This window comes from Corynebacterium faecale (genome assembly GCF_030408735.1).
Classification (GTDB): Bacteria; Actinomycetota; Actinomycetes; order Mycobacteriales; family Mycobacteriaceae; genus Corynebacterium; species Corynebacterium faecale.
In genome coordinates this window covers 2823933-2881322 of record NZ_CP047204.1, presented here as the reverse complement: position 1 = coordinate 2881322, position 57390 = coordinate 2823933, and the positions used below count along the sequence as shown (strand labels likewise).

Annotated in this window: 48 protein-coding genes, 6 rRNA genes and 3 pseudogenes (2 of these 57 running past the window's edge); 41 read left to right on the top strand and 16 right to left on the bottom strand. The window is 57.4% G+C overall.

Going from position 1 to position 57390, the window contains the following annotated elements; genetic code table 11:
* Positions 1-703 carry the 5' portion of an Fpg/Nei family DNA glycosylase gene (locus CFAEC_RS13050; protein ID WP_290277483.1) on the bottom strand. The gene continues 107 nt to the left of window position 1, outside the view, so only the first 703 of its 810 coding nucleotides appear in the window; its start codon is at positions 701-703; its stop codon lies off the left edge, out of view.
* A gap of 192 nt (positions 704-895) precedes the next feature.
* Between CFAEC_RS13050 and dps the strand changes: the two genes are divergently transcribed.
* Positions 896-1393 (top strand): DNA starvation/stationary phase protection protein Dps, encoded by a 498-nt coding sequence (dps, locus tag CFAEC_RS13045; protein WP_290277481.1) that lies wholly within the window; start codon positions 896-898, stop codon positions 1391-1393.
* Between the two features lie 407 nt (positions 1394-1800).
* The gene (locus CFAEC_RS13040; protein ID WP_290277479.1) at positions 1801-3288 is read left to right on the top strand and encodes a DUF1846 domain-containing protein; all 1488 of its coding nucleotides are present in this window, start codon (positions 1801-1803) and stop codon (positions 3286-3288) included.
* 59 nt (positions 3289-3347) lie between these two features.
* Here CFAEC_RS13040 and CFAEC_RS13035 read toward each other — a convergent pair whose 3' ends face one another.
* Positions 3348-4439: an inositol-3-phosphate synthase gene (locus tag CFAEC_RS13035; RefSeq protein WP_290277477.1), complete on the bottom strand. Its 1092-nt coding sequence runs from the start codon at positions 4437-4439 to the stop codon at positions 3348-3350.
* A 235-nt stretch (positions 4440-4674) separates the two neighbouring features.
* Between CFAEC_RS13035 and trhO the strand changes: the two genes are divergently transcribed.
* The 4 genes from trhO to CFAEC_RS13015 all read left to right on the top strand — a co-directional run bounded on the left by trhO (position 4675) and on the right by CFAEC_RS13015 (position 7163).
* The gene (gene trhO, locus CFAEC_RS13030) at positions 4675-5613 is read left to right on the top strand and encodes an oxygen-dependent tRNA uridine(34) hydroxylase TrhO (protein ID WP_290277474.1); all 939 of its coding nucleotides are present in this window, start codon (positions 4675-4677) and stop codon (positions 5611-5613) included.
* Positions 5614-5665: 52 nt separating this feature from the next.
* The gene (locus CFAEC_RS13025; RefSeq protein WP_290277473.1) at positions 5666-5986 is read left to right on the top strand and encodes an antibiotic biosynthesis monooxygenase family protein; all 321 of its coding nucleotides are present in this window, start codon (positions 5666-5668) and stop codon (positions 5984-5986) included.
* 220 nt (positions 5987-6206) lie between these two features.
* Positions 6207-6455, top strand: a complete 249-nt coding sequence (locus tag CFAEC_RS13020) for a hypothetical protein (protein WP_290277471.1) — start codon at positions 6207-6209, stop codon at positions 6453-6455.
* Between the two features lie 6 nt (positions 6456-6461).
* Positions 6462-7163: a DUF981 family protein gene (locus tag CFAEC_RS13015; RefSeq protein WP_290277469.1), complete on the top strand. Its 702-nt coding sequence runs from the start codon at positions 6462-6464 to the stop codon at positions 7161-7163.
* 161 nt (positions 7164-7324) lie between these two features.
* Here CFAEC_RS13015 and CFAEC_RS13010 read toward each other — a convergent pair whose 3' ends face one another.
* From CFAEC_RS13010 to CFAEC_RS13000, 3 genes are all read right to left on the bottom strand, one after another.
* A complete protein-coding gene (locus CFAEC_RS13010) occupies positions 7325-7813 on the bottom strand; it encodes a hypothetical protein (RefSeq protein ID WP_290277466.1) in 489 nt (162 codons plus the stop codon).
* Positions 7814-7877: 64 nt separating this feature from the next.
* Complete coding sequence (locus CFAEC_RS13005) at positions 7878-8822, bottom strand: universal stress protein (protein WP_290277465.1); 945 nt, start codon at positions 8820-8822, stop codon at positions 7878-7880.
* A 28-nt stretch (positions 8823-8850) separates the two neighbouring features.
* A complete protein-coding gene (locus tag CFAEC_RS13000) occupies positions 8851-9312 on the bottom strand; it encodes a MarR family winged helix-turn-helix transcriptional regulator (protein ID WP_290277463.1) in 462 nt (153 codons plus the stop codon).
* A 212-nt stretch (positions 9313-9524) separates the two neighbouring features.
* On the opposite strand from CFAEC_RS13000, the gene CFAEC_RS12995 reads away from it, so the two are divergent.
* The 11 genes from CFAEC_RS12995 to CFAEC_RS12945 all read left to right on the top strand — a co-directional run bounded on the left by CFAEC_RS12995 (position 9525) and on the right by CFAEC_RS12945 (position 19304).
* Positions 9525-9887 (top strand): DUF5318 family protein, encoded by a 363-nt coding sequence (locus CFAEC_RS12995; RefSeq protein ID WP_290277462.1) that lies wholly within the window; start codon positions 9525-9527, stop codon positions 9885-9887.
* 91 nt (positions 9888-9978) lie between these two features.
* On the top strand, positions 9979-12144 hold the full coding sequence (locus CFAEC_RS12990) for a transglycosylase domain-containing protein (RefSeq protein ID WP_290277461.1): 2166 nt from the start codon (positions 9979-9981) through the stop codon (positions 12142-12144).
* A gap of 62 nt (positions 12145-12206) precedes the next feature.
* Entirely contained in the window at positions 12207-13697 is a 1491-nt protein-coding gene (locus tag CFAEC_RS12985; protein WP_435384238.1) for a glycosyltransferase family 87 protein, read from the top strand.
* Positions 13698-13889: a hypothetical protein gene (locus CFAEC_RS12980; protein WP_290277460.1), complete on the top strand. Its 192-nt coding sequence runs from the start codon at positions 13698-13700 to the stop codon at positions 13887-13889.
* 173 nt (positions 13890-14062) lie between these two features.
* The gene (locus CFAEC_RS12975) at positions 14063-14224 is read left to right on the top strand and encodes a hypothetical protein (protein WP_290277459.1); all 162 of its coding nucleotides are present in this window, start codon (positions 14063-14065) and stop codon (positions 14222-14224) included.
* Positions 14225-14350: 126 nt separating this feature from the next.
* Positions 14351-14638, top strand: coding sequence for a 30S ribosomal protein S6 (rpsF, locus tag CFAEC_RS12970; protein WP_290277458.1), 288 nt, complete (start codon positions 14351-14353; stop codon positions 14636-14638).
* Between the two features lie 33 nt (positions 14639-14671).
* Positions 14672-15370, top strand: coding sequence for a single-stranded DNA-binding protein (locus CFAEC_RS12965; protein ID WP_290277456.1), 699 nt, complete (start codon positions 14672-14674; stop codon positions 15368-15370).
* Positions 15371-15422: 52 nt separating this feature from the next.
* On the top strand, positions 15423-15875 hold the full coding sequence (gene rplI / locus CFAEC_RS12960; protein WP_290277455.1) for a 50S ribosomal protein L9: 453 nt from the start codon (positions 15423-15425) through the stop codon (positions 15873-15875).
* Positions 15876-16616: 741 nt separating this feature from the next.
* Positions 16617-18230: a replicative DNA helicase gene (gene dnaB, locus CFAEC_RS12955; protein WP_290277453.1), complete on the top strand. Its 1614-nt coding sequence runs from the start codon at positions 16617-16619 to the stop codon at positions 18228-18230.
* A gap of 290 nt (positions 18231-18520) precedes the next feature.
* Positions 18521-19102: a PadR family transcriptional regulator gene (locus tag CFAEC_RS12950; protein WP_290277452.1), complete on the top strand. Its 582-nt coding sequence runs from the start codon at positions 18521-18523 to the stop codon at positions 19100-19102.
* Positions 19077-19304 carry a hypothetical protein gene (locus tag CFAEC_RS12945; protein ID WP_290277451.1) on the top strand — a complete coding sequence of 76 codons (228 nt, stop codon included), beginning with the start codon at positions 19077-19079 and terminating at the stop codon, positions 19302-19304. The genes CFAEC_RS12950 and CFAEC_RS12945 overlap by 26 nt, the downstream gene beginning before the upstream one ends.
* Here the strand turns inward: CFAEC_RS12945 and CFAEC_RS12940 are convergent.
* Positions 19264-20586 (bottom strand): MFS transporter, encoded by a 1323-nt coding sequence (locus tag CFAEC_RS12940; RefSeq protein ID WP_290277447.1) that lies wholly within the window; start codon positions 20584-20586, stop codon positions 19264-19266. The two genes, CFAEC_RS12945 and CFAEC_RS12940, sit on opposite strands and share 41 nt — an antisense overlap.
* A 252-nt stretch (positions 20587-20838) precedes the next feature.
* The gene (locus tag CFAEC_RS12935) at positions 20839-21048 is read right to left on the bottom strand and encodes a heavy-metal-associated domain-containing protein (RefSeq protein ID WP_290277445.1); all 210 of its coding nucleotides are present in this window, start codon (positions 21046-21048) and stop codon (positions 20839-20841) included.
* Positions 21049-21258: 210 nt separating this feature from the next.
* Here CFAEC_RS12935 and CFAEC_RS12930 point away from each other — a divergent pair, with 210 nt between their 5' ends.
* Positions 21259-21636, top strand: coding sequence for a thioredoxin family protein (locus tag CFAEC_RS12930; RefSeq protein WP_290277443.1), 378 nt, complete (start codon positions 21259-21261; stop codon positions 21634-21636).
* Between the two features lie 277 nt (positions 21637-21913).
* Positions 21914-22891: a PspA/IM30 family protein gene (locus CFAEC_RS12925; protein WP_290277442.1), complete on the top strand. Its 978-nt coding sequence runs from the start codon at positions 21914-21916 to the stop codon at positions 22889-22891.
* A gap of 109 nt (positions 22892-23000) precedes the next feature.
* On the opposite strand, the gene CFAEC_RS12920 is transcribed toward CFAEC_RS12925, so the two are convergent.
* On the bottom strand, positions 23001-24602 hold the full coding sequence (locus tag CFAEC_RS12920) for an NYN domain-containing protein (RefSeq protein ID WP_290277441.1): 1602 nt from the start codon (positions 24600-24602) through the stop codon (positions 23001-23003).
* 233 nt (positions 24603-24835) lie between these two features.
* On the opposite strand from CFAEC_RS12920, the gene CFAEC_RS12915 reads away from it, so the two are divergent.
* The 6 genes from CFAEC_RS12915 (at position 24836) to rrf (CFAEC_RS12890) (ending at position 32808) form a co-directional block, all read left to right on the top strand.
* Positions 24836-25210: a GntR family transcriptional regulator gene (locus CFAEC_RS12915; RefSeq protein WP_290277440.1), complete on the top strand. Its 375-nt coding sequence runs from the start codon at positions 24836-24838 to the stop codon at positions 25208-25210.
* Positions 25207-26064: an ATP-binding cassette domain-containing protein gene (locus tag CFAEC_RS12910; RefSeq protein WP_290277437.1), complete on the top strand. Its 858-nt coding sequence runs from the start codon at positions 25207-25209 to the stop codon at positions 26062-26064. Before CFAEC_RS12915 ends, CFAEC_RS12910 begins: the two co-directional genes overlap by 4 nt.
* The gene (locus CFAEC_RS12905) at positions 26061-27011 is read left to right on the top strand and encodes a hypothetical protein (RefSeq protein ID WP_290277436.1); all 951 of its coding nucleotides are present in this window, start codon (positions 26061-26063) and stop codon (positions 27009-27011) included. Before CFAEC_RS12910 ends, CFAEC_RS12905 begins: the two co-directional genes overlap by 4 nt.
* A 602-nt stretch (positions 27012-27613) precedes the next feature.
* Positions 27614-29136: ribosomal RNA gene (locus CFAEC_RS12900) — 16S ribosomal RNA — on the top strand.
* Positions 29137-29491: 355 nt separating this feature from the next.
* Positions 29492-32572, top strand: a 23S ribosomal RNA gene (locus tag CFAEC_RS12895).
* Positions 32573-32691: 119 nt separating this feature from the next.
* Positions 32692-32808, top strand: a 5S ribosomal RNA gene (gene rrf / locus CFAEC_RS12890).
* Together the 16S, 23S and 5S rRNA genes form the textbook arrangement of a ribosomal RNA operon.
* Positions 32809-32986: 178 nt before the next feature.
* On the opposite strand, the pseudogene CFAEC_RS12885 reads toward rrf (CFAEC_RS12890), so the two are convergent.
* Both CFAEC_RS12885 and CFAEC_RS12880 read right to left on the bottom strand, forming a co-directional pair.
* Positions 32987-33279: pseudogene (locus CFAEC_RS12885) on the bottom strand (IS3 family transposase); the annotation flags it as partial.
* A gap of 7 nt (positions 33280-33286) precedes the next feature.
* Positions 33287-33433: pseudogene (locus CFAEC_RS12880) on the bottom strand (IS30 family transposase); the annotation flags it as partial.
* A gap of 7 nt (positions 33434-33440) precedes the next feature.
* Here CFAEC_RS12880 and CFAEC_RS12875 point away from each other — a divergent pair.
* Positions 33441-33731, top strand: a complete 291-nt coding sequence (locus CFAEC_RS12875) for a recombinase family protein (protein ID WP_290279929.1) — start codon at positions 33441-33443, stop codon at positions 33729-33731.
* Between the two features lie 150 nt (positions 33732-33881).
* Here CFAEC_RS12875 and CFAEC_RS12870 read toward each other — a convergent pair whose 3' ends face one another.
* Entirely contained in the window at positions 33882-35051 is a 1170-nt protein-coding gene (locus CFAEC_RS12870) for a hypothetical protein (RefSeq protein WP_290277435.1), read from the bottom strand.
* 445 nt (positions 35052-35496) lie between these two features.
* Between CFAEC_RS12870 and CFAEC_RS12865 the strand changes: the two genes are divergently transcribed.
* The gene (locus CFAEC_RS12865) at positions 35497-36723 is read left to right on the top strand and encodes an AlbA family DNA-binding domain-containing protein (protein WP_290277434.1); all 1227 of its coding nucleotides are present in this window, start codon (positions 35497-35499) and stop codon (positions 36721-36723) included.
* A 394-nt stretch (positions 36724-37117) separates the two neighbouring features.
* Complete coding sequence (locus CFAEC_RS12860) at positions 37118-37858, top strand: hypothetical protein (protein WP_290277432.1); 741 nt, start codon at positions 37118-37120, stop codon at positions 37856-37858.
* Positions 37859-38776: 918 nt separating this feature from the next.
* On the opposite strand, the pseudogene CFAEC_RS12855 reads toward CFAEC_RS12860, so the two are convergent.
* Positions 38777-39494, bottom strand: a pseudogene (locus tag CFAEC_RS12855) (IS6 family transposase).
* 862 nt (positions 39495-40356) lie between these two features.
* On the opposite strand from CFAEC_RS12855, the gene CFAEC_RS12850 reads away from it, so the two are divergent.
* From CFAEC_RS12850 to rrf (CFAEC_RS12840), 3 genes are all read left to right on the top strand, one after another.
* Positions 40357-41879 (top strand): 16S ribosomal RNA (locus CFAEC_RS12850).
* A 356-nt stretch (positions 41880-42235) separates the two neighbouring features.
* A 23S ribosomal RNA gene (locus CFAEC_RS12845) occupies positions 42236-45316 on the top strand.
* Between the two features lie 119 nt (positions 45317-45435).
* Positions 45436-45552 (top strand): 5S ribosomal RNA (rrf, locus tag CFAEC_RS12840).
* Between the two features lie 137 nt (positions 45553-45689).
* Here the strand turns inward: rrf (CFAEC_RS12840) and CFAEC_RS12835 are convergent.
* Entirely contained in the window at positions 45690-46691 is a 1002-nt protein-coding gene (locus tag CFAEC_RS12835; protein WP_290277430.1) for a pseudouridine synthase, read from the bottom strand.
* Between CFAEC_RS12835 and CFAEC_RS12830 the strand changes: the two genes are divergently transcribed.
* From CFAEC_RS12830 to CFAEC_RS12810, 5 genes are all read left to right on the top strand, one after another.
* Positions 46690-46827, top strand: coding sequence for a hypothetical protein (locus tag CFAEC_RS12830; protein ID WP_290277427.1), 138 nt, complete (start codon positions 46690-46692; stop codon positions 46825-46827). The two genes, CFAEC_RS12835 and CFAEC_RS12830, sit on opposite strands and share 2 nt — an antisense overlap.
* A 35-nt stretch (positions 46828-46862) precedes the next feature.
* Positions 46863-47828 (top strand): LLM class flavin-dependent oxidoreductase, encoded by a 966-nt coding sequence (locus tag CFAEC_RS12825; protein WP_290277426.1) that lies wholly within the window; start codon positions 46863-46865, stop codon positions 47826-47828.
* 163 nt (positions 47829-47991) lie between these two features.
* A complete protein-coding gene (locus tag CFAEC_RS12820) occupies positions 47992-48879 on the top strand; it encodes a universal stress protein (protein WP_290277424.1) in 888 nt (295 codons plus the stop codon).
* A gap of 281 nt (positions 48880-49160) precedes the next feature.
* Positions 49161-49418, top strand: coding sequence for a GlsB/YeaQ/YmgE family stress response membrane protein (locus CFAEC_RS12815; RefSeq protein ID WP_290277422.1), 258 nt, complete (start codon positions 49161-49163; stop codon positions 49416-49418).
* Between the two features lie 474 nt (positions 49419-49892).
* The gene (locus CFAEC_RS12810; RefSeq protein WP_290277420.1) at positions 49893-50534 is read left to right on the top strand and encodes a TetR/AcrR family transcriptional regulator; all 642 of its coding nucleotides are present in this window, start codon (positions 49893-49895) and stop codon (positions 50532-50534) included.
* Positions 50535-50539: 5 nt separating this feature from the next.
* On the opposite strand, the gene yidC is transcribed toward CFAEC_RS12810, so the two are convergent.
* Positions 50540-51742 carry a membrane protein insertase YidC gene (gene yidC / locus CFAEC_RS12805; protein ID WP_290277418.1) on the bottom strand — a complete coding sequence of 401 codons (1203 nt, stop codon included), beginning with the start codon at positions 51740-51742 and terminating at the stop codon, positions 50540-50542.
* A gap of 168 nt (positions 51743-51910) precedes the next feature.
* Here yidC and CFAEC_RS12800 point away from each other — a divergent pair, with 168 nt between their 5' ends.
* Both CFAEC_RS12800 and CFAEC_RS12795 read left to right on the top strand, forming a co-directional pair.
* A complete protein-coding gene (locus CFAEC_RS12800) occupies positions 51911-52723 on the top strand; it encodes a class E sortase (RefSeq protein ID WP_290277416.1) in 813 nt (270 codons plus the stop codon).
* The gene (locus tag CFAEC_RS12795; protein WP_290277415.1) at positions 52724-52876 is read left to right on the top strand and encodes a hypothetical protein; all 153 of its coding nucleotides are present in this window, start codon (positions 52724-52726) and stop codon (positions 52874-52876) included.
* 23 nt (positions 52877-52899) lie between these two features.
* On the opposite strand, the gene CFAEC_RS12790 is transcribed toward CFAEC_RS12795, so the two are convergent.
* Positions 52900-53514 carry a DUF2020 domain-containing protein gene (locus tag CFAEC_RS12790; protein WP_290277414.1) on the bottom strand — a complete coding sequence of 205 codons (615 nt, stop codon included), beginning with the start codon at positions 53512-53514 and terminating at the stop codon, positions 52900-52902.
* On the opposite strand from CFAEC_RS12790, the gene CFAEC_RS12785 reads away from it, so the two are divergent.
* Positions 53513-54772, top strand: coding sequence for a sensor histidine kinase (locus CFAEC_RS12785; RefSeq protein ID WP_290277412.1), 1260 nt, complete (start codon positions 53513-53515; stop codon positions 54770-54772). The two genes, CFAEC_RS12790 and CFAEC_RS12785, sit on opposite strands and share 2 nt — an antisense overlap.
* A gap of 124 nt (positions 54773-54896) precedes the next feature.
* The gene (locus tag CFAEC_RS12780; protein ID WP_290277410.1) at positions 54897-55535 is read left to right on the top strand and encodes a LuxR C-terminal-related transcriptional regulator; all 639 of its coding nucleotides are present in this window, start codon (positions 54897-54899) and stop codon (positions 55533-55535) included.
* A gap of 102 nt (positions 55536-55637) precedes the next feature.
* Here CFAEC_RS12780 and CFAEC_RS12775 read toward each other — a convergent pair whose 3' ends face one another.
* Entirely contained in the window at positions 55638-56273 is a 636-nt protein-coding gene (locus CFAEC_RS12775; protein WP_290277409.1) for a DUF6474 family protein, read from the bottom strand.
* A 205-nt stretch (positions 56274-56478) separates the two neighbouring features.
* On the opposite strand from CFAEC_RS12775, the gene CFAEC_RS12770 reads away from it, so the two are divergent.
* Positions 56479-57390: the 5' portion of a TM0106 family RecB-like putative nuclease gene (locus CFAEC_RS12770; RefSeq protein ID WP_435384289.1), read on the top strand. 504 nt of this gene lie beyond the right edge of the window; the window shows 912 of its 1416 coding nt (coding positions 1-912); the start codon lies at positions 56479-56481; the stop codon falls past the right edge of the window.

Sequence of the window (57390 nt, the reverse complement as noted above, 5' to 3'; positions counted from 1 at the left end):
AGACCTCGCCGCCGTGGTCGTCTTTGCGTGGTGGGCGGCCCATGGCTTCTGGGGTGTGTTCGTGGCGGACGGTGTCGATGCGTCCGGCGGTGACACCGTCTTTCATCAGGCCCACCAGGTCCGCCCAGATGGACGTGAATTCCGCATTGGTGATCTCGCGGCCTGGTTTGAACGGTGAGATGCCGAGGCGGAAGAGGGTCTCTGCGCGGTAGATGTTGCCCACGCCGGCGAACAGCTTCTGATCCATGAGCAGGGAGCCGATGCTGCGACCGGAGCGCTGCACCTTGAGGCGGATGGGGTCCGGGTCGGCGTCATCGCGGATCGGGTCGGCGCCGAGTTTGCCGATCGCGATGTCACGCTCCTCATCTGTGATCAGGCGACACCATTGTGGTCCGCGCAGATTCGCCGCGATCCCGCCATCGGAGATGTGGAGGCGGATCTGGCCGCGGGTTTCTTCCGCGGGTTCGAAGTTGAGTGTGCCGATCAGTCCGAGGTGGATGTAGATGATGTGTTCTGGGTGCTCAGCGGTGAAATCGATGAACAGATGCTTCCCGTGGGCATCGGCGCGGGCGATGCGGGTCTGGTCCACGATCGCCGCCTCCGCTGCAAACCGGCCCTGTGGGGAGGTAACGTCGAGCACAGCATCACCGAATCTCTGGGTGAGTTCTCCGGCGAGACGATGAATGACGTGTCCTTCAGGCATGGATTCCACCTTAACCAGTGCGGATACAAACCCGAAAAAGGGGTGTATGTGGTGGTCATCCGGGTGCTCAGTGGGCTGGTGACGCTGCGTCGGCATGGGGCTGGGTAAGCCCTCAGGTTAGCCTCCCCTGCCATTTATTAGTTAAGGCTAAATTTGGGTGACAATTGATCAGATCCAAGTATAATAGCTGGCATGAGTAACTACACAGTCCCAGGAATCAATGACAACGACGCCAAGCAGCTTATTGATGGACTGCAGGAGCGTCTCACCGACTACAACGATCTCCACCTGATCCTCAAGCACGTCCACTGGAATGTGGTGGGCCCGAACTTCATCGCCGTCCACGAAATGCTGGATCCCCAGGTTGACCTGGTCCGCGGTTATGCCGATGAGGTGGCAGAGCGTATCTCCACCCTCGGTGGACAGCCGATCGGCACCCCGGCCGGTCACGTGGACAACCGCACTCCACTCGAATACGAGATGAACCGCGGCAACACCCAGGATCACCTCGCCACACTGAACAAGGTCTACACCACCGTGCTCGAGCGACTCCGTGAGTCCATGGCGCAGGCCGGCGACGTTGACTCGGTCACCGAGGATGTCTACATCGCCCACGCCGCTGAACTGGAGAAGTTCCAGTGGTTCATGCGCGCCCACCTGGATGACGGCTCCGGCAACATCGCTGAATAAGCTGTCCTGCGCATAGACGCATAAAGCAGCTCTCCTCCAGAGTGTTGGGGGCAACGCCGCTCTCCCGGAATCGCGATCATCGCGCCGGGAGGGCGGCGTTGTGCTGCGTGCCGCCGCCTGCCGCCGCCTGGTGCCTCCCGGGGCTGCCACCTGGTGATGCCACCTGCTGACGTCGCCGGTGATCACTTCTGCACACCCGTAGCTCGCCCGCACCCACCCCTCGAACTGCCCCACCCCTCGAACCCGCCGAGCTCCTGCAGACACCTCCGCCACCAACAGATGGCCCTCCGCTGGACAACCATGCAGAGAACCAGCGAGCACAGCACGTGAGAGTGTCGGTGTGTACCGATCGCGGGGTAGAGTCACAGGCGTTAGTTTTATGCCGAGCCAACTGGGGAGTTGACGCAATGCGCACCGGATTCGACCGCGACCTCTACATCAGGATGCAGTCGCAGCACATCAAGGAGAGGCGCGAACAGATCGGCGGCAAGCTGTATCTGGAGATGGGCGGCAAGCTCTTCGATGATCTGCACGCCTCCCGGGTGCTGCCCGGTTTCACCCCGGATAACAAGATCGCCATGCTGGAGGAGCTCAAGGATGAGCTTGAGATCCTGGTGACCCTCAACGCCAAGGACCTCCAGCGCAACAAGACCCGCGCTGACCTGGATATCTCCTATGAGGATGATGTTCTGCGCCTGATCGATATTTTCCGCGAGGCCGGTTTCCTCACCGAGCATGTGGTGCTCACCCAGCTGGAGGACGATAACTCCCAGGCCCACCAGTTCAGTCAGCGTCTGGGGCGCCTGGGCATCCGCGTGGCCAAGCACCGCGTGATCCCCGGCTACCCGCATGATGCGCGCCGCATCGTCAGTGAGGAGGGTTTCGGCAGTAACGAGTATGTGGAAACCACCCGCAACCTCGTGGTGGTCACCGCGCCCGGCCCCGGTTCCGGCAAGCTGGCCACCTGCCTCAGTCAGATCTATGGCGATCACCAGCGTGGCATTGCCTCAGGCTATGCCAAGTTCGAGACTTTCCCCATCTGGAACCTGCCACTGGAACACCCGGTCAACCTTGCCTATGAGGCGGCCACGGCGGATCTCGATGACATCAATGTCATTGATCCCTTCCATCTCACCGCCTATGGGGAGAAGGCCACCAGTTATAACCGGGATGTGGAGGTCTTCCCGCTGCTCAAGACCATGCTGGAGATGCTCAGCGGGTCCTCCCCCTACCAGTCCCCCACCGACATGGGCGTGAATATGGTCGGTCAGGCCATCATTGATGATGAGGTGTGCCGCGAGGCTGCCCGCCAGGAGATCGTGCGGCGTTATTTCAAGTCGCTTGTTGATGAACGCCGCGATGAGCTCGATGACACGGTTTCCTCGCGCATCGCCATTGTGATGAGCAAGGCCGGATGTTCGGTCGAAGACCGCACGGTGGTGGCGCGTGCCCTGGCGCTCGAGGCGGAGACCGGTGCGCCGGCCTCGGCGCTGTTGCTTGACGACGGCCGACTCATCACGGGTAAAACCTCCCCGCTGCTCGGCTGCTCCGCAGCAATGCTGCTCAATGCCCTGAAGGAACTGGCGGGTATTGATACATCCGTGGATCTGCTCTCCCCCGAATCCATCGAACCGATCCAGACCCTCAAGACCGAACACCTGGGTTCCCGCAACCCCCGCCTGCACACCGATGAGGTGCTCATTGCGCTGTCGGTATCCGCAGCCACCTCGGACAATGCGCGCCGGGCACTGGATGAACTGAAAAACCTCCGGGGTTGCGATGTCCACACCACCACGATCCTGGGATCAGTGGATGAGGGGATCTTCCGCAACCTCGGAGTATTGGTCACCTCGGAACCGAAGTACCAGCGCAAGGCGCTCTACCGCAAGCGTTAAAAGTTACGGATGCGGTGAAAAATGTGGGTTGAGGAACCGCTGTTCCTCAACCCACAAGATTATGCATCGATGATGAATGCTTCCAGGCGCTCGCGTGCAACGTCGTCTGCAAGCTGCTCCGGTGGGGACTTCATCAGGTAGGAGCTGGCCGGCATGACCGGTCCACCGATGCCACGGTCCTTGGCGATCCTGCAGGCACGAATGGCATCGATGATGATGCCGGCGGAGTTCGGTGAATCCCAGACCTCGAGCTTGTACTCCAGGTTCAGTGGCACACCACCGAAGCCGGTGCCCTCCAGGCGGACATAAGCCCACTTGCGGTCATCCAACCACTCCACGTGATCAGATGGTCCGATGTGGACGTTTCGGTCTGCCACCTTGCCAGCCAGTGGGCCTTCCTTCAGGTTGGAGGTGACAGCCTGGGTCTTGGAGATCTTCTTGGACTCCAGACGGTTGCGGTCCAGCATGTTTTTGAAGTCCATGTTGCCACCCACGTTCAGCTGCATGGTGCGGTCCACACGGACACCGCGCTCTTCGAAGAGGCGGGCCAGCACACGGTGGGTGATGGTGGCACCGACCTGTGACTTGATGTCATCGCCCACGATGGGCAGACCCGCATCGGTGAACTTCTGTGCCCACTCCGGGTCAGAGGCGATGAACACCGGGAGAGCGTTGACGAAGCCACAACCCGCGTCGATGGCGGCCTGTGCGTAGAACTTGTCTGCCTCCTCGGAACCGACAGGCAGGTAGGAGACGAGAACGTCCACCTTGGCGTCGATAAGCGCCTGTGCCACGTCCACCGGCTCGGCGGTGGACTCCTCAATGGTCGCCCGGTAATGATCGCCCAGGCCATCAAGGGTTGGGCCGCGCTGCACGGTGACACCCGTGGTGGGAACATCGGTGATCTTGATGGTGCAGTTCTGGGAGGATTCGATGGCCACGGACAGATCCGTGCCAACCTTCTCCGCATCGACATCGAAGGCGGCGACAAACTCGAGGTCACCGACGTGGTAATCGCCGAACTTCACGTGCATGAGGCCGGGTACCTGCTCATCGGCGGATGCATCGCGGTAGTACTCCACACCCTGAACGAGGGAGGTTGCGCAGTTGCCGACGCCAGCGATGGCAACCCTGATGGTGGAATCACTCATATTCTTCAATTCTCCTTATATCGAAACGCGGCCGAGCCGCACATCCATCGACGCTACGTTCATATACCGCAGAAATGGGATCCGGACGGGGACATGATCGATCAAGAAGAGAAGTTGATCGATCAAGTAACACCCCGTTCGTGGGTAGGTGGGGAAATGCTGTTCCATAAGCGGGGTGAGGGGTGCGCGGCGTCCGTTTTCGTCGGGCCCGCTAAAGGGGATTAGAATTTAAACCGTGTCTACCGGAAAAATTCTCCTCTATTACGCCTTCACCCCACTCTCCGACCCTAAAGCGGTTCAGCTGTGGCAGCGTGACCTCTGCGAATCACTGAATCTCCGTGGTCGCATCCTCGTGTCCGAACACGGAATCAACGGCACCGTCGGCGGTGACATCGATGATTGCAAGGCCTACATCAAGAAGACCCGTGGGTACCCCGGGTTCGCCCGCATGGAATTCAAATGGTCAGAGGGTGGCGCCGAGGACTTCCCACGCCTGTCCGTCAAGGTTCGCGATGAGATCGTCGCCTTCGGCGTGCCCGGTGAACTCAAGGTGGATGACAACGGCGTGGTCGGTGGCGGCGTTCATCTCAAGCCTGAGGAGGTGAACAAGCTGGTGGAGGAACGCGGCGATGATGTGGTGTTCTTCGATGGCCGCAATGCCATGGAAGCGCAGATCGGCAAGTTCAAGGATGCTGTGGTGCCCGATGTGGAGACCACCCATGACTTCATTAAAGAGATCGAATCCGGGAAGTACGATGACCTCAAGGACAAACCCGTAGTCACCTACTGCACCGGTGGTATCCGCTGCGAGATCTTAAGCTCCCTGATGGTCAACCGCGGCTTCAAGGAGGTCTACCAAATCGACGGTGGCATCGTCCGCTACGGCGAGCAGTTCGGTAACAAGGGACTGTGGGAAGGGTCCCTCTACGTCTTTGACAAGCGGATGCATGTGGAATTCGGCGAGGACTATAAGCGCGTGGGGCACTGCATCAACTGCGACACCCCCACCAATAAATTCGAACACTGCGTCAACGAAGACGAGTGCCGCCAGCTCGTGCTCATGTGCCCGGATTGCTACAGCAACGTGGAGACCCGCCACTGTGGACAGGACGACTGCGTGGATATCGCCGCTGATCTGGCCGCCCGTGGTGTGGACCCACTGGTGACACAGTAGAGAGGGCGAATCCGGGGCCATCATTGTGCCCCTTCGGGTAGGTTACTAGAGCATGAGCATCGTTAAGATCAACGCAATTTCTGTCCCCGAGGGTGCCGGCCCTGAACTGGAGAAGCGCTTTGCAGCACGTAAGAATGCTGTGGATTCCTCGCCGGGTTTTGAAGGCTTCCAGTTGCTGCGCCCCGTCGCCGGTGAGGACCGCTACTTCGTGATCACCCAATGGGCGGACGAAGAGTCCTACAACGCCTGGCGTGACGCAGAGCGCGCCGGGGGTACACACGGTGGTGGGGCCCATGGTTCAGAGAAGAAGCCCGTGGCATCCGGCGCCTCTCTCCTGGAGTTTGAGATTGTGGTGGATTCGCGGGAGAACTAACCCCGCCTCCGCGCTGAGTGACCGCACAGGACATCGTCCCCCTCATGGCTTGCATGGGGACGATGTCCTTTGCCATTTCCCAGTGCGCGGAACTGTCGCATTAATAGCAGAGGAATTCCCCGAAGTTTGGAAAAGTGGGCGGATTGCTACACTATTCTTATCCTACCCCAATGTTTCTGGGTTCTGAATGTGATAACACAGTTCATTCTAAGGAATTTTTATGTCTAATTTAGTTGATGGCGGTGAATTCACCACAGAGATCGATGAGAAGACCACACGCTGGTCTTCTCTACTGGCCAAAGCGACCTGGGCAGTGCTTGCCCTTGGCGTGGTCGTGGGTGGCATTCTCTGGGTTGCTATCGACGGTGTACTCGGCGAAGACCTCGGCGCCCTCGCGTGGGTCATGACCTTCTCAGCCTCCATTGCCCTGATGTCCATCCGCCAGATGCTCCTGGCAGAAAGGAATTAGTGCACCATGTTGATGCAAGGCATTACTTATAACACCACGATGGGCCTCGTTGTCGGTCTCATCATGGTCATGATTCCATTGTTCATGCGTGCCGTTCAGGCCAGCAATGGTCGCACGCTGGCAGGCTTCGGCTGGGCATTCGTATTCTCAGGAGCATTCCTGGGAATCACCGGTATGCACATGACCCTGACCTGGCCACTCGAGCAGATTGAGGGTGTATTCTGCTGTGCGGTGGATAACGTCACCTTCGGTGAGCCAGCTGCCTTCTACGGCATCCTGACCCTGATCGCCGGTTTCGCTATCCTGCGTGCTGAAGATCGTGCTGACCGCGGCATCCGGCCGATGGACCTGGTGGCCACTCTCCGCCCCATTCTCTACGTGGCGGCTATCGGTGGCTTCGGTCTCGTCCTCTTCGGTATCGCCGGTCTGCACTTCGGCCAGTGGCGTCCACCAGAGGTGGAGCCCATCGCCCGCCTGCTCGCAGGTTCAATGATTGAGCCGCTCATGGTCTTCTTCATGTATGTGTTCACCGGTATCTCGGCGATTCTGTCCCCGTTCGTATTCAACAACAAGATCGTCAGCCGGGTATTTATCGTCATCACCTGGCTGTTCGGTATGGCATGGGTGCTGCTCGGCCTGACCCTTTTCTATGGTCACGTCGGCTTCTTCCCATACCCGTTCAATAACCCGGACGTGATGCATCCCTAGTGCTCCAGTTGGGTAACGTCCCACAACAATAACTGCCCGTTCCTCGGTATCCTCTCGGATCCGGAAACGGGCAGTTATTTATTGTTCAGCCACTCTCCCACTGTCTCGCATCATGAGGCTCAGGTGATGCCTGCGGAAACACGGGAAAGTTCAGGTGTGGACTAACGGCCGAGGATGGCCAGGGGCAGTACTGAGGTGGCCCACAGCATGCTGAAGGGGATGAGAACCCACAGGACACCCATCCAGGCGCGCCAGCGCACATAAGTGCGGTACTTGTCATACAGGATCCAGGCGCAGCCGAGCATGCCGCCGAAGGCAATTATGGTGGTGACAATCGGCCACCACAACTCCGCTGCCCGGGTACAGATCCAGACAGCCTCGCCCGCATCACACAACGGTCCACCCATCAGCCGTGACACCCACGCCAGCAGGTAGGCGGATATGAATGTCACGGCAGGGACCGCAAACAGGTAAATCACGGCCTGGCGTGAGGACTGCTGATTCTTCCGCTGCTGCTCCATCGGGTCCGTGAGATTACTCAGGTCGGTGAAGTCATTGGCAAAAGTGGGCCGAAGATTCGAGTAGTCAGCCTCGTCACTGAAGACGTTCTCGGGATGTTCCGGGTTGAGGGGATGCTTCTTCTTACTCATTGGATGTGTCCTCCTATTGGGACAAGACGTTAGTCCCAACTTTCACCCCAGGCTAGTAACGGTTTTACTCACCTGGGTAGATGATGGTCGGAACCGGGGAGTTACGGATGATCTCCGTGGTCTCCGAACCGACGAAAACGCGTGAGATTGCATCGGTGGGCCGTGAACCGAGGCACAAAAGATCGCCCTTCTTCCACTTCAATGCATTAATGGCGCCGTTCCATCCCCATCCCGACCCCACTTCACTGCTCACCACCAGTGAGGGGTGGGCGGACTGCACCCGGTCCCGGGCACTGTCCAGCATGGCCAGGGAATGCTCACGCCATTCGGTGGAAAGGATCGAGCTCAGTTCAAGGGTGTCAGATGCGGAGACATCCTCTATCCCGGTGGGGGAAAAGGAGAGGATCCTCAAGGGGATGCCCCAGTTGGAGGCAAGTTCTGCGGCGTGCATCAATCCCTGTTCGTGGGCATTGCCGTCTTCGCTGACGAAGGCGTAATTGACGCGGGTGACACCCTTCCTGGACAGCTTGACCCCCCTGGGCACCAGACCGAGTGGGACACGGGATGAGTGAAGGAGTGCATCCGCAGTGGAACCTGCGAGAAAGCGCCCCTTCGGGGCGGTGGCGTCTGAACCCAGCAGGATCAGGTCAGCATCGAAATCCTCGGCGGACTGGGTGATGAGAACGGATTCTGAGGGGCCATCTGTGAACACTGAGACCTGATCATCCCAGTGGGACTTGTCCACCCCGGCGCGTTTTAAGGCTTTGACGGTTCGCGATCCGTATTTGGAATCCAGATTCTGGAACCATTTCTTGTACTTCCCACCGAGCTTGCTGATGGATGATGAAGGCCATGGACGTATGAAGGTGGTCACACTCCGCACTTTTATGTCAGCAGTGCGGGCCAACCACGCGGCGAACTCGAAAACGGCGTCGTTTTGTTCACCGGGATCGCCATCGGGTGTATTCTCCGGGCGACAGGATACGAGTACACGCAGGGTTGGGTTCATTAACTTCCGAAGTTGAATTACAGGAGTATCAAGATGAGCCCGCGGGCTCTTTCCAGTTACCGTACACCTCAGCAAGCTCGGTGATGATATCGACCAGTTCGCTGGTCCGATCGAGCTTATCCTCAGGAAGCATCTTCAGTAATTCGGCCATATGGGCATCGCGTTCCCTATTTACCCGCTCCAGTTCCGCGGCACCGTGATCGGTGAGTTGAACCTGCACACCACGTCGGTCCTTGGTGTCACGGATCCGTTCCACCAGGCCCTGCTGCTCCAATTGATGGAGTGCATTGGAGGCGGTGGGCATTCTGATATCTTCCAGCTGAGCGATCCGGCTGATGCGTGCGGGGCCGTGTTCGGCCAGCCGACTGAGAATGGTCAGCTGTGGACCTGAGAGGTCAGAATTCGTGGAACGGCGGAAATAGAGGACGTATAGCTTGGTCAACGCGGGGCGCACGCGCGCTGCGAGGTCCTCAGGAGTTACTACGGTCATGCTATGAAGCTTAGCGCTAATCTGAATAGTTTTCCGGAACAAAAGTGCCCCTCCTGAGTTTTGTTCAGTCTGTTCACAGCTCAGGGGAAGGGATCTTCCTGCCGGCATGCCACTTGGGCAGGGTCGGGAATTCCGCGCTGAGCAGTGGTGGAGACGGTATGTCTTGCTCATCTCCCCCAATATCAATCCGCTCCCCGTCTACACTTGCCCATGTGGTGAATTATCGAAATGAGATCAGTCACCAGTGGGCCCGTCGACATGTTCTCCGCCAGTTCCGTGAGGGGCTGGTGTCCAGGGAGTCCATCTGCGACGCAGATTTCCTTCTGGTGACTGCTGGCAACTATCACGGTGAGCCCGCAGATTATCCCTGTCCCGTCTGCGGGGGGAATAATCTCAGAAGGGTGCTCTGGGTGTACGGCGAGCAGATCGGAAAAGCATCAGGATCCGCCCGTCATGAAGAGGAAATACAAAAACTGGTGAAAGATGGGCGAGAGTGTACCGTCCATACCGTGGAAGTTTGTCCTGAGTGCAAATGGAATCACCTACTAAAGGCTGAAACCGCCACAGCCAGCTGATTCTCAGATTCAAGCGAAAGCCCCCGCGGACAGTATTCTCTACATCGAACACCTCAGATAACTACCTGATCTGATTGAACGGACACATCAGTTGACGAACAACAAAAACTCCTCTGCCCAACCTGCCCGCGGGAAGAGGCGTGCGAAGAATAAGAAGACTCTGCGCAACAGCATCATCGGCGTCATCATCGCCATGATCGCTGTCCCTGCGTTGGTCTTCATGTCTGCCTACATCGTGGTGGATGTTCCCGAGCCGGAGGAGCTGGTCTCTCCACAGGTATCGCAGATCTATGCCTCCGACAGTGAGACCGAACTGGCGCGTATCGTTCCACCAGAGGGCAACCGCCAGATGGTCAGCCTGGATGAGGTGCCGGAGTCGGTGCGTAATGCGGTCATGTCTGCAGAGGACCGTGAGTTCTACACCAACCCGGGTTTCTCCATCACGGGTTATGCCCGCGCGGCTCTCGGTGTGATCACCGGTGACTCCTCCGCCGGTGGCGGATCGACCATCACCCAGCAGTATGTGAAGAAAGCTGTGGTCGGTGATGAGCGTTCCCTGATCCGCAAGGCAAAGGAACTGGTTTATTCCGCCAAGATGGCCAATGAGTGGTCCAAGGATGAGGTGCTCGAGGCGTATCTCAACACCGTGTACTTCGGACGTAACGCTTATGGTGTCCAGGCTGCCTCCCAGGCTTATTTCGGTAAACCAGTGAGCGAGTTGGCTCCGGAGGAGGGCGCGGTGCTGGCTGCCAGTATCCAGCTGCCCAGTGCACTGGAACCATGGACCAACCGTGAGGCCGCTGAATCACGCTGGAACTATGTCATGGACGGGATGGTGGAGACCGGAGCCCTGACACCGGAGTACCGTGCTCAGGCGCAATACCCGGAGACCACTGACCCGGCCAACAACCGTGCCTACACCGAGGCCACCGGCACCAATGGTCTGATCAAAAATAAGGTGATGGCAGAGCTGGCCGCGGTGGGTATCACCGAGGAGGATGTGCAGACACGTGGTCTGCAGATCACCACCACGATTGATCCGGAAGCGCAGCAGGGTGCCGTTGACGCTGTCCGTGAGCAGATGGAAACCCATGGCGAGGAGGTGCGCGCCGCTGTGGTCTCCATTGATCCGGAAAACGGTGCCGTGCGGGCCTACTACGGTGGTGAGGATCCAGGTGGGTGGGACTATGCCAACTCCCCACTCCAGACCGGTTCCATCTTCAAGATCTTCGGTCTGGCCGCGGCGCTCCAGCAGGGCATCCCGCTCTCCCAGACTTATAGTTCTGCTCCGGTCACCTCGGGTGATGCCACCATCACCAACGTCAATAATTCCGGTTGTGGTTACTGCTCCATCGAAGAGGCACTGAAGTTCTCCTACAACACCAGTTTCATCCGTCTCCAGAATGACCTGGAGAATGGGCCACAGGATACCGCTGACATGGCGCATGCCCTGGGAGTCGCCCGTTCCCTGCCCGGCATCCCTGAAACCCTGACCGAGAACGGTGCCACTCCGTATGAGGGCATCGTCCTGGGCCAGTACTCATCCCGTCCGCTCGACATGGCCTCAGCCATGGCGACCATCGCCAATGTGGGCATCTGGTACCGGCCACACTTCGTGGAGAAGGTCGAGACCCTGTCCGGCGAGGTTCTCTATGAGGTGGAGATCGGCGAAGGCGAACGACGCGTCTCCGAGAAGGTTGCCACCAACCTCCTGGATGCGATGGCTCCCATCGCGGCTTACTCCAATTACAACAACCTGGCGGGCGGTCGCCCCTCGGCTGCGAAGACCGGCACCACCCAGCTCGGAGATACGGGCTACAACAAGGATGCCTGGATGCTCGGGGCCACCCCGCAGCTGTCCACCGCGGTCTGGGTCGGCACCGTGGAGAACACCCCACTCTTCAATGAGTGGGGCGGCAACATGTACGGTTCCCTCGCACCATCGGTGATCTGGAAGGACACCATGGACTCAGCATTGGACGACGCGGACATCGAGGAGTTCCCCACCGCCCGGGCCCTCGGTTATGGCAATGCACCTGCGCCACAGCAGTACTGGGCCCCCTCTGCCCCAGTGGTCAGTGGAGGCGGCGGTGCGGCTACCTCCGAAGCCCCGTCCGATGACGGCGCCGAGGTGCCGGAGGCCCCTGCCGAAGGTGAGCCTGAAGCTCCAGCTCCGGAAGCACCTGCGGACAACGGGGGAGATATCGAATTGGCCCCGGGCATCGTTATCCCAGGAGACCTCTTCAACCTGGGTTAGAATCTCAGGCAGTTTCTCATGCCCATCATGGGCATGGGAGGAACACCACGCCACAAGGAGTCATGATGTCGATGGGCCAGAAGGTGACCAGGGGAAGGGTCTCCCCAGCTGACACGGAGCCGGTTGCCCACGACTTCATCAACGCGATCGGCGGGCCGCTGGGCAGGTTCGCACAGGTGGGAACCCAGCGGTTCTGGACTCCGCTGCGTGTTCTGATCACCACCTCCCTGGTGTTCCTGGCGGTGGGATTCCTGACCAAGGCCAACTGCATCCAGGGCGGACGCGGTGAGGACGGCGTGATCGCCCTGAACTGGTCAGGCAACCGCCAGTACACCTCCGCCTGCTACAACGACATCGTCCCCCTCTATGGAGGGCGCGGACTCGACTCCCCCGGTTTCCCCTATGCCTACTCGTGGCAGGAGGGGGACCTCACCCGTTATATGGAGTATCCGGTCCTGGGGGGAATCTTCCAGTGGATCGCGGCCATCATCACCCGGTTCCTCTACCCCGTGGTGGATATACTCCCCTTTCATTCGCTCCCTGAGGCCGGCCTGTACTTCATCGTCACGGCCCTGGGTCTGGCATTCTTCTGGGTGCTGGTCATCCGCATGATGGTGGAACTGACCGGCAACCGGGTCTGGGACACCGTTCTGGTTGCGGCCTCTCCCCTGGTTGCCGTCCACGCATTCACCAACTGGGACACCCCTTCCATCGCTGCCGCCGTCGGAGCGCTGCTCGCGGTCAAACGCGGCAACCCGGTGTGGGCCGGGGTGCTCATCGGACTGGGGACCGCCTTCAAATTGTGGCCCCTCTATCTCCTGGGAGCCTTCCTCGTCCTGGGTGTCCGCAGCGGAAAACTCAAGGAATTCTTCTCCATGATGGGTGCGGCCGTCATCGTCTGGTTGGTGATCAACGTTCCCGTGATCATCACCTACCCCGAGGCCTGGTACGAGTTCATCCGTCTCAATGAGACCCGTGGTGCCGAATGGACCACGATCTACCAGATTCTGGATCGCAACCTCGCGGCACCCATCAACAACCCCGGGGTGCTCAACACCCTCAGCTTCCTCTTCTTCGCCGGCGCCTGTCTTGCCATCGCGGTGTTCGGCCTGAGGGTGCAGCGACGCCCCCGCGTGGCGGAACTGGCCTTCCTCATCGTGGCGGCCTTCCTGCTCCTGAACAAGGTGTGGAGCCCGCAGTATTCCCTCTGGTTGGTCCCACTGGCGGTGTTGGCTCTTCCCCACTGGCGTCTGCTCTTCCCCTGGATGGTGGTGGACGCGATGGTCTGGCCGATCCTGATGTGGCACATGCTGGGCACCGAGAACATGGGTCTCCCGGGGGGCGTGCTGGACATCGTGCTGATCGTGCGCGGTGGATTCATCGTAGCCATGGTGGTTCTGGTTATCCGCCAGATGCTCGGGCGGATCCCCGACCCGGTCCTGGACGCCCACGGTGGCAGAGATCCCCTCGCTGGAGCGTTCGGGGACACTGATACGTTCACGTTGACCGCTAAGCGGTCAACCGGAGCGTCGACAAGCGTTGAAGGAAGTTAAGTGAGCAACACAGTTCTGATCATCACCATGGCGAGTGTCTTCATTGGTTTTCTGTTTTTCGGTGGGGCTTTCGCCAGCTTCATGTACAAGAAATCGCAGGCGCAGATCTGGAGCCTGTTCGCGATCGCGATTGTGCTCATCACCATCGTTCCCGTGACCATCGCGGTGTTCTGGGGTACCACGCTGTCCTGAGGTCGCGCCGGGAGCGCCGGGAGCACCGGGAGCACCGGGAGCGCCGGGAGCACCGGGAGCACCTGGGCCGCCGGCAGCGCCACCGATCCCCAGCGCGGGAACTATGTCCTGTAGCTGCGCGTTGAGCCGGTAGTGGCACATCAGAAGTTTGAGATGGTGAAGGGTAGGAACTGATGGCATCGACATCGTTTGCGGGACTTCTCGCAGTATCCGCACTGACACTCGCTGGCGTGGCCGGCGCAGTTCCCCAGAATCTGGCCCAATCTGAACGCAGCACCACTCCACTCGGTGGAGGCGCCACACTGAGCGCCGGTAATGCGGCCAAAAATTCCTGAGATGGAGAATCGACTTTCAGCTTGCGTTGGTGTACCTTGAATAGGTTGCTGACGCAACGACCCTCCTGCTACGCCAAAAGGGCGTGGCCGAAAACAATTACTAGACCATAGGAGGTGATGAGGTCCGTGCGTCAATACGAACTCATGATCATTCTCGATCCTTCTCAGGATGAGCGCACCGTTGCCCCGTCCCTGGATAAGTTCCTCGAGGTTGTCCGCAAGGACAAGGGCGATGTTGTAAAGGTTGATGTCTGGGGTAAGCGCCGTTTGGCCTACCAGATCAACAAGAAGGAAGAGGGCATCTACGCCGTCGTCGATCTCAAGTGCGAGTCTGCGACTGTGCTCGAGCTCGATCGTGTTCTGAACCTGAACGATGGTGTCCTGCGCACCAAGGTTCTGCGACTCGACAAGTAAAGAACTTTAGCTCTAGAGAGGTAGTTGAAGGACATGGCACAGGGAGATACCACCATCACCGTCGTAGGCAACCTCGTTGCCGACCCGGAGTTGCGCTTCACCCCATCGGGTGCGGCAGTCGCTAACTTCCGTATCGCCTCCACTCCCCGGACCTTTAACCGGACCACCAATCAGTGGGAGGATGGCGAGGCTCTGTTCCTCACCTGCAATGTCTGGCGCGAAGCCGCGGAGAATGTGGCTGAATCACTGACGAAGGGCATGCGCGTGATCGTGCAGGGCCGTCTCCGTCAGCGTTCCTATGAAACCCGCGAGGGCGAAAAGCGCACCATCTTCGAAGTTGAGGTCGACGAAGTCGGCCCATCCCTGAAGTACGCAAAGGCAGAAATCACCCGTAATGCACGTGGTGGTGGCCAGGGCGGCTTCGGCGGAAATCAGGGTGGTGGCCAGGGTGGCTTCGGCGGCAACCAGGGTGGAAACCCGGGTGGCGGCCAAGGCGGATTCAACCAGAACGCCGGTGGCTTCGGCGGACAGCAGGGGAACCAGGGCGGTTTTGGAGGAAACCAGGGTGGAAACCCCGGTGGAAACCAGGGCCAGTCCGGCAACAACTTCAACCAGGGTGGTTTCGGAGGCGGCGGCAATCAGGCAGCAGCCCCCGACAACGATCCATGGAATTCTGCACCCCCCGCCGGTAGTGGCGGATTCGGTGGCGCAGACGATGAGCCCCCGTTCTAAACTTTTCTTCTTTTCCAACATCACATCTTAAAAACCACGAAAGGCAGGGATCATGAAGCTGATCCTCACCGCCGCCGTTGATAACCTCGGTGTCGCTGGCGACATCGTAGAGGTCAAGGACGGCTACGGACGTAACCTGCTGCTCCCGCGTGGCCTGGCCATTCCGGCTACCCCGGGCGCTGAGAAGCAGATCGAGGGCATCAAGCGTGCCCAGGAGGCTCGCGCAATCCGCGACCTCGACCACGCTCGCGAAGTTAAGGCTCAGCTTGAGGCACTTGAGGGTGTCAAGGTTGCAGTCCGCACCTCCGAGAGCGGAAAGCTGTTCGGTTCTGTCAAGGCTGACGACATCGTCGACGCAGTCAAGGCAGCCGGCGGCCCGAACCTGGACAAGCGTGCCATTGTTCTCCCGAAGAACCTGGTTAAGACCACCGGTAAGTACCAGGTAGAAGCAAAAATTCATGAGGGCATTGTGTCCCGCGTGAAGTTTGAGGTCGTCGCAGCGTAACGACAACGCGCACGCGACGGCGGTGTTCCCCAAAGATTGGTGAACGCCCAACGACAACAGCAGCTTTCAACCCCACACCAAACAGCAGGTGTGGGGTTGAAATCTTTCTACAACCGGCCGCAACCGGTTGGTGGTGGCCCGGCATGGCAGCGGGGGGTCGCTGGTCCCCGGCGTTGCTGTGCTTTGCGACGCCCACCACGAATCCCGTAGTGGATCAGGCACCCCAGTTCCACTCCAGTGTGGGAGAATTCCTGCCTAAAATCTCCGTATCAAAGGGGTCTGTTGATAGTTATCCCCGGCCTGTGGATAACTTCCCCAAAATGTGGATAGTTAACCTGGTGTTAGTAAATGACAAAAGCCCTGCTTAACCGCAGTGAACGGGTATTCGAAGTCCTAAAACCTCTGGTAGAGGGAGTTATCCACTGTTTGTCCACAGTTGTCCACAGGTAGGTTTGATGCTGTGAGCTGCTGTGATGTGAATCTCCGGGGAGGGGGTCGGGGAGTTATCCACAAGTTATCCACAGGCTGGGGGCTCGATTGTGGGAAACTCGGTGGGATTGGGGAAGAATCTGGGGATAACAGGTTTTGTTCACCTATTGTTTTGTGGATAGTTCTGGGGAGAAACCGGGTGATCCATAGAAACCCAGGTGGCAGAAGTGAAGTTTTCCAGGGGCGGAGAAAAAATGACTATGGGGCCACGAAACACTAGAGTTAGGCAGGCTATGAGAAAGGGGATCAGCCATGTCAGCTGATGTATCGCCAGCGAGTTTTGATGATGACTTTGTGCCCCCGGTTCCTTCGGAGGCGCCAGGCGAGTCCTTCCCGCCGGATGACGGGGATCTACCGTCCCCGGCCTTCGAGGATGTGGACTTCAGTCCCGGGGGCAGCTCACCCTTCGGTGGTGGCGCTGACCGCGGTCCGGGAAGAGGGTCGGACCACCGCGGTGGTGACTTCAACAGGGATTCCAACAGGGATTCCAACCGTGGGCGTGGTCGCAAGGGGCGTGATGATGATGGTCCCCGTGAGTATCGTGATTTCCGATCCCCTCCCTATGACAATGACGCCGAGATGGGCGTGTTGGGCGCCATGCTGCTCAGCCCGAACACCGTCATTGACATTCTGGATGTCCTGGTGCCGGAGGATTTCTACCGACCAGCCCACCAGCTGATTTTCCAGGCGATCATTGATCTGTTCAGTGATAACAAGGACATTGACCCGGTCATTGTCTCCGGTCGTCTGGACCGCACCAATGATCTGGAGCGGGTGGGTGGTGGCGGGTATCTGCACACACTCATCCAGTCGGTGCCTACCGCGGCCAATGCCCGTTATTATGCGGAGATCGTTTCCGAGAAGGCCGTTCTGCGGCGGCTTGTTGATGCCGGAACACGTGTCGTCCAGCTGGGATATGAGGGTGATGATGGTGCAGAGATCGATGCCGTCATTGACCGTGCCCAGCAGGAGGTATTCGCGGTTTCCCAGAAGAACCAGAGCGAGGATTACTCCGTTCTGGCCGATATTCTGGGTGAGACGATGGAGGAGCTTGAACAGCTGTCCACCGATGGTGGTCTGGCCGCGGGTCTGCCCACCGGTTTCAAGGATCTGGATGACCTGACCAACGGTCTGCGCGGTGGTCAGATGATCATCGTGGCGGCCCGACCCGGTGTGGGTAAGTCCACGCTGGCGTTGGACTTCATGCGTTCTGCCTCCATCAGGCATGACATGGCCACGGTTATCTTCTCTCTGGAAATGTCTAAATCAGAGATCGTGATGCGTCTGCTCTCTGCGGAGACAGAGATCCGTCTCTCCGATATGCGCGGCGGAAAGATGGATGAAGAGGCATGGGAGAAGATGGTGCAGCGTCTGGACAAGGTGGCAAAGGCGCCGCTGTTCATCGATGACTCCGCCAACCTCACCATGATGGAGATCCGCTCCAAGGCGAGAAAGCTGAAGCAGAAACACGATATCCAGATGATCGTGGTGGATTATCTGCAGCTGATGAGCTCCGGCAAACGTGTGGAATCCCGACAGCAGGAAGTCTCGGAATTCTCCCGTCAGCTCAAGCTGCTGGCCAAGGAACTTGATGTTCCGGTCATTGCCATCTCGCAGCTGAACCGTGGTCCGGAAGCCCGTACCGATAAGCGCCCGCAGCTCGCCGATCTCCGTGAGTCTGGTTCGCTGGAGCAGGACGCGGATATCGTCATGTTGCTCTACCGTCCTGACTCTCAGGACAAGGATGATGAGCGTGCCGGCGAGGCCGATATCATTCTGGCGAAGCACCGTGGCGGTCCGATCGATACCGTCCAGGTGGCGCACCAGCTGCACTACTCGCGTTTCGTGGACATGGCGCGCGGATAAGGTAGCACTAAGAAGTACAGCTCAGGGGAGCGGTGGCCGGAAACGGTCACCGCTTCTGGCGTTCCATAGGGGTGTTTTTGGGCCTGTGTGTCCCACTCCACTCCCTCATTTCTGTGGTTAGTCGTGTCACTAACCCCAGCCTAAGCTATGTTTGGCAAGCCTTAGCGACATAGCCTGACCAGCCAAGATGCTCTATGATAGTCACTATCGTTGACTTAGCGATAAGTTGAGATATATCGTTAACTCTTCACAGTGTGGAGCTCTACAACCTCCACGGAAGGGCACACGATATGCAGCACGGTAAGACGTACAACGCAGAAGAATTCAATAGTGAAAACCATGGAGCGCGTCATGGGCGCCACCACCGCCGCAGAGATGACGGCGGGCACGGTCGACATGGCGGCCACGGTGGCCGTCGGCCGGGCCGTGGACGCGGCGGCCGGGCCGGGCGGGGAGATCTCCGTCAGGTGGTCCTGTCGTTGTTGGACACGGAGCCGATGCACGGCTACCAGATCATCACGATCATCAATGAACGCACCGAGGGGAATTGGAGTCCGAGTCCGGGCGCAATCTACCCGACGCTCTCCATGCTCGAGGATGAGGGTCTGATCACCATCAGCACCCAATCCGGTCGGAAGATGGCTCGACTGACCGGGGAAGGCGCTCAGCTTGTTGCCGAGAACGGCGCTGAGTGGGCCGGCATCCTCGAGGCCTACCGCAACCCAGAGTTGCGGGAATCTGACATTCACAGCGTCAGAACTGAGTTTTACAAACTCCGGGAGTTGATCAAATCAACACCGGAAGGCAATGAAGACAAGATTTTAGAGATTTTAAGGAAGGCAGCAGATGACATCAAGAGACTTCAACCCTGATACTGCGCAACTGCGCGACGATATCGTGGTCACCCGCAGGGGTAGCGCCACGGTCATCGCCAACCTGCCACGCAACCTGGAGGACTTCACCACCCATGATGACCAGGGCGGCATCGTGGGACACTTCAGGTCCTGGTGGAAGGACCTGACCTCAGCGGACGTCAATCAGCGAGGGATTTACCCTTCTGCTCAGGCAGCGTAAAGGCAGCCACCGCCGCAAGGGCGAAGGCTGAAGCGAACAGCGCGAACAGCATCACGGGACCACCGAAGGCAATCACCGGTGGGACGATCAACGGTGCGATGATGGATGCGATGCGTCCAAAACCTGCGGCAGCACCAGTGCCGGTGCCACGCACATTCGTCGGATACAGTTCCGGTCCGATGGCGTAGAGGGCACCCCATGCGCCCAGGTTGAAAAATGACAGCAGGCAGCCTGCAACAAGGATTTGCCACTCAGCATCGGCAAGACCATACAGCGCAGCCGACACTGCGGAACCAGCCAGGAAAGTAGCAAGAGTGGCCCTGCGGCCCCACTTTTCAATCAGCCACGCAGCCACGGCATAACCCGGCAGCTGCGCCAGGGTGATGATGAGGGTGAACTGGAAAGACCTCACCAGGGTGAACCCATCGGCCACCAGCAATGATGGGATCCAGATGAAGGCCCCGTAGTAGGACAGGTTGATGCAGAACCACACGATCCACAGGGCTGCTGTGCGTCTGCGCAGATTCGGCGACCAGATGGACTCGGATCCGGCGGCCTGGGTATCGCGGTTCTCCGGGAGGGCGACATCGTCCATCGGGCGACCTTCGCGGGCAGCCTGCTCCTCGAAGGACACCACGATTGCTTCGGCCTCCTCGTGACGGCCCTTGCGTTCCAGGAAACGGACGGACTCAGGTAATCCGAGGCGGACATAGATGGCGTAGGCGGCCGGCACGCATCCCAATGCCAGGGCCCATCGCCAGCCGTTGTCTCCCGCGGTGACCACAAATGTGCCGATGATCGCCGCCATGATCCATCCCAGGGCCCAGAAGGCCTCCAGAATCACCACCATCCGGCCACGGATCCGTCGGGGAGAGAACTCGGAGATCAGTGTTGAAGCCACGGGGAGCTCGGCACCCAGGCCCAGGCCCACCACGAAACGCAGGGCCATGAGCATCGCCAGGGACACCGAGAGTGCAGAAGCGCCGGTGGCCAGTCCGTAGATGAGCAGAGACAGGGCGAAGACCTGCCTGCGACCGATTTTGTCCGCCAGGAGACCACCGAAGGTGGCTCCGAGTGCCATGCCGACGAAGCCGATGGATCCCAGCAGTGACGCTTCGGTGGCAGAGAGGTTCCAATGGGTCACCAGGGCCGCCATGATGAAGGAGATGAGACCCACATCCATGGCATCCAGAGCCCACCCGATGCCTGATCCGCCGAGCAGCTTCTTATGTTTGGAGGTTACGGGCAGACGATCGAGTCTGTCGTTGCGCGTTAGGTTCATAGCCGAAAACAATACTCCCGCCGGGAAAGGTGTTGAAAAGGGGACAACCCCCGGAGGCAGGGCTCAGAGGGCGCGACCCCGGAGGTGGTACCTCAGGGGTAATGAGTGCAGAGACGAAAACCACCCATGGGGAACGGTAGTCTGATGACTACGGATCCGCATGGGTGGTGGGTACCCCTGAAATAGGGGGCAAGCCGGACAACGTGAGGCGGATGCGTCCGCCCTTTGGTTCCGTCGTTTAGCGCAGCCCGCTCAGGAGTCCTGTTTCAACGTGTAGCCGGCACGCTCCACGGCGGCGATGATGGCATCATCGCTGAATCCTTCGCCGGTGACGGTGACGCGACCGCTCTCGAGTTCTACCTCGACACCCTGGGTTCCCACGACCTCGGCCACTTCCTCCTGAACGGAAGTAACACAATGTTCGCAGGTCATGCCCTCGACTGAGTAGTTCTTCGTGCTCACAAAAAATCCTTTCCGGTGCTGGCTCAGCCGTCCCCCGGTCAATTGGGAAACATCAGTCAAAGTACTGCAATGTACGATGTCCCATAGAGTCAGGTTCCGGCCAGTGGATACACCCTGGGAGTGGATTGTCGCGCTCCCGGGAATGTCCGGTGCCTTCATGTAGTTGGTCCTTATATACAGACCATACAAACATTCATAGGGAGTTTTTCAATGGCAACGATTGATGTAACCGAAGACACATTTGAGCAGACCGTCACCGGCGGAGGCGTTGTCCTCGTTGATGCGTGGGCTTCCTGGTGCGGCCCATGCCGCCAGTTCGCGCCCACCTACGAGAAGGTTTCCGGAGATCACCCGGACGCCGTCTTCGCCAAGCTGGACACTGAAGCCAACCAGAGCCTGTCGGCTGCGCTGGAGATCCAGTCCATCCCGACCCTCATGATCTTCCGTGATGGCATCATGGTCTTCCGCGAAGCTGGCACCATGCCGGCACCTGCGCTGGATGATCTGGTCAACCAGGTCAAGCAGCTGGATATGGATGATGTCCGTCGCCAGATCGATGAGCAGCAGGCTGCTCAGGGCGAGGCCTAAGCTTTTCTCCTCCCCGCTTGAACTTTTTCAAGGACGTCCCACGATGCGCAGTCACCGCGGGGCGTCCTTTGTGTTTTCCGCTTATGGAGGCGCAGTCCCGCATGGTTGAGGTGAGCGCACACCCGGGTGCGGCCCCCTCAGGCTGCGGTAGGTGGGGACGGTGGGGCGTCGATAAGCATGTCTTGGGTGGTTTGTTCCGCGGGTGCGGGACTGGGATTTTACGTAGACTCGTGGCCACACGAACAACAACAAACCTATTCCTGGGAAGTGACTGACAATGGCTAATCCATTCAGCAAGGGCTGGAAGTACATGATGGCTTCCTTCGACAACAAGATCGATGAGAATGCTGATCCGAAGGTCCAGATCCAGCAGGCCGCCGACGCCGCCAAACAACAGCACAATCAGATCCTGCAGCAGGCATCACAGGTCATCGGCCAGCAGAAACAGCTGGAGATGAAGCTGGACCGCCTGGTCAAGGACCGTGATTCACTGCAGGATAAGGCGCGTCAGGCCATTCAGTTGGCTGATAAGGCATCCCAGGAGGGCGACGCCACCAAGGCGCAGGATTTCAACAACACCGCTGAGGTTTTCGCATCCCAGCTGGTAGCCGTGGAGCAGCAGCTGGAGGAAACCACCGCGCTGCACAACCAGGCTCAGACCGCGGCTGCGGACGCCACCCAGAAAACGAAGGAATCGGAGATGCGTCTCAAGGAGCAGCTCTCCCAGATTGATGCCCTGCGCCAGCAGGCGGATCAGTCCAAAATGCAGGAAACCGTGACCAAGTCCATGGATTCCCTCAACCAGTTCGGCCACAACGACGATTCAGTGCCCACCCTCGACGCCGTCCGTGAGAAGATCGAACGCCGTTATGCTGACGCTCTCGGCGCCCAGGAACTCACCCAGACTTCAGTGGGGGACCGCATGGCTGAGATCCAGAAGAGCGGCACCGACATGCGCGCGTCAGCCCGCCTGGACCAGATCCGCGCTGAAGCCGGACTGACCGCCGGTGCTGCGGCAGGTCAGCTGGAAAAGGGCACCGATGAACCGGTGGAAGCTGAAGAGCTTATCGACGAAACAACCCCCGTCCCCGACGCCGCCCACACCGGCGCGGTTGCTGATGACGCGGTAGTTGACGGCACTGACGGCACCGAGGGCACTGACGGCACTGACGCTGCTGATGTGGCTGAAGACGTTGACGGTGCACGCGACGCGGATGGTGCCGGCAACACCGATGGCGCGGCTGAGAAGAAGTAGTCCCCGCCGCCACGCGCTTATGGAAAGAAAAGGGCCGTCACCCTGCCGGATCATCAGGCAGGGTGACGGCTCCTTTTTGTCTTTAGCGGTGCTGGCTCAGTGGTGCTTGCTAGATATCACGAAGGTTGAGCAGAACGCCACGGATCCCTGAGTGGAACCCATCACGCAGGCTCACCCGCTGGGATTCCGTGAGGGTGTACTCGTGGAGTGTCTCGCATGCGAACTGCAACAGAGGGCGGTCAATCTCCGGGGGAAGTCCACCACCGGATAGCAGGTGGGACTGGTCGCGCTGCTCCGTGGTGGCGGCATTATCAAACCACCAGGAGGCGTACTGCTGGCCCACATCATAGGGGGTCTGAAAACCTGCGGAGGCCCACACCTCGTTGGGGAGGGGGACATACCGTGACCGCAGCTTGCGGCGGGGTGCCATCATCGAGGGGTTGGGGATGGATTTCGACTGGGAATCGCCGACCTGATCCTCGGACCGTTCCTCAACCTGGCCTTCTACCTGGCCTTCTACCTGTTCCTCGACCAGGGAGTCTGCCGGAGACTCTGTCCGGGCAGGGCCCGGGGTTGAATCGCCGGGTGTGGAAGGTGTCGCCGGCGCACCGGGCTTGGGGGTTGCCGGGGTGGGGCTGGGCGTACGGCCCGGGGTGGGGCCTGGGGTGGGGGCCTGGGGCGTTTGAGGGTTCGGCGTTGGTGCTGGGCTCGGTGTCGGGCCGGGGTTCGGCGTCGGGCCGGGCTTGGGTGTGGACTGGGCAGCCGGTGTTTGTGGTGCGCTGCCTGCAGTGGCTACCGGGTCGCCGGTGTCTGTTGGGATGGTGGTTGGTGCGTCGTTCGGAGTCGCGGCGCAGGACACGCCGGTGCCCTCGGTGGTGTCCGTGCCGGTGCCCGAAGCTGTGTGGTCGCGCTTCCCTTCAGCGACACCTTCACGTTTATCCATGGTGTTGGTGGCTTCGCAGAGGCGGTCCTCAGCCAGTTCGGCTGGTTCACCCGGGCGTGGTGAGGTTATTTCCGCTTCTGGTGGGGTGGTTCCAGGAGTGGTATTTGGCTTGATCTTGGGGTTCATGATGCCCTGGGCATTGGGCACCGGTGTCAGGCCGAGTTCCTCTATGGGTTCGGCATCCCCGATGGGCTTGACCCGAACCGTTGGCGGGACCGGGCCTTCGAGGACCTGAAGCTGCATGCAGTCCGCGAAATCCTCGCGGGGATCCAGGATGGTGGTGGTATCGCAGCAGTGGCGGAGCTGGGAGGACATGGAATCCCAGCCGAAGCCGTACAGATGGACCCGGACACCCGCGTTGGAGGCTTCCTGGACACCGGGGATCATGTCTGCGTCGCCTGATACCAATACGATGTCTGAGCATTGCCCGCGCACACCGGCTAGGACGAGGTCTGCGACAAGGCGGGTGTCCACGGCCTTCTGGGTGCGGCGTTCGCCCCATTCAATCAACTGTCCGGCCCGTAGCTGCACACCATCGCAGGTGCGCAGGGCGCGTTGATAACGGTGTGGCCCGGAATCAGGGATTCCGTCGTACCACATCTGCCTCTGTACAGGCTGTTTGAGTTGTTGTTCGATCATCCTTCCTAAGACCCCGACTACCTCGGGGAGGTCGATTTCTAATTGGGCGCGTGCGCCTGTCTCCCAAGAGTTGTAAAAGCTTGCGAGTAGGTAAGACGTGTCCACGAATACCTGTGTGCGTTCAAGCATGGCTCCTAATTTCCGATTCTGTTGAGTTATTAATCTTTTCACCCAAGCATGCCTTATTCAGCAATTACGCGTCTATTTGCGGTGGATAAACCGTGATTGAGCTTTATAAATCCACCAAATGGAGGTCGGGATGGGGGAAACTCCTGCTGTTGTGGTGGGGTGCCGGAGGATCTAAGGTTAGTTACATGAATAACCAACCAGTGAAGTGGCGATTGGGGAGGCGGTGATAGCTCGTGGATGACAACAATGCCCCACTCTTCCGGCAGATCGCCTCCTTGTTGGAGGACAGCATCGTGGATGGATCCTTGAAAGTGGGGGAGCGGGCCCCGTCGATGAATGAACTCGCCAGTTTTCACCAGATCAATCCGGCCACCGCCCGCAAAGGCCTGTCCCTCCTCATTGATTCCGGTGTGCTGGAGAAGCGACGGGGGATCGGCATGTTCGTGACGGAACAGGCTGTTCACGTCATCCTGGAGCGGCGCCGGGAGAAATTCGCCGCCGCCTATGTGGTGCCACTCGTAGATGAAGCCGCGAAACTCGGGATCTCCCGACAACATGTCCAAACATTGCTTGAACAGGTCGCAGAAAGTAGAGGACTGTATAAATGATCACCCTGAACGGCGTCACCGCCGGATATTCCACCAGAGCACCGGCACTCGAGGGGTTCAACCTCCATCTCGGTGCCGGGCAGATCCATGGGCTCGTTGGTTCCAACGGTGCCGGAAAAACCACCCTTCTCCGTGTGCTGGCGGGTCAACTCAAAGCAACCGGGGATATAAAGGTATTCGGTGAAGATCCTTTTGATAATCCCCGCACTTTAGAACGCACAGTATTCATGGGTATTGACGTGCCACTCCCTGATGCCTGGACTGGCCGGAAACTCTTCGACTTCGGTCGCGCCCGGTACCGCACCTGGAATGAGGACCGCGCCCTCACACTGGCCAAACGCTTCAAGCTCTCCGGTGACACGACGATCAAGGAGCATTCCCGCGGTCAGCGCTCAGCACTGTCCTTCATCTACGCTTTCGCCGCCGGCTGCGAGCTCACCCTCCTGGACGAGCCCTATCTGGGGCTGGATGTGGAAAAGCGCCATGCCTTCTATGAAACCCTCCGCGAGGAACGCGGCCGCACCATTGTCATCTCCACCCACCACCTCAACGACGTGGACCTGGACACGGTCACACTCTTAGATGCCGGCCTGCTGGTTCTCTCCGGGCCCGTGGACATGCTCAACGAACAGGTGCTCGCCGTGACCGGAACGGTGGAGTCGGTGGGCGCGGCGCTCCAGCGCGCCGGGGTTCCCTTGCTTGCCAACGCCCAGATCAGCGGTGCCCGCCGTGTCCTGCTGGATCTACGACAAGACCCACTCACCGCCGATGAACTCTGGGAACAGCCCGGGGTGACAGTATCCGGGGTCAGCCTGGATGAAACAGTGCGCGTGCTATTGGAGGCTGCCCGATGAAAATGTTCAGATTTCTCGCCTTCGAGTCCGGCCTGTTCTCCATCATCATGCTCACGCTCGCTTTCGGCTCCGCTTTCCTGATCAGTGAGCCGCAGGTCTATCTCATCACTGTCCTGGTCGGCATCTTCATGATCGCGGTGGGGCCGAAGAGAAAACGATATCTGGATCTCGGTCTGGATGGTGGTCTGTGGCGACGCCACCGTCTTATATCTCTATGGCTGCATGCGGTGGTGTTTTCCACGGTGGCCCTGATCGGCGGCCTGGTCACGGAACCCGTATGGATTGCTGTAGCCGTTCCCATCGTGATCGCGTTACTCAGAAGCGTGTTGATTCCCCAGGGGCGTGAAGTACAACCCCGCGCATACGGATCAATGAAAGAGGTGCACCTCCGACTATGGAGGGACATCTGGACCGGGAATATCGCGGCTCTTGTCGCCATCTGGGTGGTGGGCATATGGAAAGGAGAGGGATTTGATCTGATCCCGGTTCTCGGATTCACCACCTTCCTCTTTATTGCGCTGATGGTGGGAGGTGGTGGGGTACTGCGGGTCAGCCTGCGTCAATGGATTGCGCTCGGCGGCACCAGGGATGAATGGTTCAATAAGGCGGTGCGGTTCGCCTCGGTGAACCTCGCCGGGATAGCAGCTCTTTTCGTACTTCTGACGTTAATATCGGATGGGCAGGGAGCGCAGTTCTCGGTAGCCCTCATCTTTCCCCCGTTGATCATCCTGGCTGTGAATCTGGCAGATACGAAGATGGCCTGGTTGCCCATCCTCGGCATCGCGCTCGGGTTGCTGGTCTGCGCCCCGATTGGTTGGCTCTATATTCCACTCGCTCTCGTCGGCATGATGGTCATGCTGTGGGGGATTGCAACAGCGGTTCGTGGGGTGGAAGCCTTCAATCCAGGCTTTGCAGGCTGGCTGGGGATGGCAGAAAAGCCTGTCTAGCTGGGGGTTTGTGGGTTCTGATGCGGGGTGTGTAGATTGATATGAGTCAGGCCGACCGACAGCGCCCCGCCAGTTATGAACTGGTTGAGTGGTGTGAGGAAAACAGGTGCTGATAAACAAAGACGATACAAACACCGTGAGGTTCAAAGCGTTTTGACTTTGAACATCAGGTTACGTAAAGTTGATCAAGCTGCCAACAGACACCAACACTGAAGAAGTTGTTGCGTGGATGGGGTGTGCGAATGTTGTTTGAGAACTCAATAGTGTGCCATTTATTTTTTGTTTGTCGTACTATCGCCTCTTTTGGGGTGGTGGTGGTCATGCCGGGTGGTGGGGATGCATATACCCTAACCACTGTAAATAAAGGTACTGACAGCTTTCGGGTTGTTGGTGTCGTTTAATTTTGTGCATGGTTTATTACGATAACACCTGGCCCCCGTGATGCTTTTCCCCGTCGGGATAAAAGTGGGGGTTGGGAAGAATGTTTTTTTATTAACCATTATTTGGTTGAAACAGCCAGACAACACACTGCTTTTGTGGTGTGTTGTTGTTTGTTTGCTAGGTTTTCTGGCTTTTCACGGCCTTGGAATTTATTTTCATATTTTGTGGAGAGTTTGATCCTGGCTCAGGACGAACGCTGGCGGCGTGCTTAACACATGCAAGTCGAACGATGATGCCCTGCTTGCAGGGTGGATTAGTGGCGAACGGGTGAGTAACACGTGGGTGATCTGCCCTGCACTTCGGGATAAGCCTGGGAAACTGGGTCTAATACCGGATATGACCCCCCTTTAGTGTGGGGGGTGGAAAGCTTTTGCGGTGTGGGATGAGCCTGCGGCCTATCAGCTTGTTGGTGGGGTAATGGCCTACCAAGGCGTCGACGGGTAGCCGGCCTGAGAGGGTGATCGGCCACATTGGGACTGAGACACGGCCCAGACTCCTACGGGAGGCAGCAGTGGGGAATATTGCACAATGGGCGAAAGCCTGATGCAGCGACGCCGCGTGGGGGATGAAGGCCTTCGGGTTGTAAACTCCTTTCGCCAGGGACGAAGCGTAATAGTGACGGTACCTGGAGAAGAAGCACCGGCTAACTACGTGCCAGCAGCCGCGGTAATACGTAGGGTGCGAGCGTTGTCCGGAATTACTGGGCGTAAAGAGCTCGTAGGTGGTTTGTCACGTCGTCTGTGAAATCCCGGGGCTTAACCTCGGGCGTGCAGGCGATACGGGCATAACTTGAGTGCTGTAGGGGAGACTGGAATTCCTGGTGTAGCGGTGAAATGCGCAGATATCAGGAGGAACACCAATGGCGAAGGCAGGTCTCTGGGCAGTAACTGACGCTGAGGAGCGAAAGCATGGGTAGCGAACAGGATTAGATACCCTGGTAGTCCATGCCGTAAACGGTGGGCGCTAGGTGTAGGGGACTTCCACGTCTTCTGTGCCGCAGCTAACGCATTAAGCGCCCCGCCTGGGGAGTACGGCCGCAAGGCTAAAACTCAAAGGAATTGACGGGGGCCCGCACAAGCGGCGGAGCATGTGGATTAATTCGATGCAACGCGAAGAACCTTACCTGGGCTTGACATACACCAGATCGCTGCAGAGATGTAGCTTCCCTTGTGGCTGGTGTACAGGTGGTGCATGGTTGTCGTCAGCTCGTGTCGTGAGATGTTGGGTTAAGTCCCGCAACGAGCGCAACCCTTGTCTTATGTTGCCATCACGTGATGGTGGGCACTCATGAGAGACTGCCGGGGTTAACTCGGAGGAAGGTGGGGATGACGTCAAATCATCATGCCCCTTATGTCCAGGGCTTCACACATGCTACAATGGTCGGTACAGCGAGTTGCCACACCGTAAGGTGGAGCTAATCTCTTAAAGCCGGCCTCAGTTCGGATTGGGGTCTGCAACTCGACCCCATGAAGTCGGAGTCGCTAGTAATCGCAGATCAGCAACGCTGCGGTGAATACGTTCCCGGGCCTTGTACACACCGCCCGTCACGTCATGAAAGTTGGTAACACCCGAAGCCAGTGGCCCAACCCCTTGTGGGAGGGAGCTGTCGAAGGTGGGATCGGCGATTGGGACGAAGTCGTAACAAGGTAGCCGTACCGGAAGGTGCGGCTGGATCACCTCCTTTCTAAGGAGCTTTAAATTAACCCCACGATCAACAGTGTTGATGTTGTTGGGGTGTTGGTGTTGGAACCCGTTCGTGGTTGCCATCAACAAATAATAATCGGGTGGATCATGACCCTGTGTTCGGCAAACAAACCCATACTTGTGGGAAGTAAATATTTGGCATGCTGTTGGGTGTCTGGGATGACATTGGTTATTCCCTTGGGCATTCAGATCAATGAGGATCACCTTGTGTGTGGTTGTTGTTGGTGTGGGTGTTGTGTTGTGTGAGAACTGTATAGTGGACGCGAGCATCTTTATTTTTTGTAAGTTTTATTGTGTATCCGAACGTGGCACCAGCCTTTGTGGTTGGTGTGTTTAGTGTTTGTTTTAAGGGCACACGGTGGATGCCTTGGCATATCAAGCCGATGAAGGACGTGAGAGGCTGCGTTATGCCTCGGGGAGTTGCCAACTAAGCGTTGATCCGAGGATGTCCGAATGGGGAAACCCAGCCGCAGTGATGTGTGGTTACCCGCCGGTGAATATATAGTCGGTGTGGAGGTTGACACGGGGAAGTGAAACATCTCAGTACCCGTAGGAGAAGAAAACAATTGTGATTCCGTTAGTAGCGGCGAGCGAACGCGGATGATGGCTAAAATCTATGTGTGTGATACCCGGCAGGGGTTGCATGTAGGTGGTTGTGGGGTAATGACGATTGTGTTCTGCCGGACACTGGCGTTGCGCATGATGATTAGTGGAAGTGGTGTGGAAACGCCTGCCGTAGAAGGTGAAAGTCCTGTACATGAAGGTCATTGTGGTGATGTGGTTGTTATACCCGAGTAGCAGCGGGCTCGTGAAATCTGCTGTGAATCTGCCGGGACCACTCGGTAAGCCTGAATACTTGATATGACCGATAGCGGATTAGTACCGTGAGGGAATGGTGAAAAGTACCCCGGGAGGGGAGTGAAATAGTACCTGAAACCGTGTGCTTACAATCCGTCAGAGCATCCTTTGTGGTGTGATGGCGTGCCTTTTGAAGAATGAGCCTGCGAGTCAGCGGCATGTCGCGAGGTTAACCCGTGTGGGGTAGCCGTAGGGAAACCGAATCCTAACTAGGGTGTTTTGAGTGGCATGTCTTGGACCCGAAGCGGAGTGATCTACCCATGGCCAGTGTGAAGCGATGGTAAGACGTCGTGGAGGCGCGAACCCACTTAGGTTGAAAACTGAGGGGATGAGTTGTGGGTAGGGGTGAAAGGCCAATCAAACTCCGTGATAGCTGGTTCTCCCCGAAATGCATTTAGGTGCAGCGTTGTGTGTTTCTTACTGGAGGTAGAGCTACTGGATGGTTTAGCGGGACCAACATCTTAGCGACATCAGCCAAACTCCGAATGCCGGTAAGTTAGAGCACAGCAGTGAGACTGCGGGGGATAAGCTTCGTAGTCGAGAGGGAAACAGCCCAGATCGCCGGCTAAGGCCCCTAAGGGTGTGCTAAGTGGAAAAGGAGGTGGGGTCGCGAAGACAGCCAGGAGGTTGGCTTAGAAGCAGCCATCCTTGAAAGAGTGCGTAATAGCTCACTGGTCGAGTGATCCCGCGCCGACAATGTAGTGGGGCTTAAGTACACCGCCGAAGCCGCGGCAATGACATCTTTTTGGTGTTGTTGGGTAGGGGAGCGTCGTGCATGCGTTGAAGCAGCCTGGTGACGGTGTTGTGGAGTGTGTGCGAGTGAGAATGCAGGCATGAGTAACGATTGATGAGTGAGAAACTCATCCGCCGGATGACTAAGGGTTCCTGGGTCAAGTTAATCTTCCCAGGGTGAGTCGGGGCCTAAGGCGAGGCCGACAGGCGTAGTCGATGGATAACGGGTTGATATTCCCGTACCCGAGTGTGCGCGCCCATGGTGAATCAGTGATACTAACCACCCACAAGATCATCTACTGACCTTCGGGTTGGTGGTGGTGGCGTGCGTGGGACCTGATCTGGTAGTAGCTAAGTGATGGGGTGACGCAGTGAGGTAGCCTGAGCCACTTATTGGATTGTGGTGTAAGCGTGTAGAACGTCAGGTTGGTAAATCCGTCTGGCATTGTGTTCGAGGCGTGATGCGTAGCCCTTTTGGGGTGAATTCGGTGATCCTGTACTGTCGAGAAAAGCCTCTAGCGAGTGCATATTCGGCCCGTACCCTAAACCGACACAGGTAGTCAGGTAGAGAATACTAAGGCGTTCGGGTGAACTGTGGTTAAGGAACTCGGCAAAATGCCCCCGTAACTTCGGGAGAAGGGGGGCCCACACAGGTGACCAGTTTTACACTGTGAGCTGGTGTGGGTCGCAGAGAATAGAGGGAAGCGACTGTTTACTAAAAACACAGGTCCGTGCGAAGACGTTTAAGTTGATGTATACGGACTGACGCCTGCCCGGTGCTGGAAGGTTAAGAGGACCGGTTAGCTGTTAAAGGCGAAGCTGAGAATTTAAGCCCCAGTAAACGGCGGTGGTAACTATAACCATCCTAAGGTAGCGAAATTCCTTGTCGGGTAAGTTCCGACCTGCACGAATGGCGTAACGACTTCCCTGCTGTCTCAACCACAGGCCCGGTGAAATTGCAGTACGAGTAAAGATGCTCGTTACGCGCGGCAGGACGAAAAGACCCCGGGACCTTCACTATAGCTTGGTATTGGTGTTTGATTCGGTTTGTGTAGGATAGGTGGGAGACTTTGATCATGTGACGCTAGTTGTGTGTGAGTCGTTGGTGAAATACCACTCTGATCGGATTGAATGTCTTAACCTTGGCCCATGATCTGGGTTGGGGACAGTGCCTGGTGGGTAGTTTAACTGGGGCGGTTGCCTCCTAAAATGTAACGGAGGCGCCCAAAGGTTTCCTCAGCCTGGTTGGTAATCAGGTGGTGAGTGTAAGTGCACAAGGGAGCTTGACTGTGAGAGTGACAGCTCGAGCAGGGACGAAAGTCGGGACTAGTGATCCGGCACCTACTTGTGGTTGTGGTGTCGCTCAACGGATAAAAGGTACCCCGGGGATAACAGGCTGATCTTCCCCAAGAGTCCATATCGACGGGATGGTTTGGCACCTCGATGTCGGCTCGTCGCATCCTGGGGCTGGAGTAGGTCCCAAGGGTTGGGCTGTTCGCCCATTAAAGCGGTACGCGAGCTGGGTTTAGAACGTCGTGAGACAGTTCGGTCTCTATCCGCCGCGCGCGTTGAAACTTAAGGAAGGCTGTCCCTAGTACGAGAGGACCGGGACGGACGTACCTCTGGTGTGCCAGTTGTTCCGCCAGGAGCAGGGCTGGTTGGCTACGTACGGAAGGGATAACCGCTGAAAGCATCTAAGCGGGAAGCCTGTTTCGAGATGAGGTTTCTTTTGAGGTTCCCTATAGATTATGGGGTTGATAGGCCAGATCTGGACGCATCGTAAGGTGTGGAGGTGACTGGTACTAATTTACCGACACAAACCCTAGTGGTTTGGATATTAACGCAATGTAACAAAACAGAACTTATTAGTTGTTCGCGTCCACTATGCAGTGTCTAGCACAGCACACGTACATGCACCGGTTGGTGTGTGTGGCCTGTTGGTTGTGTCGGTGGTGATAGTAGCAGGGAAACGCCCGGTCCCATTTCGAACCCGGAAGCTAAGCCTGGTTACGCTGATGGTACTGCACTCGGGAGGGTGTGGGAGAGTAGGTTACCGCCGACCTAAAACTTAATGAAAATAAGAAGAGAAGGAAGAGGCCTGATGGTTTCTTCCTTCTCTTCTTTTGTGCGTCCACTTGGCAGTTAATGATGATAGCCCTGAAAGGAAGAGTGTATCTCTTTCTTTCAGGGCTATTGGTGCGCTCGTCAAGTTTTTGAGACAGCTTGATTGAGTTTTTCTCTTACGCTGCTGCTAATCCATACTGCTGCTGATATGCGGTCAAAGCATTCGCCGGCGACAGCCCATGGTTATTACTGTGGGGCGGCGCCGGTTGTACCATCCCTCGATATATTCCATGACCGCGGTCCTAGCCGCGAGATGATTCTTAAAGTCATAATGGTGATACATTTCGGTCTTCAAATGGGAGAAGAAATTCTCCACGACCGCATTATCCCAACACACCCCGGTCACTCCCATTGACTGGGTGATCTTGTTGCCCGCACACCACTTCTGAAATTCCCCGGAGGTATATTGGGCGAGTTCAATCGGTCGTTGCAACACTGAGTTGTTTGAGTAAGTGTAGCTGTTGCGCGAAGACTTCGGCAGGGGTGCGCCAGCCGAGTACTTTTCGGGGTCGATTGTTGAGTGCTAAGGCGACAGCTTCGAGATCCTCGGCCGACCAGCGCGTGCATTTCATCAAGGAAAATCTGGTGTTTTCGAAAGACTCCACCGACCCACGAGCGACACTCATGCTGGGCATTTTGGGGTCGTTTGCGGAGTTTGAACGCGCGATTATCCGCGAGCGTCAGGCAGAAGGGATTGCGCTGGCGAAAAAAGCCGGCAAATATAAGGGCCGCAAGCGTGCTTTAACCCCTGCTCAAGTAGAACAGGCTCAGGCTAAGGTTGCTGCAGGGGAGTCGAAGGTCGCTATCGCCAAAGATCTGGGTATTAGTAGAGCTACCCTATACAGATCCCTACCTCGATGACCTCACGAGGGGAAATGACCACCCGAGAAGAGGCCCATGGACCTGATTATCTCACGCTCACGACATCAAGATCCCCAGTTTGTAACAGCACCCCTGCACTGAGTTAAGACATCATTGTCTTGCAGCACAGTGCAGGGGGATTTTTACATGCTACCTAGCGAAACGAGCTGGTAGCAGCCCCCACTGACGAACGCTACGACCTGGGGAAAAAACCCATTCATCGTCACAGCGATCACAATCCAACCGCCTGGAATGCTCCTGAAAACCAACCTCGTTCTCATGATCCTCAATGATCGTGCCATCACCGCACGGGCATACGAAAGTGTATGTCTCCCTATCACTACGCACCCACTTCTTGATCAAAGCTGTACGAACAGGTGTCGTCTCCGGGGCATCCCTGTAAAACTGATTGATTGCTTCAATAACAGAATCGTACACATCAAAACCAGCGTTGATATGCCTGAACATCTCCAGGAAATCAGCCGGATGCGCTGCCATATCGTGATCACTGTTTAAGACACCGGCCCAATAATCGTTCGCAATATCACCAACTACCGTGTCATCGGCATGATGTGCGAGCAGCCACTCATGAAAAGGCAAGGGCGTGTCTGAGTGCTCCGGCTCAATCCATTTCTCAGTAATAGTCTCACCAGCTGCGGCACGTTCAAGAGAGGCCTGGACAAACTCATAACCCGCTGGACGGAAATGATGCGCCTTCGGCCGGTTGTGATCACTACCACGCGCGGTCATGCTATGGACGTACCTATGCTCCGTCTCAGAAATGCCTACATAAAGATTCGGGCCGGCGCCTGTGTCATCGAGTAATGGGATACCAAGGGCTGCCGCCACCCAGATCACTTGCCCATTGCTGACGTAACCCAGATGAGGCTTGAGGAAATTCTCTGCAGTGTGCTTGAGCGAATAGCTGTGAACTTCCGCATCAGCAACGTCATCCACCATGGAAAACATCTGCAAAAACTCAGCGATCAGGGCCAAATCGAGGTAATCAGTCTCACCATTAAATGACCACACATCGCCGAAGTCACTGCGCCGCACGCCATTGGCACTAGACAATGGTGCCGTACTGTGCTCATTGTTGATACCGATCAGCTCATGATTCTGCAAGATTGCTATCAGCTGACGTGCCCTTAACCTTTGCCCTAAGAGCCCTTGAGCCATCGGAGAGGTCATTTGTCGCAGCGCTGCTGTGTAGGTGCAGCCTGTGAATTCGGCCCACGCCTTCGCATCTTGCTGTTGCGAACGATTGGGGCGAAGCTGCGCATCTACACGAGAGATGCTGGAGTTGTGAACTGTGGACATGTCGATCTCACTATTTCCGGGCTGAAGTATCCCACGCCTACCAACCCTGGATGAGATGGAGTATCACAACAGGAAAGTAAACTTCTGAGTTCCGCATGAATCGGTTGTCCTCGACGCCGTCGTCACGTGGGAACTTAGGCTCGGAGAATGGCAGATCAGGCTACCACTGCCTTTATTATAGCAGGGGCCAAGGTGTGGCGTTCCGTGCGACAACACTGCTGCTTCAGGCGACGGACCTGGCCCCCGTTTGGTAGACCCCTAACATCCCAACAATCTGGGACTGTGCGTCCTAGGGTTCTCCTCCCGGAGTTTGCAGCACCACCCTATGCATAGAGATATAGGGACAAAACCGTCGGAAAAACTAAGTCACCTCCAAGGGCGCGAAAGAGCAGCGTGGGCTTCTGCACCCCCTGAAAGCGTCGAGGATCTTCATTAGAGTGGGAAAATGATCTTCAGTGCCCTTCATCGCGAGCTCGGCCAGCGTCCTGGCCCCTTCACCATCGACATGATCAACCAAGCCATCGAGGAAGGAGTAGAGGAACGCGATGACCTGGACTGGAAACAGGATCTGGTCGAGCAGAAGAAGCTCAAAGGAGAAGAATTCGTCAAAGACATTGCCGCCATGGCAAACAACGGTGGCGGCTTAATTATCTACGGGGTGAAAGAGAACGAGAAGGCTGCCGTAGCCCGTCATGATGCCCCGGGGTTTAGAGAGGGGTATGAACGTAGTCTGATTGCTGCGACCATCCACCATATTCACCCTCCTGTCTTCGGGGTCGAGGCCTTTCTCCTCCAAGATGACCAGGGACAAGCGGTGGTAGTCTCCGTGCCAGCGAGTGCTGATCGACCACACCTGGTGTATCGGGGAGAGATGTTTGGAGTGCCGATACGGGTGGGAGCAGATACCACCTGGCTGGGGGAGCGCGAGATTTCTCGGATGTACCGGGAAAGATTCAACGAGCAACGTTTCGCTGATGAAGCCCTCCAGTCCCTCTACGATCAAGCAGATCTTCATCGCGATGATGACCGCACCTGGTTTATCGGTGTTGCCCGACCCTGCATCCCGATCCTAGGCCCCCGGATGAGTGATATAGACATCAGAGAAGTAGTACAGAAATCCTACGGGGAGTCCCTACGCGTCAAAAGGGGAGACATCTTTGGCCCGATTCGCAACGTCAGATATGCGAATCCTCGGCCTGGCCTGCGTAGTTGGGTTCTTACCTCCTCAAGCGACGATGATTTATTTACAGCGCAGGTCACTTTGCATCATGACGGCTCGGTATCAGTAGCGATGGCTCTTGGAGGTATCCATGCACCTGAGAACCACACTGGCTCTACTGTGGTGTCCTCCATTTTCCTGGAATCTTATCTCACGGATCTGCTGATTCTCGCGCGAATGGTAGGGGAAAAAACCGGAACAGGCGAATATGAAGTACGCGTGGGACTGGAATCCCGCGACCCGAGTCCGATCGTGATGTGGACTCCAGGAGAGCCTGGATTTTTCCCTGAGGATCCTCGGGTTCCGTTGAAGAAATTCATCCCGGTTACCACGTCAATCGGTGTTCGAGACTCCTTGGATTCAGTTCTTGATGCTCTGAGAAATATTGCCCGTGACTGCATTAATCAAGGGGGTCTCTCTTACTTGCGAACCCTTCGGAAAGAGCTAACGTAAAAGACAGTGGGTTAACCGAGGGTCAAGTCCGACTGAGTGGTGTATCTGCCCTTTCGATAAAATAAGCAGTGTAACGGCCTCACATCGCCACCCACCCCATCCGCGTATGGCGACACCATCATGAAAGAAGGTATGCGGAATGAAACGCCTGCTCCTCACCCTCAGCACTTTTGTCCTGGCGCTCGGTGTCACCGCTTGCTCTCCCAACGGCGATACAGCGTCATCCTCACCTGTCTCTGAGGCAGTGCTGAGTGAGTTTGAGTCCGCTGTCGCTCCGTCCGAAGATATCGAGCCCGGAGGCGATATCCAGGAAATTAAGGTCGGGGAGCCAATCAAGTTTGATTGCTACTCTCACCTTCCCTGCGACGCCTCTTTCACTCCTGAGGACGTCACTATGTCTGATGTATGCCTTGGTCGCGTCGATGATTATGGCTCGGGCCCCGAACTGGTGGATGGGAAAACCTACCTGCAGGTCTCCGGGGTATTTGAGGTACGCACAGCAGAGAATGGGTGGACAATGCTCCACGACCCGCAGATCATCAACTCCGAAGGCTTCACCGAAACCCCGGATATGGCCATTAATTGCCATGAAGGCGACGGATACGAATTGTGGTCTAGCACTCTCGACGAGAGGCAAAAAGCAAAGCACTTCGGCGTGTGGATCGTGCCTGAGAACGCTGAATATATGCTGTTCGAGGATACAAAGATGAAGTTGCCCAAGGTCAATAATGCTGGCGAAATCATCGACACTACCCCGTCGGTGACGATGACACAGTCAACCGCTCCGGAGACCGCCGCCGCGGTAGAACAGGGGTCGTCAGCACCCGTTTTCGTCCAGTGCTGGGAGAACGACGCCGCACTCATGTCGGACCAGACGATCGTCTACGACCCTGTCAACTGCCGTAACGATGATTACGAAGCCCAAATGGCTGAGGAGGTGTGGATGCACGAGGATGGACCGGCCCCGTCCTACGAGGGTTGCGCAGCTGCGATCTGCGGTTACGGGCACAACGACCAGGGCCAGCGCAATCCCTCTTCCGGTGAGATCCAAACACTCCACGGATGTCAGGAGGGATACATCACCGACGCGGAGCTCTGCGGCGCTGTTGCCTGGGTCGAGAACCACCAATACTAGCCAAATAGCTGTTCGAGAGCAGATTTTACAAGGTTAAGGTATGCCCTATTTAGGTAAGACAAAATCTCGAACAGTTGGGAGCCCCTCGGATGTAGGTATTCCTGTGGCCGTAACCTGAACTATCGTCTCGCCTTCCTCTCCAGTTCGACGATTCATTTCCACAGAACCGTTACGAGTCCGGTACCCCATAAGGGTGGATCTTCCTGTAGCTGTCGCTGTTGTGTCGGAGACCCCGGAAGGAAGGAGGCTGATCTTACAAAGCGCTTGAAAGCCCGCTAGATCATCGCCCTTTTTATCATGGGTGAGATCATTGACGAATAAGTACAGCGCCTGCCATGCCCAAGGTTCAAAGATGACGCTTTCTCGGCATTGATTTACACCCACCACTAGCAAATCCGTTGCAGGGTTACTCATTTGGTCTCGGCAAGCGCGAAATATCAACGCAGGGGGAACCTGGTCCCCCAACGTTGAATTCGATATAAAATTCCAACCGTTTTCCCCCACATAGGATATTAACTCGCGCCGTCCTTCTTCCCACGCGGACCACCCACTACTCAACGCTTTTGACGCACCGTCGGCAATCAAAGGAGCCAGAACCATCGTCCCGAAACTCGTAAACCATGTAGGACCAATTGACGCACTCGGCGCTTTCCCACATGCGGATATCGAGGACCCGCCCACCATCAGGAGTGGAACTGTGGACGCTAGCCTTAACAAATCTCGTCGATTAATCCCCATCGAAAATTCCTCCACCATCACCGCGCCCAAACATCTTGGTTGATCAACCTGTAGACGCGCTCACGAGCCCAAGACGAGATTATCTGTCAGGTCAATCCGAAAGGTGCTGTTGCAAAGTCGGGTGGAGGGGCCACGAACGCCCGAGTTTCATTTCTCCATGGTCTCTGCGACTCAGCGTTCTCAGGCCGTCTCGAAGACCCGGCTGACGATCACCGCGTCCGGGTTCGGTTGCCCGTAAGCAAACATCGTCCCCTGACCTTTCCGCAAGGAGTGCATCGCTTCCATCCCCTTCAGCGTCCGATATGCAGATGTCCTGTTCTTAAATGCACCCTTCGGCCCCAGGATCCTTTTCAGCCGCCCATGATCTCCCTCGAGAACGTTGTTCAGGTATTTCACCTGACGGTGCTCCACTGTCGGTGGGCAGATGCCTTCTTCCTTGAGCTCGGAGATCGCCTTGGCCAGGGAGGGTGCCTTATCTGTATTAATCACCCGCGGGAACCCGGCTGACGCGTTCGACCGCAGGGTCTTGGCCAGGAAACGCTTGGCCGCAGCCACATTCCGTTTTGGTGAGAGATAAAAGTCCAGGGTCTGCCCACCAGCGGTAATCGCCCGATAGAGGTAGCACCACTTCCCGCTGACCCGGATGTAGGTCTCGTCCACTCGCCAGGACCGGGCCTGCCAGTCAGGTAACCGCCGTGACCTGCGGGTGTGCTTGTCCAGCTTAAGGGGAGTATTTCTGGCCCCAACGGTGAGAATCGTGGTGTGATCGACTGGCACGCCGCGGCTGAAGTCATCATCTCTTCGAGGTCCCGATAGCTGACGCCGTAGCGGGTAGTGACCTGCGCACTGCCCACAGAATGATGGCACGGGGGAAATGACGACCCGAGAAGATACCCATGGTCCTAATTATTCCACTCTCACCCCATCAGCACGCTGAGTTTGCAACAGCGCCTTATCAGCGTCTCCTAACCGGGGGTCGGGCCCGTCAGGCGACACAGAGCTATAGAAGGACATGTAGCGCTATAAGGAGAAGAGGCTAACAATGGAGCTGTTTGTCCGCTTGGATAAGGGAACTCATTGCCTCAAACAGTGATCATTAAACTTGATGGTGTTCCCATTTGGTTGAAGAGTTTCTAAATACCTGTTGTGAGCTGGGGGTTTGTGGGTGTGGGGTGGGGTGTGTAGATTAATACGAGTCAGGCCGACCGACAACGCCCCGCCAGTGAGACTGGTTGTGTGGCGGATCAAGGAAAACAGGTGCTGATAATCAGTAATACTTACTTTGGTGGAAACAAAGCGTTTTGACTTTGAACATCAGGTTACGTAAAGTTGATCAAGCTGCCAACAGACACCAACACTGAAGAAGTTGTTGCGTGGATGGGGTGTGCGAATGTTGTTTGAGAACTCAATAGTGTGCCATTTATTTTTTGTTTGTCGTACTATCGCCTCTTTTGGGGTGGTGGTGGTCATGCCGGGTGGTGGGGATGCATATACCCTAACCACTGTAAATAAAGGTACTGACAGCTTTCGGGTTGTTGGTGTCGTTTAATTTTGTGCATGGTTTATTACGATAACACCCGGCCTCCTTCATGCTTTTCCCCGTCGGGATAAAAGTGGGGGTTGGGAAGAATGTTTTTTTATTAACCATTATTTGGTTGAAACAGCCAGACACGCAGTTCATCTTAGGGTGGGTGTGTTGTTGTTTGTTTTGCTAGGTTTTTCGGGCTTTTCACGGCCTTGGAAATTTTTTGTTTTCATATTTTGTGGAGAGTTTGATCCTGGCTCAGGACGAACGCTGGCGGCGTGCTTAACACATGCAAGTCGAACGATGATGCCCTGCTTGCAGGGTGGATTAGTGGCGAACGGGTGAGTAACACGTGGGTGATCTGCCCTGCACTTCGGGATAAGCCTGGGAAACTGGGTCTAATACCGGATATGACCCCCCTTTAGTGTGGGGGGTGGAAAGCTTTTGCGGTGTGGGATGAGCCTGCGGCCTATCAGCTTGTTGGTGGGGTAATGGCCTACCAAGGCGTCGACGGGTAGCCGGCCTGAGAGGGTGATCGGCCACATTGGGACTGAGACACGGCCCAGACTCCTACGGGAGGCAGCAGTGGGGAATATTGCACAATGGGCGAAAGCCTGATGCAGCGACGCCGCGTGGGGGATGAAGGCCTTCGGGTTGTAAACTCCTTTCGCCAGGGACGAAGCGAATATGTGACGGTACCTGGAGAAGAAGCACCGGCTAACTACGTGCCAGCAGCCGCGGTAATACGTAGGGTGCGAGCGTTGTCCGGAATTACTGGGCGTAAAGAGCTCGTAGGTGGTTTGTCACGTCGTCTGTGAAATCCCGGGGCTTAACCTCGGGCGTGCAGGCGATACGGGCATAACTTGAGTGCTGTAGGGGAGACTGGAATTCCTGGTGTAGCGGTGAAATGCGCAGATATCAGGAGGAACACCAATGGCGAAGGCAGGTCTCTGGGCAGTAACTGACGCTGAGGAGCGAAAGCATGGGTAGCGAACAGGATTAGATACCCTGGTAGTCCATGCCGTAAACGGTGGGCGCTAGGTGTAGGGGACTTCCACGTCTTCTGTGCCGCAGCTAACGCATTAAGCGCCCCGCCTGGGGAGTACGGCCGCAAGGCTAAAACTCAAAGGAATTGACGGGGGCCCGCACAAGCGGCGGAGCATGTGGATTAATTCGATGCAACGCGAAGAACCTTACCTGGGCTTGACATACACCAGATCGCTGCAGAGATGTAGCTTCCCTTGTGGCTGGTGTACAGGTGGTGCATGGTTGTCGTCAGCTCGTGTCGTGAGATGTTGGGTTAAGTCCCGCAACGAGCGCAACCCTTGTCTTATGTTGCCATCACGTGATGGTGGGCACTCATGAGAGACTGCCGGGGTTAACTCGGAGGAAGGTGGGGATGACGTCAAATCATCATGCCCCTTATGTCCAGGGCTTCACACATGCTACAATGGTCGGTACAGCGAGTTGCCACACCGTAAGGTGGAGCTAATCTCTTAAAGCCGGCCTCAGTTCGGATTGGGGTCTGCAACTCGACCCCATGAAGTCGGAGTCGCTAGTAATCGCAGATCAGCAACGCTGCGGTGAATACGTTCCCGGGCCTTGTACACACCGCCCGTCACGTCATGAAAGTTGGTAACACCCGAAGCCAGTGGCCCAACCCCTTGTGGGAGGGAGCTGTCGAAGGTGGGATCGGCGATTGGGACGAAGTCGTAACAAGGTAGCCGTACCGGAAGGTGCGGCTGGATCACCTCCTTTCTAAGGAGCTTTAAATTAACCCCACGATCAACAGTGTTGATGTTGTTGGGGTGTTGGTGTTGGAACCCGTTCGTGGTTGCCATCAACAAATAATAATCGGGTGGATCATGACCCTGTGTTCGGCAAACAAACCCATACTTGTGGGAAGTAAATATTTGGCATGCTGTTGGGTGTCTGGGATGACATTGGTTATTCCCTTGGGCATTCAGATCAATGAGGATCACCGTTGTGTGTGGTTGTTGTTGGTGTGGGTGTTGTGTTGTGTGAGAACTGTATAGTGGACGCGAGCATCTTTATTTTTTGTAAGTTTTATTGTGTATCCGAACGTGGCACCAGCCTTTGTGGTTGGTGTGTTTAGTGTTTGTTTTAAGGGCACACGGTGGATGCCTTGGCATATCAAGCCGATGAAGGACGTGAGAGGCTGCGTTATGCCTCGGGGAGTTGCCAACTAAGCGTTGATCCGAGGATGTCCGAATGGGGAAACCCAGCCGCAGTGATGTGTGGTTACCCGCCGGTGAATATATAGTCGGTGTGGAGGTTGACACGGGGAAGTGAAACATCTCAGTACCCGTAGGAGAAGAAAACAATTGTGATTCCGTTAGTAGCGGCGAGCGAACGCGGATGATGGCTAAAATCTATGTGTGTGATACCCGGCAGGGGTTGCATGTAGGTGGTTGTGGGGTAATGACGATTGTGTTCTGCCGGACACTGGCGTTGCGCATGATGATTAGTGGAAGTGGTGTGGAAACGCCTGCCGTAGAAGGTGAAAGTCCTGTACATGAAGGTCATTGTGGTGATGTGGTTGTTATACCCGAGTAGCAGCGGGCTCGTGAAATCTGCTGTGAATCTGCCGGGACCACTCGGTAAGCCTGAATACTTGATATGACCGATAGCGGATTAGTACCGTGAGGGAATGGTGAAAAGTACCCCGGGAGGGGAGTGAAATAGTACCTGAAACCGTGTGCTTACAATCCGTCAGAGCATCCTTTGTGGTGTGATGGCGTGCCTTTTGAAGAATGAGCCTGCGAGTCAGCGGCATGTCGCGAGGTTAACCCGTGTGGGGTAGCCGTAGGGAAACCGAATCCTAACTAGGGTGTTTTGAGTGGCATGTCTTGGACCCGAAGCGGAGTGATCTACCCATGGCCAGTGTGAAGCGATGGTAAGACGTCGTGGAGGCGCGAACCCACTTAGGTTGAAAACTGAGGGGATGAGTTGTGGGTAGGGGTGAAAGGCCAATCAAACTCCGTGATAGCTGGTTCTCCCCGAAATGCATTTAGGTGCAGCGTTGTGTGTTTCTTACTGGAGGTAGAGCTACTGGATGGTTTAGCGGGACCAACATCTTAGCGACATCAGCCAAACTCCGAATGCCGGTAAGTTAGAGCACAGCAGTGAGACTGCGGGGGATAAGCTTCGTAGTCGAGAGGGAAACAGCCCAGATCGCCGGCTAAGGCCCCTAAGGGTGTGCTAAGTGGAAAAGGAGGTGGGGTCGCGAAGACAGCCAGGAGGTTGGCTTAGAAGCAGCCATCCTTGAAAGAGTGCGTAATAGCTCACTGGTCGAGTGATCCCGCGCCGACAATGTAGTGGGGCTTAAGTACACCGCCGAAGCCGCGGCAATGACATCTTTTTGGTGTTGTTGGGTAGGGGAGCGTCGTGCATGCGTTGAAGCAGCCTGGTGACGGTGTTGTGGAGTGTGTGCGAGTGAGAATGCAGGCATGAGTAACGATTGATGAGTGAGAAACTCATCCGCCGGATGACTAAGGGTTCCTGGGTCAAGTTAATCTTCCCAGGGTGAGTCGGGGCCTAAGGCGAGGCCGACAGGCGTAGTCGATGGATAACGGGTTGATATTCCCGTACCCGAGTGTGCGCGCCCATGGTGAATCAGTGATACTAACCACCCACAAGATCATCTACTGACCTTCGGGTTGGTGGTGGTGGCGTGCGTGGGACCTGATCTGGTAGTAGCTAAGTGATGGGGTGACGCAGTGAGGTAGCCTGAGCCACTTATTGGATTGTGGTGTAAGCGTGTAGAACGTCAGGTTGGTAAATCCGTCTGGCATTGTGTTCGAGGCGTGATGCGTAGCCCTTTTGGGGTGAATTCGGTGATCCTGTACTGTCGAGAAAAGCCTCTAGCGAGTGCATATTCGGCCCGTACCCTAAACCGACACAGGTAGTCAGGTAGAGAATACTAAGGCGTTCGGGTGAACTGTGGTTAAGGAACTCGGCAAAATGCCCCCGTAACTTCGGGAGAAGGGGGGCCCACACAGGTGACCAGTTTTACACTGTGAGCTGGTGTGGGTCGCAGAGAATAGAGGGAAGCGACTGTTTACTAAAAACACAGGTCCGTGCGAAGACGTTTAAGTTGATGTATACGGACTGACGCCTGCCCGGTGCTGGAAGGTTAAGAGGACCGGTTAGCTGTTAAAGGCGAAGCTGAGAATTTAAGCCCCAGTAAACGGCGGTGGTAACTATAACCATCCTAAGGTAGCGAAATTCCTTGTCGGGTAAGTTCCGACCTGCACGAATGGCGTAACGACTTCCCTGCTGTCTCAACCACAGGCCCGGTGAAATTGCAGTACGAGTAAAGATGCTCGTTACGCGCGGCAGGACGAAAAGACCCCGGGACCTTCACTATAGCTTGGTATTGGTGTTTGATTCGGTTTGTGTAGGATAGGTGGGAGACTTTGATCATGTGACGCTAGTTGTGTGTGAGTCGTTGGTGAAATACCACTCTGATCGGATTGAATGTCTTAACCTTGGCCCATGATCTGGGTTGGGGACAGTGCCTGGTGGGTAGTTTAACTGGGGCGGTTGCCTCCTAAAATGTAACGGAGGCGCCCAAAGGTTTCCTCAGCCTGGTTGGTAATCAGGTGGTGAGTGTAAGTGCACAAGGGAGCTTGACTGTGAGAGTGACAGCTCGAGCAGGGACGAAAGTCGGGACTAGTGATCCGGCACCTACTTGTGGTTGTGGTGTCGCTCAACGGATAAAAGGTACCCCGGGGATAACAGGCTGATCTTCCCCAAGAGTCCATATCGACGGGATGGTTTGGCACCTCGATGTCGGCTCGTCGCATCCTGGGGCTGGAGTAGGTCCCAAGGGTTGGGCTGTTCGCCCATTAAAGCGGTACGCGAGCTGGGTTTAGAACGTCGTGAGACAGTTCGGTCTCTATCCGCCGCGCGCGTTGAAACTTAAGGAAGGCTGTCCCTAGTACGAGAGGACCGGGACGGACGTACCTCTGGTGTGCCAGTTGTTCCGCCAGGAGCAGGGCTGGTTGGCTACGTACGGAAGGGATAACCGCTGAAAGCATCTAAGCGGGAAGCCTGTTTCGAGATGAGGTTTCTTTTGAGGTTCCCTATAGATTATGGGGTTGATAGGCCAGATCTGGACGCATCGTAAGGTGTGGAGGTGACTGGTACTAATTTACCGACACAAACCCTAGTGGTTTGGATATTAACGCAATGTAACAAAACAGAACTTATTAGTTGTTCGCGTCCACTATGCAGTGTCTAGCACAGCACACGTACATGCACCGGTTGGTGTGTGTGGCCTGTTGGTTGTGTCGGTGGTGATAGTAGCAGGGAAACGCCCGGTCCCATTTCGAACCCGGAAGCTAAGCCTGGTTACGCTGATGGTACTGCACTCGGGAGGGTGTGGGAGAGTAGGTTACCGCCGACCTAAAACTTAATGATTGTGGTCAAGCACCGCACACCCTGGTTGGGGTGTGCGGTGCTTGGTTGTTGTGTGTCCACTATCAGCAGTAGGTGGGGGGTGGTGACCATTCTTGGTCACCACCCCCCTTTTTTGTTGGTTGGTTAGAGGGAACCGGTGGGGCGGTGAGATATGAAAGTTCGCTTAAGACCGCTTTGGGGGTCGGTGAAGGTGAGTGTTCTGGCGATCAGGTGCATCGGGGTGGTGTAGTCCTCGTCATCAACAGCATGAAGCACCGGGTAGAGGGGATCACCGAGGATCGGGACACCAGCATCCCGCATATGAATGCGGAGTTGGTGGGTCTTACCCGTCTCTGGTGCAAGGACATACCGGCCTTGGCGCTCCAGTGGTCCGTGCATGGCCTCCAGCTCGGCCTGCTCAGCATCATCCACAGGGGTCACACTGAGCAGTCGTGTGCGCGTATTGGGCTCACCGTCCACCACATAGGCCTGCACTATCCCACGTTCCTTTTCAATGCGGGATTCCCAGATCACAGGTTCTTCACCGGGAATGAGCTCAGGCCGGAAGTCTCCGATGGCCTCATAGGTCTTGGTGGCCTCACGGCGGGCAAACAGCGTCTGATACATTCCCCGCAGCTCAGGGCGCTTGACCATGACCAGGACACCAGAGGTCAGCCGGTCGAGGCGGTGGGCAGGGGTGAGATCCTGATTACCGGTCAGCACACGCATTTTCACCAGAGCGGTTTCCGTGATGTGCCGGCCACGCGGCATGGTGGCAAGATACGGGGGTTTGTCTACGACCAGGAGATCATCGTCTTCGTGGATGATGTGAATTGTGTAGGGGATCGGGCGTTCCGCCGCGGGAATCCGGTAGAACCAGATGTCCTCGCCTGGGTTCACCAGATCATCAGGGGCATAGGGTGTGCCCCAGAGATCAACTACCTCGCGGTCGTCGAAACGTTTCTGCAGGGCATCGGCGTTATCGTCAGGGTGAAGATAGCGTTGAGAGCTGATCAGATGATCGATGAGATCCCGGGCTGTAACCGGTTTCTCATCCCGCGGCAGGATAGCGCGTGAGGGGTTCAGTCCGTTTCGGATGGGCAGCGGCGGCTGAGCCTTAGCTTTTTGTACTACCCTGTTTGGCATGGACTTCAACGTAATCATCAACCCAATTCTGGAATTCTTGGCCACGGATCTCGGACAGCTGTCCTCCGACGTGGGGCGGACCTTGTTCGATCTGCTGTACCCGGCTAATGCGGATGCTCCTACTATTGAGGCATAATCGCCTCTACAACTCTGACTACTTTACGGGCTGATATGGCAAAACCACGATTAAGTGTTCTCGACCTTGTGGCACTCAGTGAAGGGATGACGGCCGGACAGGCCATCGCCCATTCAGTTGAGGCCGCCCAGATCGCGGAAGATGCCGGGTATGAGCGCTACTGGTTGGCGGAGCACCATAACTCTGAGGCGCTGGCTTCATCCGCCACCACTTTGCTCATGGGGCACATTGCGGCGAATACCAACACCATCAGGGTGGGGTCCGGTGGGATCATGTTGCCCAATCATTCCCCGCTGCACGTTGCAGAGGAACTCGGGACACTCGATGCGATGTTTCCCGGCAGGATCGAAGCAGGCCTGGGTAGGGCACCGGGAACAGATCCCGCCACAGCGAGGGAACTCGGTAGGGGAAGTGCCCACGTTGGGGATGTCACGGCGTCGATAAGCGCACTTCAACGTTACCTTGGCGACCCGGAGGGGCAGCCGGCCGTGGTCGCGCACCCCGGCCAGGGGTCGAAGGTGCCGCTTTATATGCTGGGATCGTCGGTCAACGGTGCTGCGATGGCGGCGGAGATGGGGTTGCCGTTCGCGTTCGCGAGCCACTTTGCGCCTTTTCAGATGGGGCCGGCGATCGCGTCCTACCGTGAGCGTGCTGAGAACCCCTATGTGATGGCCGCGGCGAATGTCATGGTGGCGGATTCCGAGGAGGAGGCCAGGTTCCAGCTGTCCACGCTGCAGAAGATGTTTGCTGGGATTGTGACCAACCAGCGGTCAAAACTCACGCCCCCGGAGAAGGGTCTGGAGGAGAAACTGGGGCCCCTGGTGTGGAAGCACATCACCGATTCCCTCGAGATCACTTTTGCCGGCACAGCGGAGCAGGTGGCAGACGAGCTGTTGGGTTTTGCCGAGCGTTATGCACTCGATGAGATCATCACGGTGACATATGCCTTCGACCCGGCGGTACGGAAGGCCTCAATTGAAGCTCTCGGGCGGATCTGGTGAAGTGATTTAAAAAGTACAACATATGTCACTGTTTTACGCCCCCATAACTGGTAGTAACCGGAGTACAGAACCGGACATACACGGTACAATCGGGAGTGACAGTGATTCTGAATCGTGTGGATTAATGTACCCGCGGTTCGCAGTGAGAAAGGTCGACCAAAACATGAGCGTAGAAGACATTGTTGTCGTCGCAGTAGATGGGTCCGATGCCTCCAAGCAGGCCGTTCGATGGGCTGCGAACACGGCTAACAAGCGTGGTATCCCACTTCGTCTCGCCTCCAGTTACACCATGCCCCAGTTCCTCTATGCAGAGGGAATGGTGCCTCCGCAGGAACTGTTCGATGACCTACAGGCCGAAGCCCTGGAGAAGATCGACGAGGCCCGGGCCATCGCACATGAGGTGGCACCCGATATCAAGATCGGACACACCATCGCAGAGGGCAGCCCGATTGACATGCTGCTGGAGATGTCCAAGTCCTCCACCATGATCGTCATGGGCTCCCGCGGTCTGGGAGGCCTCTCCGGAATGGTCATGGGATCAGTCTCCGGAGCTGTGGTTTCCCACGCGAGCTGCCCAGTCGTGGTGGTGCGCGAGGACAGCGCCGTCAACGAAGACACCAAATACGGCCCCGTTGTCGTCGGTGTTGATGGTTCAGAGGTCTCCCAGCGGGCAACCGAGTTCGCCTTCGCCGAGGCTGAAGCACGTGGTTCCGAACTGGTCGCGGTACACACCTGGATGGACATGCAGGTCCAGGCATCCCTCGCCGGTCTCGCAGCGGCGCAGCAGCAGTGGGATGACGTGGAGCGTGAGCAGACTGAGATGCTCCTCGCACGTATCCAGCCACTGATGGAACAGCATCCGAGCGTGCCGGTGAAGAAGGTCATCACCCGTGACCGTCCGGTAAGGGCGCTGTCTGAAGCATCCGAGGGTGCACAGCTGCTCGTGGTCGGCTCACATGGTCGCGGTGGATTCAAGGGCATGCTCCTGGGTTCCACGTCCCGTGCGCTGCTGCAGTCCGCACCGTGCCCGATGATGGTCGTGCGTCCATAAGCGAAAGCGCAGTTACCTTCCCCCAGCCGATGTGGATCCGCCTGCGAACCTGCAGGCGGGTGGTTGGCCCGCGGGTGCACTTTGAGTAAATAGCGTCTGACCCATGTAAAACACTGGGTCAGGCGCTATAACTATTTGGATAACATCGTATTACGATCTCCTAATGTTCAGCTTCTGGGCGAGCATCCTGTGTTCTGCGCAACTAAACTATATATAGATCCCGTGAATATCCCGTGCGGGCAGGCTTGAAAAAGTTGAACATAAACAAAGGAGTTCACATCATGCTCGGAATGTCTATTGTCGCCTGGATTATCATCGGCGGCCTCGCCGGTTGGATTGCTTCAAAGATCAAGGGAACCGACGCCCAGCAGGGAATCGTGCTCAACGTTGTGGTCGGCATCGTAGGCGGCCTGATTGGCGGTTTCCTACTCAGTCTCTTCGGTCTGGACGTGGAAAGCGGAGGGTGGATCTTCAGCTTCATCACATGTCTGATCGGTGCGGTTATCCTTCTCAGCATCGTTAAGGCAGTGAGAAAGTAACCCCCGTTCCACTCCGGCCCTCGGGTTCAACTCCATTCAAGGCAGCTGCCTGAGATTCGAGCCCGATAACTTCAATCAAAGGCGATCCGTGTCATCTCGACACCGGGTCGCCTTTAATTCTGCCCGAGGCTCCCCCTGTGATCCCTGCGATCTCCGGTGTGATTCATCCCCGTTGCGATCTGCTTGAGGGTTGGTCGTCGATAAGCACGCCGCAGTCGCCGGCGGCCGCCTACGTGCCCGCGCAATCAGCGGGCAATCAGCGGGCAGCTATGGGCGAAAAGAATTGTTTCAAAAAAGGTGAACGGACCTGTAGATTAAGACTGTACTAACCGGTATGTCTATATTGGAATGAGACCCGATGATCCCATCGGCTATCGCTCAGCCGCCAGCGGCATCTTCAGCGGTGGATTCCGCAGATTGTTCTGGGCATACCGCTTTGCAATCAGTTCAAACCCCGAAAGGACGTGGCCGAACGTGGCTGTCAGCGCTTCAGGCAAGAGTAAGACCAGTGCCGGGGCAAGTCGGCGTCGCAATCGACCCAGCCCCCGCCAGCGGCTCCTCGACAGTGCCACCAATCTGTTCACCACGGAGGGAATCCGCGTCATCGGTATTGACCGGATCCTGCGTGAGGCGGATGTGGCGAAGGCCAGCCTGTATTCCCTGTTCGGGTCCAAGGATGCGTTGGTGATCGCCTACCTGGAGAACCTGGATCAGGAGTGGCGGGAAGCGTGGCACAGCCGTGCGGACCTGTTGAAGGACCCGGAAGATAAGATCCTGTCCTTCTTTGATCAGTGTCTCGAGGAGGAGCCGACGAAGGGTTTCCGCGGTTCGCATTTCCAGAACGCCGCAAACGAGTATCCACGTCCGGAGACGGATTCAGAGAAGGGCATCGTCGCAGCGGTGATGGAGCACCGCCGGTGGTGCCATCAGACGTTGACGGATCTGCTCACGGAGAAAAACGGTTACCCGGGCACCACGCAGGCGAATCAGCTGCTGGTTTTCCTCGACGGTGGCCTGGCGGGTTCCCGTCTGTTGCAGGACATCGGCCCCCTGGAGACCGCCCGGGAGCTGGCTAAACAGCTGCTCTCCGCCCCGCCGGCTGACTACTCCATCTGACTGCGTTATTTCTCCGCGTCTTCTGACGTCTCCACCTCGACGGTTTCTTCTCCGGTGCTGCCGGCCCGTCTCCGGGCCTTGGCTGCTTGTCGACGCTCCCTCAGTTTCTCCATCGATTCCTGATTGATCTTCCTCTGTGAGGCCCTCCTCAGGGCCTTCACTTCTTTCTTGGCTTCCTTCTCCGCGAGGAACCTGGCGGAACGTTCCTCCGTCATGGCCGCATTCCGGGCGCGGAGTTCAGATGCCTTATGGGGGGTCAGGGCCATCATGAGACGGTTCTTGCGGCGGGTGCGCAGATAGGAACGTTTCTCCCGCTGCTGTACCCGGTAGGCGGCGCGCTGTTCCGTGTGGTGTTCCTTGAATTCCTCAGTGAGCGGATAGTTCCGCTCGAGCACGAAGTGCATGATCGCGGTTTGGGCGAAGGTCCACACGTTGTTGGCCACCCAGTACAGGGCGATCGCGGTGGGGAAGGGGCCGGTGAGGCCGAGGACCAGTGGGAAGAGCGGAGCCAGGATCGCGAGCCAGACGAAGGTCTTGAGCATCCCGTTGGAGAATTTGGAGGCATAATCGTTGGTCTGCAGGTTGCGGTAGGTGGCCAGTGCCATGTTGAAGGCGGTGAACACCGCAGCCACGATGAACAGTGGCAGGACGAAACTGAGCACATCCTCCCGGGTGGCGTTCAGGAACGCCAGTTGTTCAGCGGGCATGGTCACATACGCGGGGAGGGGCACATTATTCACCCGGCCCTCGAGGAAGCTCTGCACCTCCTCCGCGGTGAGGAACCCGATGGACCGGTGGATGGGATTCTCCAGACCACCCTCGGGGCGGGCCATGAGGATGAGAACCTGGTACAGACCGATGATGGTGGGCAGCTGAATGAGCATGGGCACACAGCCCGCCAGCGGGTTGAAACCGAACTCCTTGTTCAGTTCCTGGTTCTTCTTCTGCATCTCACGGATGGAATCCTCGTCGTGCCTGCCCTCGAATTCCTTCGCGATCGCCGCCCGCCGTGGTCGAATCTGCGCCGTCACGCGACCCGACTTGTACATCTTCCAGGTGAAGGGGGCGATGATGGCGCGAACGGTGATCACCAACCCGAACAGGGAGATGAACCATGCCAGGGAGTCATCGAGTCCGAAGATGTCATGCAGGAGCAGGTGCCAAAGTTTCATCACTCCGGACACCGGGTAGATCAGAAAATCGAGCACCTTGGTGTTCGCCCTTCCCAGGTTCGTTTCGGTATAGCTTTATCTCTAACAACTGTATGATGATGCAGTGGCATAAAGGCCACAGACATATCTGTTCATGGTACGTGTCGGAAACCGTAGTGGCCTAACTCCGGTCACGTCGCCGGGGAGCCAGGAAAACAACATTTCATGCAGTCACGTGACAGCCGGGAGAAACCCCGCACCCGCATCTCCTTCTCCCAGGTCTTGGGCGAAATCTTCCTGACCTTCGGTGTCCTGGTCCTTCTCTTTGTCCTCTATGAGTCCTACTGGACCAACATTGAATCCGGCAGACAGCAGGACGCAGCCAATGAGAAGTTGGATGAACTCTGGCAGGAGGAGACCGAGCGGGTCAATCCTCGCCAGAAGCTGACACCGGAGCTGGGTGAGGCTTTCGCACGCATGTATATCCCTTCCTTCGGTTCTGATTTCCACTTCGCGGTCATCGAAGGCACCGATGAAGAGGAACTCATCGCCGGCCCCGGCCGTTATAGCGATTCGCAGATGCCCGGGGAGGCCGGCAACTTCGCCGTCGCCGGTCACCGGGTGGGCAAGGGCGCACCCTTCAATGATCTGGGCAACCTGCGGGCCTGTGATGCCATCGTGGTGGAGACCCGCAACTCCTGGGATGTCTACCGCGTCATGCCGATCTCCACGGATACGGCCACTCGTGAGCAGGAGGCCGCACCCTGTTTCACCCCGGAGCAGATGCAACGCATGACAGCCGGTGATTATGCCGACGTGATGGGGCGCTATATCACCACCCCGAACCACATTGAGGTGATCAACCCCCTGCCGGGTTCCACCAGTGTTGATGTGACAGAGGGCGCGGAATCCCTGATCACGCTGACCACCTGCCACCCGCAGTTCTCCGCGGCGGAGCGCATGATTGTCCATGGCATGCTGGTGGATCAGATTTCAAAGACCGATGGGGAACGCCCCGCAGTTTTAGAGGAGACCTAGATGTATTCCCTGTTGTGGCGCGCACTGCCCGGCCCCTGGCCGGTGAAAGCCCTCATCATGGTTGTGTTGCTGGTGGCGGTGTTCTTCCTGCTCATGGAGGTCATTTTCCCCATGATCTCCCCATTGATGCCGTTCAATGACGTCTCCGTCTGATACTGGATCTTCTGATACTGGATCTACAGTCCCAGATTCCCGATGACCTCCTCGGCGACCAGCTGTGCCTTGAGTGACTGATCCTGGTTGGTGAATACCACCACCGCCACGGAATCCTTCTGCACTGCGTAGAGCGCGCCGGATTCAGCTGATCCACCGCGTCGACCACCTGACCAGTCCAGGGGTTCCTCGGCGGGTTCGGTGGAGTCGATGGGGGCCGCCCAGTCCACCACGGCGATGGCTTCATCAACAGAGGCCATCTCACGGACCAAGACGGTCAGTTGGGGTTCTTCAGGATAGGACCAGAAGACACAGGCGGGCGTGCTAAAGCGCTCGTCAACGCCGAGCCCGGTGACCCGTTGGCCGTTGGTTTCCGCAACCCACTCGGTGTCCAGATAGGGGCAGGCCTCCCACGCCCCGCGGCCGCCGGGCACCTCGGGGAGCGCATCCGCGGGCAGGCCATCCACGACCGGTGCAACCTCCGAGGTCAACGGTGGGGCTGGCTCAGCCGTGGCGGGATCCTCGGCGATGGGCTGCTCTGCGACGGGTGGCTCCGTTGTGCAACCGGCCACTGAAAGGGCGATCACACTGGTCAGGAGGAGGGTCTTCCACGGTGGAGTGGGTAATGTACGACGCATGCAGTCAAGCCTAGATCGCAAACCGGACTCCATGCGCAATGAGCTGGATGTGGAGAACCTCGCACGCCGGGGCGGCCAGCCCGGAGCGATGAGTTACCGCAACAGCATCCACATCCTCACCGCAACCCTGCTCGTGGTGGGGCTGGGTGCGTCGGCGCGTCTGACGTTGACCATGTTCGCTGTGTCCTGTGTGCTGCTCTTCGCCTGGGGTTTCCTCTATTTCTACGGCTCATCCCGGCGGGTGAACTTCAGCCACACCAAGCAGCTCGCCTGGCTGTTCATCCTCACCCTGGTGTGGGTATTCATGCTGCCGATCGTGCCTGTCAGCATCTACATCGTGTTCCCCATGTACTTCTTGTTCCTGCAGGTCATGCCGGATGTGCGGGGCATCATCGCGGTCGTGGGTGCCACCTCTGTGGCCATTGTCAGCCAGTATCCGGCCGGCCTGACACTAGGTGGTGTCATGGGGCCGTCGGTGGCGGCGCTGGTGACCATCGCCATTGATTATGCCTTCCGTACCTTATGGAAGGTGAACCATGAGAAACAGGAACTCATCGAGCAGCTCATTGAAACCCGGTCCCAGTTGGCGGAAACCGAACGCAGCGCGGGTATCGCTGAGGAACGCCAGCGCATCGCCCACGAAATTCATGACACGGTGGCCCAGGGGTTGTCCTCCATCCAGATGCTGCTGCACGTGGCGGAACAGGAGATCCTCTCCCGGGGATTGGATGAGGGACAGGGGCCGGAATCACCGTTATATAAAATCCGCCTGGCGCGCACCACGGCCTCGGACAATCTCAGTGAGGCCCGCGCGATGATCGCTGCGCTCCAACCTGCTGCGCTAGCCAAAACCTCCCTGGAGGGTGCTCTTCACCGGGTGACGGAACCACTTTTGGGCATCAACTTCGTGATCAACGTGGATGGTGATGAACGCCAGCTGCCCATGAAGATGGAGGCCACCCTCCTGCGGATCGCGCAGGGTGCCATTGGCAATGTAGCCAAACATTCGGAGGCGCAGAACTGCCATGTCACCCTCACCTATGAGCTGGACCAGGTCCGCCTCGATGTGGTGGATGATGGAGTCGGCTTCGATCCGGAGCGGGTGGCGCAGCAGCCCGCGGGTCTGGGCCATATCGGCCTGAGTGCCCTGCGGCAGCGTGCGCAGGAGCTCCACGGTGAGGTGATCGTGGAATCCGCCTATGGGCAGGGCACCGCGGTATCAGTCGCCCTCCCGATTGAATTCTCATCCGAGAGTTAAGAGACGCTAAACTAAAGAATGACTCTTATCTGTTCTGATGACTGTTGAGGCAATGACTGCTGAGGCATACTCCGGCCACCTAGACGCGCCGGGGATGCACCATGGGAAGGACCTAGTCAAACATATGATCCGCGTGCTGCTCGCTGATGACCACGAGATCGTCAGGCTCGGACTCCGTGCTGTTTTGGAAAGTGCAGATGACATCGAAGTGGTGGGGGAGGTGTCCACAGCTGAGGCTGCCGTCCAGGCCGCCGCCGGTGGGGGCATTGATGTGATCCTCATGGATCTCCGCTTCGGCCCCGGTGTCCAGGGCACCCAGGTGTCCACGGGCGCCGATGCCACCGCCGCCATCAAACGCAACATTGAGAACCCGCCGAAGGTGCTGGTAGTGACCAACTACGACACCGATGCCGACATCCTCGGTGCCATCGAAGCCGGTGCCCTGGGGTACCTGCTCAAGGATGCCCCACCGAATGAGCTCCTGGCTGCGGTGCGCTCAGCTGCGGAAGGTGACTCCACCCTGTCACCCATGGTGGCCAACCGCCTCATGACCCGGGTGCGCACCCCGAAGACCTCACTCACTCCCCGTGAGCTGGAGGTGCTCAAGCTGGTTGCCGGTGGTTCCTCCAACCGGGAGATCGGCCGCATCCTGTTCCTGTCTGAAGCAACGGTGAAGTCCCACCTCGTGCACATCTACGACAAGCTGGGTGTGCGTTCACGTACCTCCGCGGTGGCTTCTGCGCGGGAGCAGGGACTGCTCTGACCGTCTCCCCCACGCCTATGAGTTAACGCATGATTAATTCCCCTGTGAGTTGATAATTATCAACTCACAGGGGAATTTGCCTTATGGAAGGGGAAGGGCTTCTTAGTGATCCAGCAGGCGATCCTGGAGTTGATCAGAAACCTGCTGCAGATCACGCTCGATGGACTGGTGGGCGCGGTTGCGCTGCTGTGGTGCCATGTACTCGGAGTTGTCCACGGCGGCATCCAGTTCATCCAGGCGCTCCTCCACGTCCAGGACAAAACCCTGGGGCAGACCGGACTTATGGGCGACGTCGCGGACACCGCTGATCCGGGCCTTCAGTGGGGCACCGTGTCCGGCGTATTTGGACATCTGCTCGGTGGTCACGCCGGCGCGACGGGCGCGGCCCTGCACGAACTGGTCACGGGCCTCGGTGGTGAGCCGGTAGACCAGTGGCAGCAGAATCGGGGTGAGCATGCGGGCGGTGCCGCTCCAGCGCTTGACGTTGTCCTTGTTGAACTTGCCGGCTTTCTTCTCCGCGAGGAGTTGCTTGGCCATTTTCAGCTCATGTTTCCTGCGGGATTTTAGGCCCTTCTTCTCCGCGTTGAGCAGATTCTGCTCCTGCTTGACAAGGAGCTTCTCGCGCTTGAGGTCAAGCTTCGCCTTGTTCTTGGCCTCCGTTTTCACCTTGGCTTCGGCAGCTTTGATCTGTGCCTTGGTCTTCGCCCGGGAGGAACGGATCTTCTCGAAGATACCCATGTGCTTTCAACTCTTTCACTTGTCGGTCATGTCTCGACTTTTCGATTCAACTTTACCTGTGAATGTGCAATAAGCTCGTGGCATCACGGGAAGGTGATGAAGAAGAATGCAGAGTGAGCGGCTCACACCGAGTGACCTGGTGGGATGCAGATACCGCCAGGTACAGCGCCAACGGTTCCCCGACATCGGGCCTCTGGAGGCGTCGGTGCAGCGCAGGGCACGTCGGGATGTCGGTTTGGCGGAGGCCCAATCCAGGCTTCCCGTACCCCCGAAGAAGCGTGGACGTGTCCCTTTCACCCGCATGGATGTGGATCCGCAGGATGAACTCGCGGAGTTCCACACCCTGGAGGCGATGGCCGCGCAGGCGAATCTGATCACGGGTGCGGTCTTCGCCGGAGTGTGGGACGGGGTGCCGTGGGAGGTTACCGCGGACATCCTGGTCCGCAACGCTGATGGCACCTACCTGCCGGTGATGGTGAGCAACCACCGCGTGGCGCGGCCCTCCCAGCATGGTGAGATGCAGGCGATCGCCACAGCCAGGCTCGGCTTGGGGGCGCCGGTGGCGGTCAAGGCGAGGCTGCGCCATCACACCATTGATGGCTACCGCCTGGCGTTAGCTATCCGCGGACTGGAGGAGGCAGGGGCGGTGGGCGTCGATAAGCAGGGTGCGCTGATCGGGCAGGACCGCGACCGTGCCTACCTGGTTGATGTGACCCGTTACGCCCCGGCCGCGGAGCGGGCGTTGTTGGCGCCGCCACCGGCAGGCCCGCGCCGGGTCAAGGAGTGCGCCACCTGCCGTTTCTGGGTGGAATGCGAGCCTGAACTGCGCCGGGCTGATGAGATCAGCCTCTTTTTATCCGGCGACCGGGCGGCACCGTACCGTGAGCGTGGCCTTGCCACGACGCAGGAGCTTATCGACGCCCAACTCGGCGACATCTCCCATATCGCCGAAGCCTGGCGTTCCGGAATCCCCGTGCTGCGCCGCACCCACACCACCACCGCACCGCGTTTTGATGTGGAGATCGACGTGGACGTGGAAGCCTACCTGGATCTGGGCGCCTACCTGTGGGGCGCCTTCGACGGTGCGGATTACCGGCCGTTTGTGATCTGGGAAGGT

What these genes read in the sequence shown, in the direction of transcription:
- CFAEC_RS12780 (WP_290277410.1), top strand. Translation starts at nt 54,897, where the DNA reads ATGATCCGCGTGCTGCTCGCTGATGACCACGAGATCGTCAGGCTCGGA.
- CFAEC_RS12795 (WP_290277415.1), top strand. Translation starts at nt 52,724, where the DNA reads ATGTATTCCCTGTTGTGGCGCGCACTGCCCGGCCCCTGGCCGGTGAAA.
- CFAEC_RS13025 (WP_290277473.1), top strand. Translation starts at nt 5,666, where the DNA reads ATGAGCATCGTTAAGATCAACGCAATTTCTGTCCCCGAGGGTGCCGGC.
- CFAEC_RS12905 (WP_290277436.1), top strand. Translation starts at nt 26,061, where the DNA reads ATGAAAATGTTCAGATTTCTCGCCTTCGAGTCCGGCCTGTTCTCCATC.
- CFAEC_RS12925 (WP_290277442.1), top strand. Translation starts at nt 21,914, where the DNA reads ATGGCTAATCCATTCAGCAAGGGCTGGAAGTACATGATGGCTTCCTTC.
- CFAEC_RS12785 (WP_290277412.1), top strand. Translation starts at nt 53,513, where the DNA reads ATGCAGTCAAGCCTAGATCGCAAACCGGACTCCATGCGCAATGAGCTG.
- CFAEC_RS12985 (WP_435384238.1), top strand. Translation starts at nt 12,207, where the DNA reads ATGATGTCGATGGGCCAGAAGGTGACCAGGGGAAGGGTCTCCCCAGCT.
- CFAEC_RS12950 (WP_290277452.1), top strand. Translation starts at nt 18,521, where the DNA reads ATGCAGCACGGTAAGACGTACAACGCAGAAGAATTCAATAGTGAAAAC.
- CFAEC_RS12790 (WP_290277414.1), bottom strand. Translation starts at nt 53,514, where the DNA reads ATGCGTCGTACATTACCCACTCCACCGTGGAAGACCCTCCTCCTGACC.
- CFAEC_RS12830 (WP_290277427.1), top strand. Translation starts at nt 46,690, where the DNA reads ATGGACTTCAACGTAATCATCAACCCAATTCTGGAATTCTTGGCCACG.
- CFAEC_RS12910 (WP_290277437.1), top strand. Translation starts at nt 25,207, where the DNA reads ATGATCACCCTGAACGGCGTCACCGCCGGATATTCCACCAGAGCACCG.
- CFAEC_RS12930 (WP_290277443.1), top strand. Translation starts at nt 21,259, where the DNA reads ATGGCAACGATTGATGTAACCGAAGACACATTTGAGCAGACCGTCACC.
- CFAEC_RS12835 (WP_290277430.1), bottom strand. Translation starts at nt 46,691, where the DNA reads ATGCCAAACAGGGTAGTACAAAAAGCTAAGGCTCAGCCGCCGCTGCCC.
- CFAEC_RS12940 (WP_290277447.1), bottom strand. Translation starts at nt 20,586, where the DNA reads ATGAACCTAACGCGCAACGACAGACTCGATCGTCTGCCCGTAACCTCC.
- CFAEC_RS12920 (WP_290277441.1), bottom strand. Translation starts at nt 24,602, where the DNA reads ATGCTTGAACGCACACAGGTATTCGTGGACACGTCTTACCTACTCGCA.
- CFAEC_RS12825 (WP_290277426.1), top strand. Translation starts at nt 46,863, where the DNA reads ATGGCAAAACCACGATTAAGTGTTCTCGACCTTGTGGCACTCAGTGAA.
- CFAEC_RS12800 (WP_290277416.1), top strand. Translation starts at nt 51,911, where the DNA reads ATGCAGTCACGTGACAGCCGGGAGAAACCCCGCACCCGCATCTCCTTC.
- CFAEC_RS12775 (WP_290277409.1), bottom strand. Translation starts at nt 56,273, where the DNA reads ATGGGTATCTTCGAGAAGATCCGTTCCTCCCGGGCGAAGACCAAGGCA.
- CFAEC_RS12945 (WP_290277451.1), top strand. Translation starts at nt 19,077, where the DNA reads ATGACATCAAGAGACTTCAACCCTGATACTGCGCAACTGCGCGACGAT.
- CFAEC_RS12865 (WP_290277434.1), top strand. Translation starts at nt 35,497, where the DNA reads ATGATCTTCAGTGCCCTTCATCGCGAGCTCGGCCAGCGTCCTGGCCCC.
- dps (WP_290277481.1), top strand. Translation starts at nt 896, where the DNA reads ATGAGTAACTACACAGTCCCAGGAATCAATGACAACGACGCCAAGCAG.
- CFAEC_RS13040 (WP_290277479.1), top strand. Translation starts at nt 1,801, where the DNA reads ATGCGCACCGGATTCGACCGCGACCTCTACATCAGGATGCAGTCGCAG.
- CFAEC_RS12870 (WP_290277435.1), bottom strand. Translation starts at nt 35,051, where the DNA reads ATGTCCACAGTTCACAACTCCAGCATCTCTCGTGTAGATGCGCAGCTT.
- CFAEC_RS13000 (WP_290277463.1), bottom strand. Translation starts at nt 9,312, where the DNA reads ATGACCGTAGTAACTCCTGAGGACCTCGCAGCGCGCGTGCGCCCCGCG.
- CFAEC_RS13010 (WP_290277466.1), bottom strand. Translation starts at nt 7,813, where the DNA reads ATGAGTAAGAAGAAGCATCCCCTCAACCCGGAACATCCCGAGAACGTC.
- CFAEC_RS13020 (WP_290277471.1), top strand. Translation starts at nt 6,207, where the DNA reads ATGTCTAATTTAGTTGATGGCGGTGAATTCACCACAGAGATCGATGAG.
- CFAEC_RS12965 (WP_290277456.1), top strand. Translation starts at nt 14,672, where the DNA reads ATGGCACAGGGAGATACCACCATCACCGTCGTAGGCAACCTCGTTGCC.
- CFAEC_RS12815 (WP_290277422.1), top strand. Translation starts at nt 49,161, where the DNA reads ATGCTCGGAATGTCTATTGTCGCCTGGATTATCATCGGCGGCCTCGCC.
- dnaB (WP_290277453.1), top strand. Translation starts at nt 16,617, where the DNA reads ATGTCAGCTGATGTATCGCCAGCGAGTTTTGATGATGACTTTGTGCCC.
- rplI (WP_290277455.1), top strand. Translation starts at nt 15,423, where the DNA reads ATGAAGCTGATCCTCACCGCCGCCGTTGATAACCTCGGTGTCGCTGGC.
- CFAEC_RS13005 (WP_290277465.1), bottom strand. Translation starts at nt 8,822, where the DNA reads ATGAACCCAACCCTGCGTGTACTCGTATCCTGTCGCCCGGAGAATACA.
- CFAEC_RS12820 (WP_290277424.1), top strand. Translation starts at nt 47,992, where the DNA reads ATGAGCGTAGAAGACATTGTTGTCGTCGCAGTAGATGGGTCCGATGCC.
- CFAEC_RS13035 (WP_290277477.1), bottom strand. Translation starts at nt 4,439, where the DNA reads ATGAGTGATTCCACCATCAGGGTTGCCATCGCTGGCGTCGGCAACTGC.
- CFAEC_RS12860 (WP_290277432.1), top strand. Translation starts at nt 37,118, where the DNA reads ATGTCTGATGTATGCCTTGGTCGCGTCGATGATTATGGCTCGGGCCCC.
- CFAEC_RS13015 (WP_290277469.1), top strand. Translation starts at nt 6,462, where the DNA reads ATGTTGATGCAAGGCATTACTTATAACACCACGATGGGCCTCGTTGTC.
- CFAEC_RS12975 (WP_290277459.1), top strand. Translation starts at nt 14,063, where the DNA reads ATGGCATCGACATCGTTTGCGGGACTTCTCGCAGTATCCGCACTGACA.